This window comes from Listeria sp. ILCC796, assembly GCF_900186175.1.
GTDB lineage: Bacteria > Bacillota > Bacilli > Lactobacillales > Listeriaceae > Listeria > Listeria goaensis.
In genome coordinates, this window is record NZ_FYBV01000008.1 from 1 (window position 1) to 57671 (window position 57671).

Sequence of the window (57671 nt, forward strand, 5' to 3'; positions counted from 1 at the left end):
CTTCGGCTTGAATGCGACTGTCATAGCCCACATAGAAGTCTTCTTTCACCGTTACGGTTCCCGTATGTTCACGCGTAACTTCAGTAGAGGCACTCGATGTTTTTCCATTTGCAGTGGCTGTCGCCGTTACCATTGTCCCTTCTGCTTGTACAGGGATAGTGAAACTATAACGTCCGTCAGAACCTGCAGCTCCTTGGGCAATCGTTGTCGTACCTGCTTTAATCACCATGCTTGCATTCGGTTCCGCAGTTCCTTGTGCAATCGTTGATGTTGTTGTTAATGGATCAATCGTCGTTTGTGCAATTGTTGCGCCCGCTGTTACGGTCGTATTTGCACTCGATGTTTTTCCGTTCGCTGTTGCAGTAGCTGTGACAACTGTTCCCACACTTTGTTGTGGAATCGTCAAGCTGTATTTCCCATCAGAGCCTACTTTTCCACTTGCAAGTTGCGTATTGTTTTGGTCTTTAATCACAATATTCGCGTTTGGCTCAGCCGTTCCTTCTGCTTTTACAGAATCCGTTGTTAACGAATTAATGGTAGTTTGCGCAATACGATCATTGATGACTGTTGTATTTGCACTTGATGTCTTACCATTCGATGTCGCGGTTGCTGTTACAACTGTTCCAGCTGCTTGTGGTTGAATCGTCACCGTGTAAATTCCATCAGAACCAATTCTTCCACTTGCAATTTGGTTGTTATCTTGATCTTTTAGAACGATTGTTGCGTTTGGCTCACCAGCCCCTGAAGCCGTTACGGATTCAGTATTTAATGGGTTAAAGGTAGTTTGCGCAATACGATCATTAGTAACGACCGCAACGGCACTCTCTGTTTTTCCATTTTTAGTTGCTGTCGCTGTGACAATCGTTCCAACCAATTGTTTCGGAATCGTCACACTATAAATACCATCAGAACCTACTGTTCCACTCGCAATTTGATTGTTATTTTGATCTTTAAACACAATCGGCGCATTTGGTTCTGCAGTACCTTCTGCTTTCACAGAATCTGTGTTCAATGGGTTAATCGTTGTTTTCGCGATACTACCTTGAGTGACGGTTGTGTTGGCACTCGATGTTTTCTCGCCAATTGTCGCGGTTGCCGTTACAACTGTTCCGACTGTTTGTTTCGGAATGGTAATGTCATAGCGACCATCAGAACCCGCTTGCCCCGTCCCAATTGTACTCGAACCTACTTTAATCACTACATTCGAGTTAGGTTCAGCGGTTCCTTGTGCTTTTATCGAATCCGTTGTTAACGCATTAATCGTTGTTTGCGCAAGGTTCCCTTGTGAAACGGTTGTATTCGCACTCGATGTTTGGCTATCTTTTGTTGCCGTTGCCGTTACAATTGTTCCTACGGCTTGTTTTGAAATCGTCAAGCTATACGTGCCATCAGAAGCCACTTGACCATTAGCCAGTTGGTTATTATTTTGATCTTTAATCACAATAGCCGCATTTGGTTCAGCGGTTCCTTCTGCTTTTATTGAATCTGTTGTTAAGGAATTAATTGTGGTTTGCGCAATAGCTCCTTGTGTGACGGTCGTATTCGCACTCGACGTTTTGCCAGCTAATGTAGCTGTTGCGGTAACGATTGTTCCTACGGCTTGTTTTGGAATACCTAAGCTGTAATTACCATCAGCGGAAACCCTACCTGTTGCAATTGTATTTCCACCAACTTTAATCGTAATATCTGCGTTGGGTTGGGCAGTTCCTTCTGCAAGAGTAGAATTAGTCGTTAACGCGCCAATAGTTGTTTGCACAAGATTCCCTTGTGTAACAATTGTAGAATCGCTTTCTGTCTTACCACCTTTTGTTGCCGTTGCCGTTACAGTTGTTCCCACCACTTGCTTCGGAATGGTTACACTGTACGTACCACTTGCGGTTACAGTACCAGTTGCAATTTGATTGTTGTTTTGATCTTTAAACACAATGCTTGCACCTGGTTCAGCGGTTCCTTCTGCTTTCACAGAATCCGTTGTTAAAGGATTGATGACTGTTCGTGCAATATTGCCTTGGGTAACAGTTGTATTTGCACTTGCTGTTTTATCATTCTCTGCTGTCGCAGTTGCCGTTACAACCGTTCCTGCGGCTTGCTTCGGAATAGTTACACTGTACGTACCATTAGCGGCTACATCGCCACTTGCAATTTGATTGTTATTTTGATCTTTAAACACAATCTTTGCATTTGGTTCAGCTGTTCCTTCTGCTTTTACAGAATCTGTTGTTAGTGCATTAATCGTTGTCGGCGCAATTTCTGCATCTAAATCGACAATGCTAAAATCGCTCATTTGAATGGTCCCATTCGTTGTTTCAAACATAACGTGAGACTTGTCTGAAAGTGCTGTAAATGTACCAGTTGTTAATTGACCGTCAGCATTTGCAAAGCCATAAGGACTGTTATGATGAGAGTAGAGTGCATCGCGATCGGTTACATTCGGGAAATAATTGTCACCATTATTAACAGCCACCTCTACTTGTCCAGTTCCCCCAGTTGGCGTAACTCTATATTGAATTCGATAGTTATGTCCTGCCACCGTGTCAAAACCTTGACCTATCCCAAAAGATGTAGCGTAAGGTAATGTTTGATTAGCACGTATTTGACCTATTCCATTCCCAGAGAATTTAGCGGCATAATTATCATTATTCCACGTATATTCCCAACCATCTTGAGATGTTCCCCAACCAGGCCTTGTTAAATTACCTGTATTTGGTACACCAATCCAATAGATGGGATACCACTTTACTTTACTGCTAAAACTTGCATCCACAAGATTTCCGCTACCTGCTTCCAAATTGGCTTTAAGATTATTTACGCCAGCATTAGCTGCATCTGCCGTTACTACATTAAACGGTATCGATGTCGCAATAGTCGACGCAAAAACAGTTGCTGCCACTGTACTAAGTGCAATTTTTTTCAACTTTGATTTTTTGATCTTCAAATTGTCAATTCTCCTTCTTAATTGTTTTTTGAACATAATAAAAGATAGAAAATTTACATTAGGGTTCTAATCCCTAAACTCTTTTCTACTAAATCGCTTCCCGTCTATAGATATCTAATTTTTTCGTCAATCCTCCTCTTCTAAAACAAATTGATATTCTATACTTTTTCATAGTAACACTTAAAACCTATTGAAAATGGCTATAAAAATAGATTTTCCAATTGATTTTTTGTAAATTCTGTGACAAAATGACACAACTAAACTTCAAACAGCAAAAAAAGCGAGAAAAATAAATTTCTCACTTTTTTTCGTTATTTTATACCTTTTTAAATCAGAATTTTTGAATTAGAATAACGCCTATCAGCATAATAAGAACCCCTAAAACACGGTAGCGATTAATCGGATGGCGAATAACTCCGAACCAGCCGAAATGGTCAATTAAAAGAGCGATGAGCATTTGACCACAAATCGCGAGAACAACAACCATTGCGGAGCCGAGCACTGGCAGAAGCAGGATATTAGACGTGATGAAGAAAACGCCCATTAGGCCGCCTGTGAAAATCCACCACGGTACTTTTCCGACACCGCGAAGTTTAAAAGTGACTCTTTTCTCAACGACAAGGCAAATGATGAAAAGCGCGATTGTTCCGACTGAAAACGAGATTAGCGAAGCGACAAACGGAGACCCGACGGCTTCGCGAAGTTTTCCGTTGATGGACGTTTGAACGGGCGACATCATTCCAGCGAAAAAGCCCATCATCATGAATAAAAATACTGTTTTTGGAGCTTGTTTAACCAAATGAATCCCTCCCTAAAATCTTTGCATCAAAAAGACGCCGAAAAACATGAGTAACACTCCGATGAGTCGTTCGGGGTTTAGTTCATGGACAGGCAAATTGAACCAGCCGAACTGGTCGATTAAAATTGCCATAATCATTTGTCCACAAACGGTCACCATAACGGTTAATGCCGCGCCTAATTTTGGTAAAAGTAAAATGTTATTCGTTAAGAAAATGATGCCGAGCACACCGCCGCCAAACCAAATCCACCATGGGCTTGTAGCGATGGCCTCGCTAAACACACTATAATCACGAAATGTAATTAATGAAATAATAAGTAAAACGGTGCTGCCGACTGCAAATGAAACGAATGATGCGATGAACGGTGATTGTGTGTACCCTTTTAATCGCGTGTTTACAGATGTTTGAACGGGCAGCATCATGCCAGCTAGAATACCGGCTAGTAAGTAAAAAGCAATCAATTTTTTTCCTTCTCCCTCTCTAATTCACTCACTTAGTTTACGCGTAAATATGCCATTTGTAAACACCATTACTGTTCAGCATATTCAAGCATTTTAGAATGCGCATCTAACGCGCTTTTGGCATTTTCATAAACAAGATTTAATAGTGCTTTCTTTTCGCCTTTTTTAGGCGTGCGGACTTTGATTTCGAGCGTTTCTGCTAATAATTTCGCGTTTAATTGTTCTGGGATGAGTAGTTCTTTTGGTTTTAAATGGTTGGGATGCGAATAAAATGTGACGAGGTAGCTTTCGACCATTTCTTCGAGGTCCGTTGTATACTCAAATACTTTTGCGGTTCGGCCAACGATGGCGCCATTTCGAACGAAGAAAACTTGAACGGCGAGAGCCGCTTCTCCGGCAACAAAATTGGCTACGTCGCGGTGGCCAAAATCGCGGGTGATTACTTTTTGTTTTTCGGTAAGGCGTTCTAACACGCTTAAAAGTTCATTTGTTTCTTTGGCTCGTTCAAATTCGAGCGCCTCCATTTGGCTTGCCATACGCATTTTCATTTCCCGTTTGACTTCTGTTTGTCCGCCGTTTAAAAAGTGCCTAATCTTTTTGATTTGCCTTGTATACTCTTCTTGACTCACATTTCTAGCACAAGGGCCAATACACATGCCTAAATGATAGTAAAAACATGGTCGGCCTCGCTTTCCTGAACAATAACAGAGGGGGTAAAGTTTTTGTAGCAATTCAAGGGTTTCTGTTGCCATGTAACGGCTTGCGTATGGTCCAAAGTAATGGGCACCGTCTTTTTCGATGTCTTTTGTGAGCTCAAGATGCGGGTTTTTTTCGTTTGTGATTTTAATGTAGAGATAGCGGATTTCTTCTTTCAACATGACGTTATAGGGCGGCTGATATTTCATGATGAGCGTCATTTCGAGCAGAAGTGCCTCTTGTTCGGTGTCTGTAAGAATAAGTTCAAAATCGTGGATATGGTGAACTAAACGTTTTGTTTTCCCAATTTGCGTTTTTGTAAAATAGGATTTTACACGTTTTTTTAAGTTTTTTGATTTTCCAATATATAAAATTTCGCCTTTTTTGTCGCGATACATGTAGCAACCTGGCGACTCTGGCAAAGTTTTGAGTTTTTGCTGCAACTCGCTATTCATTTGACGACCTCCAAAAACGTACGTTCGCCCTTTTATTTTAGCCCTTTCGGATAGTTTTGTAAAGACGAGACAGGAAATGTCTTTTGTCAAATTGAGTTGTTTATTCAAATTCGCTCACTTTTAAATAAACCCCGTTTTGAGAGATTTTTTTGATTTTCTCGTTCAGCTTTCTAATTTTGATAGAGTATTTAGACGCACACTCTATCTTTCCAGCTATTCTCACAAGCGGATCAACGTAGCGCCACTTTAGCTTCTTATGGATATCAAATGATTGTTCTGATTTTCTGACGACTACTTTGGCATATAACTCGCGTATGCACTCGCTAAGCTCTTGGTTCTTAGATGATTTTAAGATTTCGAGCACCTCATCATCTGTTTTTAATAAGTCTTCCCACTTTATAATATTTTTTTCAAGAGCGAGGTTTAAGGCAGAAGATAGTCGTTCGTATCCATAAATGTTTAATGGATGATAAAAGAAATCTATCACTTCTCTCTTATAAATTTCAACAAACCATTCTGCACTTTTTAAAGATGTCACAACAATTTGATCATCCATTAAAACCAATTTTTTTAAAAAGGAATGACTTTCATCAAGCGTAATGAAGCCATACTCATACATGTCTCGCAATGTATAATCAATTCTATCTACACTTAAAAAGGGAAGTTTTTTGTCTAAAAGAAGCCAATTGCCGTTTAAAATAGTTGATAAGTTTATCCCATATTTTTTTAGGATTTTGGGAATTTCTGAACGCAGTACAATATCTTCAAATATCTTTTCATGATAACTTTCATCTGTCAGCTTCAAGCTCATATCAATTACATGCGAAAAAGCTGTATGCGAAATATCATGGAGAAGTCCTGCAATTTGTTCCTCAAGAGACCCGCCCAACTTTTTAATGAGGAGCATTACTCCAACAGAATGGTCGTAACGATTTACATTCCATGAAGGATTTACAATATAGCTCGCGCCTCCTTGGTGGATTTCTTTTAATCTTTGAACGGGGGCTGACTCCATTAGCTCAACCACCACTTGTTCAACCTCAAAATTTCCATATAAATAGTCGGCTATCTCCATATTTTTTTCACCTCAGTTAATGACATCTACAAAATCTCAATATAACCTTTCGTGCCATTTACGCGGATCATTTGGCCGTCTTTGATTTGGCTGGTTGCGCCGTCTACGCCTACAACTGCCGGGAGGCCATATTCGCGTGCAATGACGGCGCCGTGTGTCATCAAGCCGCCGACTTCTGTCACTAAACCTTTAATCCCAAGAAATAACGGCGTAAAACTTGGGTCGGTAAAAGTGGTTACGAGAATGTCTCCCGGTTCGAGTGCGGCGTCTTCTATTTTGGTAATCACTCGGGCGCGTCCTTCGGCAACACCAGAAGAAACGGCAAGCCCTGGAATGGCGCCTTTTGGAAGGTCGTCCGTTTTATATTCTCCTGTCACAATTTCGCCGTCTGACGTCATGACTCTAGGCGGTGTTAGGGTTTGATACAAGTCATACTCGGCTTTTCGTTTTTGGATAAGCTCGGCATTGGCGGTTTGCGTTTGGAATACTTCTTCTAATTCAGCAAGCGTGAGGTAATAAATATCCTCTGGTTGCTCGATGAGGCCAGCAATTTGCAGGGTTTCTGCTTCTTTTAAAAGCGCTTGTTTGTAGACAAAATAATGCGTGATCATGACATATTTTGGATACTCGCGGAAACCGCTGAACGTTCGGAGCGCCTGAATGACCTGACTAGTTTCAGCCGCTTTTGTTTCCCCGTCTTCGAGCTCCATGAGGCGTTCTAATAGTTCGCTCCGTTTGTTTGACGCTTCCGTTAGACCCGCATCAAATTTTTCTTTGCGAGCACCTTGGCTGAAATTTTTAATGTTGCTTAAAATCATTGGGACAAGTATTTCTGGTTCCTCACTCCAGCGTGGTTTCGTTAAATCAATTTCGCCGACACAGCGCATACCATACGCTTGTAGGTAGTCGAGTAAGGCAGCGCGTACTTCTTCTCCTCCTTTAAAACGAGGGAGCTCTTTTAAGAATTGATTGTCTTTTACGCTTTCCAAGTAGGCGATGATTTCGGGATACGGGCGGAGTGTGTCGGCAACGTCAAGCAGTGCGAGGCCCATTTCGGACGTGATGTTGTCTGGAAGTGACTGTGAGAGAACATCTGCGGCATTTATTTCGCCTAGCCAGTCCTGCATTTTCTCGTTTAGCCATGCGGCAGAATCCATGGAGGCCATGATGGCGCTAATCGTTTGTTTATCCGACAAAAAGCTTTTTAATTTGGCTATATCATTTTGAATGAACTGAATGAGTTCGGCGCCAGTTAACGTTTTAATCTCATGTTTTAACTCATTTAGCACATTTTCACGATTTTGTACGATGGTAGGCACAATTTGCGGGTCGAGATTTATCGTTTCTGGCACAGATGCTAGTTTTTTCACTTTGTTTTCTGTAATTCTCGCTTCATCAAATTCGTCTGCTGTTTCAACAAAATTGCCGCGTTTTAAAATCGTTGTCAGCGCATCTTTCGTTAGCGGCTCAGAACCGAACGTTTCTAAAATAGCATAGCGGCTTTCAGGCGAAACGAGCCTTGGCAACACATCAACGAACAGACGGCCACCCGCTTGAAATCGCTCGCCAAAAGACGTCTGCACATAAACAGACATGCCAAGTGGCAAGAGCGGTTCGGTCATCATTTGCTGGTGCCCAACTGACAAATAAATTCGCTTAACCGCCTCATCATTTGCCGGTAGCGGGTAAAGCGTCGTAATCGGACGGGCTTGCACGACATAAAACTTGCCGTTAAATAAGCACCACTCCACATCAACCGGGTAGCCAAAATTTCGCTCGATTTCACGCCCCACGTTCGTCAGCTCCAAAATTTGTTCATTCGAGAGCACTTGCTGGGCGCGCCTCTCCTCGCTAAGCGCCTGCTTCAAAACCCCTTTTTCTCCCTGAGTAAAAAAAGCGACCTCTTTTTGCGCCACCAGCCGAGAGGTGACCTTGCCGTTTTTCGTCTTATAAACGTCCGCCTGAACTTGCCCAGAAACAAGGCCTTCGCCTAAACCAAAACTTGCATCCACCGTCGTGACCGTTCGATCCCCCGAAAGCGGATCCGCTGTAAATAGCACGCCTGCTGCCTCAGCCGGCACGAGTTTTTGAATGGCAACCGCGAGTTTAGGCTCGCCCGAAAACCCATTTTGCAGCCGGTAAATAATGGCCCGTTCATTGTAAAGCGACGCCCAACACTTCTGAACGTGCGCTAAAATGGCATCTTCGCCCTTGATATTCAAAAATGTATCTTGCTGCCCTGCAAATGACGCCCCCGAAAGGTCTTCTGCTGTCGCGCTTGAACGCACTGCATAGGCAAAATCAGTTCCGTAGCTTCGGAGGACGGATTTGATTTCATCTGCTACTTCATTTGGTATCGCTTGAGTTAAAATGGCATGACGGATTTTTTGCGCAACTTCGCGAATCGCCGTTTGTTGACCGATTTCTAAAGCCGCCAATTGGGTGAGCACATGTTGAATGTCACTTGAACTCTCCATCATTTTTTGGAAGGCATCTGTTGTAACGCAAAAACCTGCTGGGACGCGGATAGCTTGGATTTTCCTAAGCTCACCTAAATTCGCTGCTTTTCCTCCCACTAAAGAGAATTTCGTTTGGTCAATCTCCTGAAAATCATAAACAAATGAACCCATTTGATCTCCTCCTCTTTCAAAGTAGACTTATTATAGCAAGCAAAAAATACAATAAACAGTCTATAATTCTAATTTTTTATCTGGTATAATAGAAATAGAGATACGGAACATTCATGGTTTGCCCTAATTTGGGGATTATAAACCATGTTTTTGTTTTTTAGGAGGATAAGTATAATGGAAAATAATGTTTTTGAGGGTATGGCGAAAAAATATGATTCTCCTGACCGAATCGAGCTTGCACAAGTGATTTCGGCGCAAATTCGTACGAAATTACCAGATGCGCATGACAAGAAGATGTTAGATTATGGCAGTGGTACGGGGCTTGTTGGCTTAGCACTTACGGATTTAGTGAAGGACATTTTGCTTGTTGATTCGTCCCTAAACATGGTGGAAATCATTCAGGAAAAAATCGCGAAACGCTCAATTTCAAACGCAAAAGCGGAAGTAGCTGATTTAACGAAAGAACGCTTGGCTGAAAAAGTAGATATCATCATCGTTTCATTAGTTTTGCTACATATTCCTGATACGAAATTAATTTTACAACGCCTTTACGACAGTTTGAATGCTTCTGGGCGTTTAATCATTGTCGACTTTGATAAAAACGAGGCCGTCTTTCATCCAAAAGTTCATAATGGTTTTGTTGCTTCTGAACTTAGCAATTTATTGCAGGAAACTGGCTTTTCGTCTACTGAAATAAATATTTTCCACCACGGTGAAAATGTGTTTATGAAACAGGATGCGGATCTTTTCATTGCGGTTACTGAAAAAAGCAACTAAAAAAACAGCGGAAATTCAAATTGAATTTCCGCTGTTTTTTATATTTTCTTCACGAATTCTGATTTTAATTTCATGGCACCAAAGCCATCAATTTTACAGTCAATGTTGTGGTCGCCTTCGACTAATCGAATGTTTTTAACTTTCGTCCCGATTTTCAAAGCAGAAGAGCTTCCTTTTACTTTTAAATCTTTAATGACTGAAACCGTGTCGCCATCTGTTAGCAGGTTCCCGTTTGCGTCGCGCACAACGAGCTCTGTGTCAGCCGTAGCTGTCGCCTCCGCGCTCCACTCATGACCACATTCTGGACAAATAAAAAGTCCACGGTCCTCGTAAGTGTACTCTGATTTACATTCTGGGCAATTTGGCAAATTTGACATTTTAAACACATTCCTCCATTCATTTCTTCTATTATAGCTCAAATACTCACAATTTCACAGCGCTTTTTCATTTTCTGCTTAACAAATCGCTGTTAACCCGATATAATAAAATTAGTGTTTTTAACGTAAATATGGAAAGAGAGTGTTCTTATGGGCCGTAAATGGGCAAATATTAAGGAAAAAAAAGCTTCAAAAGATACAAATAACAGTCGAATTTATGCAAAATTTGGGATTGAAATATATGTCGCTGCAAAACAAGGCGAACCAGATCCGCATGCCAACCAAAAGCTGCGTTTCGTTATTGAACGCGCGAAAACTTACAACGTACCAAAACATATTATTGACCGCGCTATCGAGAAGGCAAAAGGGACAGGCGATGAAACTTACTCCGAACTTAGATACGAAGGTTTTGGACCAAACGGATCCATGGTCATCGTGGATGCACTCACTAATAACGTCAACCGTACCGCGTCTGATGTTCGCGCCGCATACAACAAGAACGGCGGAAACATGGGTGTGAGTGGTGCAGTTGCCTACATGTTCGATAACACAGCCGTTTTCGGCGTAGCAAATAAAGATGCCGAAGAACTACTTGAACTTTTAATGGAACAAGACGTCGACGTGCGCGATATTATTGATGAAGATGGTCAAGCCATTATTTACGCTGAACCAACTGAATTCCACAACGTCCAAGAAGCACTTAAAGCTTCTGGCATCGAAGAATTTACTGTTGCCGAAATTGAAATGCTTCCCCAAAGTGAAGTCACCCTAGAAGGCGATGATTTAGAGAAATTTGAAAAACTAATTGATGCGCTTGAAGATTTAGAAGACGTACAAAAAGTTTATCATAATGTGGATTTGTAAAAGTTAAGGTATCAATAAACAAGCATAGAGCCATAATACTCCATTTTTCATGGGATATTAAGGTTTTATGTTTTTCTATTTTTATTTCCGAGACAAAAATTAATTTATTATTTTCTCAGCATCAGTCATTAATTTTTTTACATCTATTATTTTATTATTACTATTACTTCTTAGAATTTCTGCGGAACTCGCAATGGTCAAAGTGCTGAGAAAATCCAAAATATCACTAACTAAATTTAGGAAAATAAATTCTATGAAAAACATAATTTACTTCTTGCTTGCTCTTTTATTAACAGTAGCCCTAGCATCCTCCTCAGCTTTTATATATTTATATTTCGAAAAAGATTTTTCAACTCTGTTTTTGATTAGTATTATTATTAGCAACATTGTATTACTATTTTTAGGAGCATTACTCATAATTAAGCTACTAAAAACCCGTCATTTCTTTAGCGCTCTAATCGCATGTCTAGTAGTGGTATTTAGTATAGGTTTTGCCCTAAAAATCTCTAATTGGGATGGGAGCATCGTTACAGGTTTTTATAATATTGCAGGTAAAGAAAAAGTAAATGATCAATATTATTTAGAACTTTACTACTTAGATTTAGACACATATTTAAAATTTCGAGTAGATGAAAAAGAGTATAACTCTGTTGATGTGAGTGATAGAAAAGGCTATTTGTTAGCTTTTAAATATATAAAAATCAACGGGAACATTTTTTCAAACTTAGACCATATAACTACGCAATCAACTGACATTTCTAGTGAAGAAGATATATAACATAAAAACCATTCCTTATAAAGCTTTAGCAACTATGATAAAAGTAGTGAACAATCTAAAAATATAACAAATTAATTTTATTGGAGATTCTAATTTATGAAGAAAAAGATAACTTATTTTGCTGTCATTTTACTATTTATTTGTAGTATTTCAATCGCCTCCTTGTATACATTCTTGTACTTTGAGAACGATTTTTATGGCTGGTTCCTAGCTGTAATAATACTTTCAGATGTTGTCCTGCTATTTTTAGGCTTGAATATTTTTATTAATCTCGCTAAGGGGCATCGTCTATTTAGCGGGTTAATAATAATGGGGATTGCAATACTAGGAATTTATTTTTCTATGAATACTTCTATTTTAAGTAACGGGATGTCGTCTACTGGTTTTTGGAACATTATTGATAAACAAGCAAAAGATGATACATATCATATTGTTATTTATAACGGAGACATTGATAAAAATATAGAGTTTGAAACATCTAAAAGAAACTATCAGGCAGTTAAAGTGAGTACTAAAGAAGGCTATTTAATGGATTTTAAGTATATAGAATTAGGCGATAAACTATTTTCCAATCTAGCCCATATAGATACTACCCCTGCTGAATATACGCTTGATGAAGAAATTGATTAACAAAATAAATACTAAGACTAGTAGGGGAACCTGTGCACGTGGTTCTGTCTACTAATCTTAGTATATTTTTTTATTCAAATAGCTCTACTACCTCTTCTTTATGTCTTGATAAGGAGTAGAAGCCCACACCTCACTTTATCCCTTTGAGTTTTTCAAGCGTCAAGTCCGTATCGCACAATATCTCTAAGTTTCGCGCCAACTTGTCGTTCGGGAAGTCCCACCAGGCGAGTTCTTTTAAACAAAGTGTTATCTCTTTAGAAAAGCGGTCTTTTATTTTCCGTGCGGGATTCCCGCCGTAGATTTCATACGCCCCCACGTTTTTAGTGACCACCGAATTCGCTGCGATGATGGCTCCGTCGCCAATTTGAACGCCTGGCATTACCGTCACATTTTGCCCAATCCAGACATCATTTCCAACAACAGTATCACCTTTATATGGCAAATCCGTTAATTTTGGCGTCACCTTCTCAAAGCCGCCGCCCATAATGTTGAACGGATATGTTGTGGCAGAAGCCATCCGATGATTCGCCCCGTTCATAATAAACGTAATACCTTTTGCAATCGCACAGAATTTCCCGATTATCAATTTATCCCCGAGAAAATCATATAAATGTTCCACATGCGCCTCAAAATTTTCTGGCCCGTCTGGATCGTCATAATACGTATAATCCCCCACAATAATAGACGGATTCGTCACACAGTTTTTAATAAACGCAACCGAGCGAATGTCAGGATTTGGATAAAGCTCATTTGGGTTTGGTCCAATCATTTCTCTCTCCTCCTCACAAAATTTATCCTCTTTATTATACCATTTTTAACATCTCAAAAATCAATCGCCTAGCTTCCTCGGACTCTGGGATTTCGAAAAGCGGATAAATGTGGGGAAGCTCGCCTGCCTCGTAATATGTCACATTTGGAAGTCCCCTTTCATAAAAAAGATGGGTGTCAGGGTTTGTGATGTCGCGCGTGCTTGAAAGAATTAAAATTTCAGGGATGCCTGAAAAATCGCCAAAGAACGGGCTCACTAGGCTGTCCGTGTAGTCTCGGCCGTTCGCGTACCACGTGCGAATCTCTTTTAGCGCCGTCGTCCCGACCACATTATCGCGCTGCTCCACCTCAAAAATGGCCGGATTATCCAGGCAAAAATTCATGAACGGGGAGATTCCAACCACTTTTTTGGGTAAAGCTAGGTTTTCTAGCTTCAAAAACTGGACAAATGACAGCGCGATGGCTCCGCCTGCCGAGTCTCCTACGAGCGACACATCTCCCGGATATTTCAAATAGACTTCCTTCAAAAAGCGCATCACATCGTCAACATGGTAATCAGGCGCGAGCGGATAATTTGGTACCACTAACCTAGCACCTGTTTCAAGTGCAATTTGTTCGATGAATTCGTAATGCATGGACGTTATCGGCAAAATGAAGCCGCCGCCAGCTAAATAGATAATGGTTTGTTCCGTTTTAGTTTCTGGCGTGATTTCAAAATAGGAATGTGCGCCAATTTCATGTTTGGACACATTAAAACGTTTAGCAAGTTTTGTCGGTACGGCCGGCTGTTTTTGCTTTTTCGCAATCGCTTTTTTTAACGGCTCGCCTTCCAAATTCCAAATTTTCTTCACATTAGCGACTTTCGTTGCCAGTTCAATCACGCGTAACATCATGCTTTTTTTCATATTTCGTCCTTCTTTCTACTACTTCGCAAGCCATTATATCACAAAATGTCACCCTCCTAGTGACAAAAATTTGCTGTTTCCAAAATACCATTCCTCTTATAATAAAACTAGGATCCCAAACGATAGAAATTGGAGTGATTGTGATGCCCATTATGGCGGAAAATGGAATTGATTTACAGTTGGAAGGAAAAACGAAAAACGAAATTTTAGGAAAAATTGCCGAGGTCGCGCATCAAACGGGCAAAGTAAGCGATACGAAATTGTTTTTTGAAGATTTATGTAAGCGCGAACAAGAGTCGACCACTGGATTTGGCGGTGGCGTTGCGATTCCCCACGCCAAGTCAGACGCCGTGAATGAAGTTGGTATCTTATTTTTTAGAAGCACAGAACAAATTGAATGGCAGGCACTGGACGGTGCGCCAGTATTTTGTTTTATTTGCTTGATGGTACCTGCAAATGGCGGCGAGGAACATTTAAAACTGTTGTCAAAGCTTAGCCGCAAATTGGTTGACCCTGATTTTGTAAGCGCATTAAAAACGGGTGAAGAGCATCAAATTTTAAGTCTCATTCGTTCAGTAATTTCTTAAAAAAGGAGAGGTTTAGGTTGAAAATTGTAGCTATCACGAATTGTCCTGCTGGCATCGCCCACACGTATATGGTCGCTGAGGCGCTGGAGCGAAAAGCGGTATCGCTTGGGCATACGATTAAAGTGGAAACGCAAGGTGCAAGCGGGGTCGAAAATCACTTGACGCCGGCGGAAATTAAAGCGGCGGATTACGTCATTTTGGCGCTAGGACGCACGATTAGCGAAGATGACTATTTCCGTTTTGCTGGGAAAAAAGTAGTTGAAATTAAGGTTTCTGAAGCGCTTAAACAAATTGAAACGCTTTTTGATGATTTGGGCGCCAAAGCAACGACATTTGGCAGCGATCAAGCGGTTAAGATGGGCAAACAGGAAACGCCATCTGGTTCTGTTATGGGTCATCTGATGGCTGGTGTTTCAGCAGCACTTCCGTTTGTTATTGGCGGTGGTTTACTTGTTGCAATTGCTAATATGCTCGTGCAATTTGGCATGCCGTATACTGATATGACAAACGGCGATCCGTCATTCACTTGGATTGTTGAGTCCATTGGTTATCTTGGCTTTAAATTTATGATTCCAATTATGGGCGCTTATATTGCGAGTTCAATTGGCGATAAGCCGGCATTTGCGCCTGCTTTCTTGGTAACTTATTTGGCGAATGATAACACGATGCTCGGCACACAATCAGGCGCTGGTTTCCTTGGTGCCGTTGTCCTCGGACTTGGCGTTGGTTATTTTGTGAAATACTTCCGTAAAATGAAACTAGGCAAGGCACTTCAGCCGCTCCTAGGTTCGATGATTATCCCTTTTGTCACGTTATTTGTTTTTGGAATTTTAACCTACTACGTTCTTGGGCCTTTGATGGGTGGTATGATGGACGGCATGCTTCATTTCTTGAACACGATTCCGTCATCGATGAAATTTGCCGCGGCCTTCCTTGTTGGCGCTATGCTTGCCTTTGATATGGGCGGTCCGATTAATAAAACAGCCTGGTTCTTCTGCTTCGCTCTTCTGGATAAAGGGATTTACGATTGGTACGCAATTGTTGGCGTCGTGGCACTTATGCCACCAATGGCCGCTGGTATCGCTACATTTATTGCCCCGCGCCTGTTTACAAAACAAGAAAAAGGCGCTGCCATCAGCTCGATAATTGTTGGGGCTACCGTTGCAACAGAACCAGCAATTCCTTATGCGCTTGCCGCGCCGCTGCCGATGATTACGGCGAACACAATTAGTGGCGGAATTGCTGGCGTTCTAACGATTATGTTTGGTGTTGAACGTTTAGCACCAGGAATTGGAATTTTCGACCCGCTAATTGGACTTATGTCCCCTTGGTATTGGTTCTATCTGGCGCTATTCATTGGGCTCGCGCTAAATATTTTCTTGATTATTACGTTAAAATCGATTTGGTTAAAACGGAAAGAGGCGAAATTAAAAAATGAAGAAAGACTTACTGAAACGACTGGTGAAGGCATCTAGCGTAAGCGGCGACGAAGAAGAAGTGCGACAAATTTTAAAGGAAGAACTAGGAAGTGTGGCCGATGAAATTAGTTACGATGGTTTAGGCAGCTTTATTGCGCGAAAAGGTTCTAGCGGCCCTAAAATTGCGGTCGTTGCGCACATGGATGAAGTTGGCTTTATCGTGAAACATATTACAGCAGATGGTTTCATTTATTTTGACACGGTTGGTTCGTTTTGGAGTCAAAGCTTACTCAATCACCGCGTTGAAATTCGTACGGAAGACGGGGCAAAGGTTTTAGGGATTATCGGGTCGGTTGCCCCGCATGCATTATCTGAAAGCGAGAAACAAAAACCTGCTGCTATTTCTGAAATGTTTATTGATATTGGCGCAGATTCTTATGAAGCCGTTCTAAAAAGAGGGGTTAACATCGGGGATTTTGTGACACCAGAAGCGAATTTTGCTGCTCTTTCAGACGATAAAATTCTCGGAAAAGCGCTCGATAATCGGGCGGGATGTGCGCTCATGGTGGAAATTTTCAAGGCATTTGATAATGCGAATGCGACGCTTTACGGCGTGGCGACGGTGCAAGAAGAAGTCGGCCTGCGCGGGGCACAAACTTCGGTTCAAAAAATCGAGCCTGACATCGCCATTATTTTAGACACGCTCGTAGCAGGTGACACGCCGAACATCAACCCGATTCATTTCCCGCTAAAACTAGGCGGCGGTGCTGGCATTCCGCTTTTCGATAAACGCTACTTGGCACACAAAAAACTGACAAAGGCTTTTAAAATGTTAGCAGGAAAACTGGATATTCCTTTGCAATTTTGCACGCTGAAAACGGGCGCAACTGATGGCGGGCGCTACAACGTGATGGCTTCCGGGCGCCCGGTCATTGCCTTCACATTGCCAACTCGTTATTTACACGCAAATTCAAGTATGATTTCCTGCTGCGATTACAATGCGACCAAGCAACTCGTTTCTTCCTTTGTAAACACATATAGCACGTCAGTCCATACGGAAATTAGTCAGTTTTAATACAAAAACAAGGAAGCTTAAAAATTAAGCTTCCTTGCATAGTAGAAAGGGATTTTAAAATGACCTATCATTTCGACCAAGTTATTGACCGGAGAAATACGTTTTGTACGCAGTGGGACTATATTCAGGACCGCTTTGGGGAGGAAGGCTTATTGCCGTTTTCCATTTCAGATACGGATTTCAAAGCGCCGGAACCTGTTATTCGAGCCGTTAGCGAACGCGTTTCGCACGGTATTTTTGGCTATTCGAGATGGAACCATCACGCCTTTAAATCGAGTATCACTGGTTGGTATAAAACGCGTTTTAATGCCAATTTTGAAGAGGATTGGGTGCTTTATAGTCCGACTGTGTGTTACGCCATTTCCGTTTTAATTGAACTGAACAGTCGTCCGCATGATAAAATCGTCGTTTTCTCTCCGCTTTATGATGCTTTTTTCAACATCATTAAGGAGCAAAATCGTGAACTTGTCTTGAATCCATTGCATCTTGAAAACGGACGTTATACAATTGACTTTCACTCACTTGAAAAGGAACTTCAAACGGCTAAAGTGTTATTATTAACAAATCCGCACAACCCAACTGGGCGCGTTTTCTCAAAAGAAGAGCTTTTAAAAATTATGGCACTTTGTAAGGCATACGATGTTTTTCTGATTTCGGACGATATTCATATGGATATCGTGTATCCAGGCTCTGCCTATACGCCGGTTCTAAGCCTTGGCACGGAGCGGGTTGCGATTTGTTCGTCCGCAAGTAAAACGATGAATACGCCGGGGCTGATTGGCTCCTATTTGCTCGTTCCAGATGAAAATTTGCGGGAAAATTTTTTGCGCATTTTAAAGGGGCGTGATGCGCTTTCTTCAGTCAGCATTCTCGGCATGCACGCGCTAATCGCGGGGTATAATGAAGGGGCCGACTACGTCGATGAACTGCTCATTTATTTGGATAAAAACATGAACCTCGTGCGCGATTTCTTTTCGGCCGAGTTACCGGGCATCGCATTTTTGAAACCCGAAGCCACGTATCTTGCTTGGCTAGACGCGAGGTCCCTCAATTTGACGGATACCGCCATTCAAGACGCGCTTGTCACAAAAGGAAAAGTGGCCGTCATGTCAGGCGCGACTTACGGAGCCAGTGGCTTCCTCCGCCTAAATGTCGCCTGCCCGGAAAGCAAACTTCTAGATGGACTTTCGCGCATGAAAAAAGCTTTAAATTAGGAGGTGAACAACTTTGAACGAGCGGCAAATGAACCTGATCCAACTACTATTACATCAAAATCAAACTGGTCCAGAGCTTGCCAAGCAATTATCGGCATCAAAAAGAACGATTTTACGCGACATTCATGCGTTGAATGACGAACTCATTTTAGTGGCGAAAATTACTTCGGTTGAAAACGGCTACGCGCTTATCATTTCAAACGAAGATAGCTTTAATCAGCTTTTCAAGCGCACGGCAAGCGATGCGGAACTCCTTTTGTTTGAGCTAGCAACACGCGATTTTGTCACGCTCGATGACTTATCTGAAACCTTATTTTTATCAAAACCGATGCTAACTGATAAAATGGCGTCGTTGAAACAAAGCTACGCGAAACGGCTTTCGATCCTGTCGAAAAAAAATTATGGTCACTTTTTAGATGAGCCTAAGTCCCGCAAAATTACACTGCTCGCCAATTTGATTTTGCAGAAACCAGCTTTCTTTTTAACAAAACTTGGTTTGGCGCCTACTATTTTTGAGCGATTGACAGAAAATATACGCAGTGAGCGCCACGCGTTTCATTATGAACACGCCCACTCTGCCCAAATTGCAAGTATTTGTTTGGCCATTTATGCGCTGCGTTATGAAACCGATCTTCCTGACACAAAAATAAACGGCATTTTAGAACAATCTGGTATTTCTTGTGCCCATAATATCGGTAGTATGGTGCAAACTTTTCTTTCTGAGCAAAATAAACTAATTGCATCGCTTTCAACCGAAAAGATTTTAGATTTATTGCAACTTACTTGCGAGGAGCACGGGGCGCCTTTTTACGATATCGAACTGGCGACGAGTCTTGCGAGTCATCTGAAGCGGAGCGTTGCCTATCCGATTATTCTTGCGGACCGGAAGCTTCATAATATCGCGAATATTAAGGCGCTTTATCCGCTTGCTTTTGACCTTAGCATTCATTTTATTAGTCTTGTGAGGCAAACTTTCTCTGTCCAAATTTATGAGATTGATTTGATTGGGCTATATTTTTCTTGCGCGATGGACCGTGTTAAGACCGCGCCGATTGAACTCGTGCTTTTTTCTAGTCAATATGCGATTGCAAACATTAATAAGCAGGCGATTGAGCGCGCGATTCCAGAAGTGAACGTTAAACTGGCGATGAATCTCGCCGAACTGCAAAGTTTGGTTCAAAATCGCGCGATTAAACTGGTTTTAAACAATCAAGACGGCGCCGCGCCGCAACTAGCAACCGAAAGTTATACAATCCGGCAAATCATGACGGAAACCGATTTACGAGCCATTCGCGACTTGCTCGAAAAAATTGATATTGAGCGGCATTTGGAAGATTATTTCCCGAAGACGACCGAAACCGAGTTCCACAACGAAAAAAACGCATGTTGGCAAACGGTCATTCAAGACTTAACGGCTTTTCTTGTGCAAAAAGGGATTTTATCGGCTGGCGAACGCGAAAAAATTGTGAGTCGGGAATCAAAAGAAAACAATTTGGTGATTAACCATTTGGCCGTCCCGCACTGCACAACAAATCGCGGCACACCGTTTCTTGGTATCTTCGTCCATTTAAAACATGCTGTCCAAATTGAAGGCGAAACCGTACAAAACGTCCTTTTATCTTGCATCAACCCGAATGTGCGTAACGAATTGAAAATTTTCAGCTACTTGTATGATGTTTTAAACAAAATCGACAGTAGTGTTATTTTAAGTTGGAAAACACACGGTGAATTCATGCGAAGTTTAAACCAAAAAGATTAAGTATTTGGTGGTATAATAAACTCATCTTAACTAAAGGAGTTACTTGTATGAATAATCCCTATGTTCCACTAAATTTATTTACCAATTTTAAAGAATCCGCTGAGCGCTTCCCTGATGTGCCCATTTTCTTTGATGAAACGCTCGCCGGATTTGCCGAACTTGGTCTAGAAACGACGTATGCTGGCTGTTTAGATGCGATTGTGCAGAAAGCCACACAGTTAAAAAAGGCGGGCGTCAAGAAAGCAGACAAAATCATCATTTACAAATCCGCAAAATTTGATACCTACTTGTTCGCCGTGGCCGCAAGTTACCTCGGGGCAGTCCCCGCAATGATTTCGCCACACCTTCCCACTACTACAATGGAAATTTTAGCAGAACGCTTAGATTTGCCCTTCTTACTTTTCGATGCAGCAACGGCTGACAAAGCCCGTGCAATCTCCAATTTGAGCACAGGCCAACTCATTTGCGCCGAGGAATTAGCAAGCTTCGCTGTAGAAAAAATCGCTGAGCAAGAAGAACTCCCAAAAGATATGATTTCCTACATGACGCACACGTCCGGCACAACTGGCATCCCGAAATTAATTGCCCACAGCGCAAACTCCATGGGTTGGCGCACCAAATGGCAGCGCAATATTTTAAGCCTTATTCGCGAAAAAGAATTAGCCGCTTTTCATATTTCGCCCGTTCATTCGCGCTTTAACATCGGCATTTCATCCTTGATGTCACAAGGCTTCCCGCTACTTCCAATTGCAAATCCAACAAAAACGAGCATCGAACGACTTTTCAACAAATTCCAGCCGAAAATCGTCGAAACACACCCGAATAATTTCGTGCAGTGGGTTTCACTCGCTCGCGAAAAACCGGAAATTTTCAAGTCCGTCAAATACTATCACTCCACCTTTGACGCCATCAACAAAGAAACCATGGCCACTTTCTTAAACACATCTTCTGAAAAACGGCCAGTTTTCATGCAAGTTTACGGTCAAAGCGAGTGCGGGCCAATGATTTTGCGTTTCCATACGAAAAAAAGCCTGCAAAACCTCGACGCCCGTAACATGGGTTACGGAATGAAGGGTCTAACTGAAGTTCGAATCGTAAATGATAAAGGCGAGCCCGTTCCAAACGGCACGCCCGGTAATATCCACATGCTTTCAAAAGGAAGAGCCCTTACCTATTTTAAAGAAGACGCGCGCTTCACTGAAAATACGTACGGCTTATGGTGGGACAGCGGCGATTACGGCGTAAAAAATGAAACCGGCGCCCTATACCTCCTTGACCGCCAAGTCGACCTCGTTGAAAATATCGAAAGCACCCTCGCAATTGAGGACAAACTGCTAGATTCCCTCGATTTTCTCGATGAAGTTGTCATCATTCGCGGCAAAGACGGCAGTCCGCAGCCGATTATTTCAGTATGCGCCGACCACGAAATGAACTGGGACGCCTGGTTTAACGAACTAACCGACCTCCCGCACATAAACGAACCAATCATCATGGCTTACGACGACATTCCTCGCACAGCCACAATGAAAGTCCAACGCTTACGCCTAGAGGAAGAGTTGAAAGCGAAGTAAAATGCGACTTGATTTAGCGAAGTTAGAGCATTAAGAAAAACAAGCATAAATCTTGTAATAACACCATCTTGAAAAATGGCTTTTACTGGATTTATGCTTGTTTATTTTTATGAAACAAAACCTTTATGTTCCATACACTCTTACATTACCAAGACGTGTTAAACACTTCCACATCATTTGGCAAATTTTTCAATGCACTTTCAACTGGTAGAATGACGTCATTTTTTACTACTTGAGCTTCCTGATTTCCATTTTTGACATACTCATTATCATCTTCTTTTATATCCTCATAGCTAACATAGAGAACAAGTGCATCGTTACTAACAATTCCTTCTTTTGAATTGCTTCTTTCATACGAAGTTCTATACTTTTCACTACTATCGTTCAGTTGAATTGACATAATATCAACATTTGTATTCTTTACAATAGATTTAGCATGCTCATCTCCAGATTTCTTACCAGTAGTAATTAAATACTCAATATCTTTCTGCGTTAGCCTCTCTGGATGTGCATTATTTCTAATATAGATATACTCTGATTCCAACTGACTATTCTGTTGATAATAGTTTTTTTTCTTTACTGGTTTAAAACCTTTAGCATTTAATGTAGCATCAACTTGCTTAAAATCATAGATAGAATTCAAATATTCACTAAAGAAAAATAGATAAATATTTTGTGCTTCCTTATATTCGCTCTCCGTTCCTATACCCTTTTCAGATGCTTCTTTTAAATTAAAATCAGCGGTTGGATAAATTGAAGCTGAAATATCTTTAATATCTTTCATTTGTGACTCACTCCCATCAATATTCGTACACCCTGTTACAAATAATAAACTTATCATGATTAAAGCTATTTTCTTACGCATATTTAACCAACTGCATATTGAAGTTATTTGCATCATTATAATCTTTAGGATCAACATAAAATTTCTCCCCCCATGAAGATACAACTAAACGGCCGTCATCTGTTTTTCCAGTAATACTAATTGCATGTCCACCTTCAGCAGTATATGCATTTTCACCTTCTTTATCTTCAAAAATAATTGGATTAACTGAAAGTATAAGTTCCCCGTCATTTTTATATTTATCATAATTTGAAACAGATGGCGTAATATTATTTTTAAAATCAACATTAATATTGTGGTCCTCTAAATATTGTGTGAGTCTATGTTCGCGACTTTCTTGATTTGTTCCAGCTCCAACAGTGTCTGACTCATCTTCATTTTCGTCAAAAGTATCTCCCCACTTCCACCATAAAAATTCTTTAGGGTTATGGTTATCTTGTGAAGCATATAAATCTACTAAAAGAAAATTAAAATTAATTTTCTTTTCTCCATTCTCAGTTGAATATAAAGGAAATCCAAACTCTTTCTCAAACTCTTTTTCACTTCCCTCATATTGCTTTAAAAATCCATTAACAAGAGCTACATAGCCACAACCTTCATTTTCTAGTTTTTTCAGATAATCAGTCATTTCTTTTTGTGTCATATTCGGGTAATACTTGTACAATATATCAATAATCTTTTGTTCTCTATTTGTTCTGAAAGCTTTGATTTATGTTACTTTATTTTTAATAAATGTGTTATCATACTGATGAAATCAATAATTAACAGACTTCAAAAACCGTATTCTAAAAAAAGGATGTAACCTGCTCGGTAGCTAGGTTATATCCTTTTTGTTTATTTGGAATTTGCTCAAACGTTTTGAATTGGTACTTTTTCGTTTGCATCTGCTTGGCTAGTAATCTGCGTTTGTGGTGTACCGTCGGCGAACAAGCCGATGAATGATGTGCCACTTGCAACTAAATAGCCGAAGAAAATCGTGAGTGCGGCAATAAAACACGCAATAAATACGTTTGTTTTTGAAATTGTTTTTTGATTTGGCTTTTTGCGTTCCTCGGAAAGACCTAGGCCAATTTTTTGTTCCTCGCGACGATCCTCGATATATTTTTTCTTTGCCTCTTTGGTAATGCTGTTATACCAATTAACAAAATTGATATAGGACTCCGAAACGGTTTCCTTATCGCCATCTTCGCGAATACGACCATAATGCATCCACACAATACGATCACATAAGTTTTTCACTTGTGTAATAGAATGGCTGACAAAAATAATCGTTTTCCCACGAGCTTTAAATTCATTGATTTTATCAACACATTTTTGATAAAACGTTTGGTCCCCGACGGATAACGCTTCATCAATAACGAGAATATCCGGGTCTAAATGGACCGAAATGGCAAAGCCAAGACGCGATTTCATACCACTCGAATAGTTTTTAATGGGTTGGTTGATGAAATCTCCAATGTCCGCAAAGTCAATAATGGACGGAATTTGCGCTTCAATTTCTTTATTCGTCATGCCGTGCATAAGGAGTTTCAAACGAATATTTTCAATTCCAGTAAGCGGACCTTTAAGACCTACTTGAATCGCAATTAAAGATGCCTCACCATTAATTTCTACTTCACCAGAAGTCGGCACGATAACGCCCGAAATAATACTTGAAATGGTTGATTTCCCAGAACCGTTAATTCCGATAAGTCCCACTGTTTCGCCGTCACGGATTTCGATACTTACATCACGGAGAGCCCAAAAACTATCGGTTTTTTTATTTAAAAGCGCCGCAGTAATCTTTTCTGTTTTATTTTTAAGTAAATCATATTGTTTTGTGACATGTTTCAGTCTGATTTTAACAGGTTTATCTGTCATTTTTATTTCACCATCCGGTAATTTACTTTTTTATAAACTGACATTCCTATTTTACCTAAAGTGGCAAGGAAAGTCTAGGAAGATTCATTTAGAAAGTGCTATAATGAGCTTAAAATCTGGGTTTTAGAAAGGAAAATAATGATGCCTATGCAAGAATGCAACTTTTATGAACTTGAAATGACGCATTTAAACGCCGAAAATCGTTCAACTATGACTGAAATCTTAAATCTGTTAGACGAAAATTACTTGGAGTTTGGTAAATCTGGAAATAAAACGCAAAAAAAAGATTATTTAAATACCTCATTGCCGGCTGATCAATATGAAATTTTAGAGTTTGAATCGCATTCATTAGGGCAAAAAAGCCAACTAACAACTTATACGCTACTAAATCATACAACAAATGAAACAAGCTTGCGTAGCAGCATTTGGAAATATCAAAATGGGCACTGGAAATTATATTTTCATCAAGGAACGCCTGTAAATTAACAGATACGCCTAGTTTTGCGAGTCTGATTTCTCCTGAAGCAATTTGTCTTTCAAACTTTTTTCCACATTGTTTCCGTACACGAAAACTTCTGCCAAAATGAAAAATGCAATCGCTAATAGGAATGTGATTCCGATTGACAAGGAAAAATAATAGCCGGGGATAAAAATCGTATGTAAAAGGGAATATAAAACTTGTGGGATAATGGCGTAACAGAGCGTTAACGTTGCGATTTTCTTAATACGCTTGACGTTTCTCTCACGAAACGGTGTTTTCCCTTTTGAAAAGCTTCTAAAAATTTCACTTGCTAGCCATAATGCACCAACTAGAAATATTAAAGCGATAACGGCAACAAAAAAGCCGATACCAGCTTCAAGTGCTACATTTGTTTTTTCTGCCGCAACTGAAGAAGACATAGTAAAGCTAAAAGGGCTATTTTCATCAGGAAAATCGTTAAAACTAACTTCTCCCCCGTTTAGCAACATCGTTCCGCTTACGATTAATGTACCCGCGTAAATTATCGCTAACAATTTCAAAAATGCATGCAAAAAGTAACTCCATTTTGTTAGTTTCATCACTGTTTCTCCTTTTTAGTTTAATTCCGTATATTTTTGACGGGAAACCTTGCTTTTTTCTATAGGATATTTTGCTTTATTCTTCTCCAATTTGGCTAAAATTAGTTCATCAATATTTAAATTTAAATCAGCTGCCAACATGTAGCTATAAATTAAAACATCTGCAATCTCATCACGAATATTTCCCATGTTTGCTTGAATAGCTTCCTCGCTCGTTTTCCACTGGAAATTTTCGAGTAGCTCTGCTGCTTCAATCGACACCGAAAGCGCTAAATCCTTAGGCTTATGAAACTTGCGCCAATCGCGCTCTTCGCGAAAATCATTAATTTCTTTCATCACATCACTCATTTTCAATCCGCCCCTTTTATTTTTATTATAACAAAAATGCAGAACTACAAGATTACATTTTTTAAAACGTGGTAAAAATGTAATATGTTGAGCAAACTATAAAAATGAGATGAATGTAACTTCTCACAGATTTTAAAAATTTATACGAGGTGTGTCATGAAAAAAATAATTTTTTACAGCGGGAGCTTTTGTATTCCATTCGGCATTTGTTGTATCGTTTTTTATTCGCTGCACATTGTGCCCTTTGGAGATCAAGCATTTTTAGTGAGTGACATTGGTTCACAGTACATGCAATTTTTGCACTTATTTCATAATTTTTTTACAGATGGATTTAGTCTTTATTCTTTTTCAAATGGTATTGGAGATTCTGTTTTATCGCTTAGTGGCTACTATTTGGCAAGCCCTTTCAATCTGATTAGCCTCATGTTCAACGAGGCGAATATGCCGATTGCGCTATCTTGGATGATGATTTTAAAAATTAGTGCGATGGGCTTTTCCATGAGTTATTATTTAGCTAAACACTACAAAACGACCAGTTATTCCATATGGTTATTCTCTACAGCGTATAGTTTTTGCGGTTTTACCATTGCCTATGGTGTGAATTATATGTGGCTGGATGCACTGGTTTTGCTGCCTTTTGTTGTTTTAGGGCTGGAGAAAATTTGGCTTTTGAACCGCGGGACTATGTACGTGATAGCACTTTTTCTTACCATCGTAACAAATTATTATTTAGGTTACATGGTATGCCTTTTTGCGGTTATTTACAGCCTTTATTTGTACGCAATCCGCTATAAAAAACGGGAGGACTGGCGCTTTCGCACACTGCTTTCACGAGGGAAAAAATTTGTTTTTTGTTCGCTTTTTGCTGGTTTAGCGACGAGTTTTATTTTAATCCCGTCCATTTTAGGGATGCTGAATACGGAAAAAACTAACTTTGCGTTTAGTACACTTTTACCTTATCCAAAGTTCTTTGTTTCTTTCTTGTCGCAATTCGGAGTAGGGACAATTCGGTTTGATTCGCGGCTTGATCACTTACCTACCATTTATTCAGGAATATTGATCACTTTATTTTTCATCATGTATTTTTTAATCCGCAGCATTCCTAAACGAGAAAAATTAATTGGTGCTTACTTATTTCTCGCGATTTTTGCTACATTTATCATCGAACTTTTCAACACAATTTGGCATATGTTTCAGGCGCCTGCTGGCTTTCCGTACCGTCAGTCTTTTATATTTAGCTTTCTAATTATCGCATTTGCCTATAAAGGTTTTCTTCATTTCAGGAAATCTTTCGAATCGGTTTATCTTTTTCGGGCAGCTGGAATATTTATCGGCATTCTTATTGCTGGAGAAATCGGGCTGGGCTTTCAAAATCTCGTTTTCAAGCAAGAACCATTTTTTGAAGCACAACAAGTGTGGAGTTTACTAGCGTCAGTTGTTTTTATTGGCATTTATGTTCTTTTGCTACTACTATGGGCACGAAAAAAAGCCAATTGGCTCCTTGTTTTTCTCGCACTTCTCCTTTTCTTTGAATTAGGCAGCAATTATCGAATGGGTCTTCAAGATGTAGATTTTGGTAAGCAACATACTTTTTCAACTTTCTCAAAAAATATAGCTTCCTTTATGAATAAACTTAATCCAGGCGATGAACTTTTCAGGGTTCAAACTAAAATTCCAGGCGCTAAATTAGGTTATGTTGATGTTTATAATGGCTATAATGATGCGATTTCGTTCCATTACGCGGGCACTTCCGCTTACACATCAACATTAAATAAACAAACACTTGAAACGCTCAAAAATTTAGGTCTTTATTCGAAAAATGAACGGCGCTATAGTTATGTCGATGCAAATCCTGCAATGAACTTATTGCTCAATGTGCGCTACCAAATTTCCTATCAAAACGATGCTTTACATGCTGTTCAAAATGCGGAAGCAGTTGGTTCTGGCTTTTTCATCGCTGACGGCAACATAAAATTACGTGACGGCGCTGTTTTTTCAAATTTGGAGTCTGTTCTTCAAGGTATTTTACCTAACAAAGAGCCTTATTTAGTGAAAACAACAGAAGAAATCGTCACGCGTACAAGCGGCGATGTGCTCATGTACCTGCCTAATGCGGAATTTCGCGCAACTGATGAACTCTACGTAAACGGCAAATTGCATCAAACAAACATCGCGATTAACTCTAATCAGCTTTATAATCTTGGTTTCTTTAAAAAAGGTGAAAAAATCTCGGTTATGTTTAAACCGAAAAAACGATTTTCAACTGAGAAAATGGCATTTTATACTCTGGACGAGGCCCGCTTTCAAAATCTCACCCATCATGTAAACTCCGGAGCGCTTCAATTAACGGAAGAAAATGGCGACCATTTGAGTGGCACTGTCACCGCGCCAAAAGGCAAAAAAGAGCTCTTTTTATCCATTCCGTACGATAAAGCTTGGCAAATTAAAATTGACGGAAAAAACACAACAACTAGCCAAGTAATGGGCAATTTCACAAGCATTTCAGTCCCGGAAGGAAAACATCAAATTGCGCTTAGCTACCGTCCGAAAATTGTTCCATACAGCATTTTATTTTCTATTCTTGTTATTGTCGTTGGGCTAATTATTAGACGACGCCAAAAAAAATGACTCCCTACGTTTAGGGAGTCATTTTTATAAATTTTCGCTTTCATAAATTCGCGATTTTTCACCCCACGGATGATAACCATCACCAATATAGCGAAACTGCTGTTTTTCATAGTAGCCAATTAAATTCGTGCAAAGATAGATTTTAGGAAATCCTAATTGTTTCGCCACTTCTTTCGTATGATCGATGAGAAGCTTGGCGTAATTTCTACCCCGATAAGTTTCTTCGATATACAGTGCGCATAGCCACGGGTACAAATCCATTCGGCTAATAAAGTCATTCGTGATAAGACCGGCGCAGCCGATAATCTGCTCCCCATCATAGAGCAAGAACCACTGCGGCAGCGGGCTTTCTGTCTGCATCGCATGCGTTAGACAATCCTCATAAATCGTGCTAGTATCCTCATCGGCCCATTTTGATTGGAAATACTCAATTGCTGGGCGGAGGATTTCGGGGTGGGTGCGAATGGATTTTAGTTGCATTTGGAGAGCCTCCTGACTTCTAATTATAAATTCCTTGTTAACGAATGATATAGTGACGGCTCTATCTCATTCTCCAATTTCAACAACATATTAACGATGGGCTTATCATCATGAATTTCTTCCTTAAAACTATCTTTAATTGGACTACATTTTCCTAAATAATAGAATTCACTTTTATCAGATTCATCTTTTTTTATAAACAAATGCATTTCAAGGTTTTCTTTTTCAATATTTCTAAACTGCATAATATCTTTGGAGTTTAAGTTTCGTTGCGTTTTAGAGTACCAACTTAATACATCAGGAGCAATTAATGTATCTTTATATTTATAATCTATGGCATCTTTTTCATACGTCACAAAGATTGGACAGGTATTATGCTTTATCCTATATCCGTAAATAGTTGATGACTCATCTTTACTCCAATTCATTAATCTACAGAAATCTTTTCTTGTATAGCGTTCATAAAGTGATAAACTGCCACCATTTTTGTATCGTTGCCCTCTGCAAAGTCCTGTTTCAATAATATCATCTACTAGAATGTGAAAACTTGAATCACCTTTCATTAGTGCTACCATTGTATCCGATAGTTCTAACTTCTCACTATCATTTTTAAGCAAAGAAATATGTCCATATGGATTTTTATTATCTGATTTGAAAAACTCGAATGTTAACACAGATATTACACTAGAGATAACAGCCTCATCATAGGCAATCCCTCGACTCTGCAATAATGAACTAATTTCTTGCTTAGGTATAAAGCTATATTCTATTAAGTATTTTAGCACTATTAATTCATGCGTTCTTTTACCTGTTAAGAGCTCTTGTGTCAAGAAGTTTAAGATTTCCTCACCTTCACTCTCAACATAAAAATTCTCTTTCATAGTTTTTAAAAAGGCATAATAATTCTTTTTCTTACTCGCAATTATGATTGGGTCTATAGAATCATTCTCAATAAAATCTTTGAGTAGAGGTACTCGATTTAACCTATATTTTAGATCTAAAAATAATTCTTTGAGTTCTTTCATTGAATCTAATGTTGCTACCGTTATAGCTTCATAAACTCGAGCTTCTGCAATTCTCTCAAAATTGATAACAGATACTCCCGAGAGTACTGTTTTGCTCAAATAATCTTTGAGATTTCCTTTATTTAGAGACTTATCTCCGTTCAAAGCTATTGGGATTAAGAAATTATTTTTGTAATTTCCAATAAAATCTATTACTGTAAGAAATTCTTTCTCTGGATACTTTCTTAACCCTCTACCAAGTTGTTGGATAAAAACAATGCTAGATTTTGTATGGCGTAACATTATTATCTGATTAATACAAGGGATATCTATTCCCTCACTAAACAAATCAACTGTTACAATATAATCTATTTGTCCCTCTTCTAACTCACAAATTACTTTTTCTCGTGTTTTAATGCTATCTTCACCTGTTAAAGCTTTAGTCTTTAGTCCTCTTGCCGTTAATTCTTCTGCCAGTGACCTTGCTTCCTCTTTTAGACTACAGAAAATTAAACCATGTACTTTATCCCCATCAAATCCATAATAATTAATCTTTTCAATTATATGCTCAACTCTCTCTGATTCAATTAAATTTTTCAGCTTTGTATTATCATCCACTACTACACCATCTTTTTCATAATCAACTACCCCAAAATAATAAAATGGAACTAGCATATCAGCTTCCAATGCTTCTTGTAAACGGATTTCATAGGCTACATTGAAATCAAATAAATCATAAATATTCAATTCATCAGTACGCTCGGGAGTTGCCGTCATCCCTAAAAGAAATTTAGGGTTAAAATAGTTTACAATATCTAAATATGAGTTTGCTGCAGCCCTATGTGACTCATCAATGATAATATAATCAAAGTATTCTTTTCCGTAGTAGGTTCTAACTTCTTCCTTAGATATTGTTTGCACAGTAGAAAAAAGATATTTAGCCGTATAATCACGTTGATTACCCGTTAATATGCCGTAATCTCTCTCATCTCCACCAATAATATCCTTAAAACATTCCAAAGCTTTTAACAATATTTGCTCTCTATGGACAATGAATAAAAAACGCTTTGGCTTAACATTTTGAACGTCAAAAGCAGCTAGATACGTTTTTCCTGTTCCTGTTGCAGAAATTACTAAAGCTTTCTTTTCTCCCTGATTTCGTAAAGTCTCTAACTCAACAAGTGCAACTTTTTGCATACTATTAGGTGCAATAGTCACTTCTGACTTTTCAACTTTTATTTTACCTAATACCTCAGCCTCTATTTTTTTCATTTCTAAAAACTTTTTCTCATATTGATTAATCAAGTCAGGAGTTAAATTAACCGCGCTTTTCCATTCATCTTCAAATTGTCCATTTATTTGTTCAACAACTTTTCCGTTTTCATTCGAACTAATCTTAAAGTTCCATTCATAATTTGTCATTAATGCTGACCTTGTTAAATTTGAACTGCCTATCATAATAGATTGGTAATTCCCATGATCAAATATATACCCCTTTGAATGGAAACCTTCCGAATCAGAAATTCTCACTTCTAAATTCTTAATTTTCAAAAGTTCTCTATACATCTTTGGACTATTAAATGCAAGATAATTTGAAGTAATGATTCTGCCTTTTACACCCTTAATTGCTAAGTCATATAGTACTGTTTTTAGTGCCGCTAACCCTGCATAAGAAATGAAAGCAATTGTAAATGAAAAATTTTTACACACTTTTAATTCAGACTGAAGAACTTCTAGAACTGTTTCATCAGCTTTTTGATTATTTATCACCAATCTAGGCGATAGTCTATTTTGTATGTAATCTTGGCCATCAATTAGGCTGGATTGAATCGATTCTTTTAAAGCTTCATTTATATTCATTTAGGAATCTCCTTCAAATAGATGTTATCCTTTAATTCTAGCCACTGCTTCCAAATCTGCTGGTGCCCAATCAATTAAATTCAGTTCATCTCTATCTAACCATACAATTTTGTCATGGTCATTTAATTTCATTTCTCCACTAATTATTTTTGAATAAAATACTGTTAAATTAACATCACCAAAGTCATATGAATAAGTACTCGAACAAATTTCTTCACCTATCTCTAAATCTACATTCATTTCTTCCATTATCTCTCTCTTTAACGCATCTCTAGGCAATTCATTTTCCTCTATCTTTCCACCTGGGAATTCCCACAAACCACCTAAAGATTTATCTTTCTTTCTTCTCGCACACAATACTTTATTTTCTTTTATAATTGCTGCCCCAACAACATTGATTTTTTTTTTCATATTTTTTTAAACCCTCACATTTTCATTTTATATTTATTATAACAAAAAACTTCCATTTTGCAGGTCAAATCAAATTTTTTATTAATTTTTGAATCACACAAAATCCTTTTGCTTTTAATTGCTTAATTAAAAGCAAAAAAGCGTAACTTCTCGTTACGCTTCATAAACTACAACCGCGGATCAATCTCCGCTTCCTTCATCGTTTCAAACAACATATTAATAGCGGCCGCTTTATAAACGTCATTGTGCTCTGAAATTTCTGCTAGCGGCACATCGAGCATTTCTTCACCGTACTTATATTCCGAAATCGATGTTCGAAGCTTTTGTTTAACTTTTTTGTTGCGTATTAATTTGGCATATTTTCCTTCAAAATGATAGTCGTAGCCGTAAATTAAGTGTAAATAGTCCTCATTGCGCACTTTCATTGCGGGAGCTACATTTTCCACTTGCTTTTCTGGCTTTATTACAATACCTTCCATTTTTTGGTCGAAAGTAATGGTTTTAAAGTAGTCTGCCGCAATTTGTGAGGCATCCTCATTTTGGAGATTAATCGTGACAAAAGAGTCGTCTGATAGCACAGCATACATTTCTGAAGTTGTTCCTGCCCAACGTTTTTCGGTACCATCATTTTGAACCATCTTTAAAATAGAAAATGGTTTGAATGTCATTTCTTCAGGTGAGCCGTATAATTTTAATTGTTCATCAAATTTTTCTGCGGCTTTTTTCAGATTTTCCGTCGCAACATAATTATTTTTTAAAACTAGGGCATTTTTAAACGTTTGATAGTCACCACTTCCATATTTTTCAATGAGATTTTTTTTACTCATTTTCACTTGGTCGTATTCAAAATCGGTTGCTTCCATTTTCTGAATCACCGCCTGAAAGGCTACATCATATCCTGCTTCAGCCAAAATATCCAATTCGGTATGTTGCGCGACACTAATTGGTGTGTATTTCTCATCAATTAAACCTTGTCCGAGAATGTGCCATGGCATGAGTTCGCCGTCCAAAATGAGCCATGATAAATCGTTTTTTTCAAAAATATCATTAAACCGCGTTTTTAGCGTAGCGAATAAATCATTTAGACGTTCGTCGCGGATTTTAAAGCCGTTACGGCTAACCGCGTAGCTTTTTTTACTGTTTTTGTGCAAATAAATATTGCAACGGGAGCCCATGTATTTAGGCTGTAACGTAATTTCGCAGCAGTCTTTAGAGCGGAAATAATCAAGCGCTTTGTCTAACGACTCAAGTTCATTTTTCTCTGCATCACTTTCAGCGGGCGCAATTGTTCCTGAAATGAAATTAATTTTTTCCTCTGCCACGTACGCTAAACGCTTCGCATCTGCCGTTGTTAGTTCAGCTTCCGACACTTGTTTTTGGCGTTTAAACAAAGTAGGCAGTTGCTCGGTTTCTGCGTTGTCGCTTTGTACGGACTGATACGACAAACGATAGTTCAGCGTCACACCCGTCAGCGAGCCACCCTGCACACATCCCGTATCAACATGAATATTATTTTTTATGCGAAAAGCCTGATTTGAAGCGATGTGACCGAAAAAGTGGTACGGGTGAATCGATTTCGCCTCATCTCTCAAAAACGACAACTGCTCTTCAATATTTTCATCTCGGAATAAACGGAAGTTGCGCATCTGCCGTTTTGATTCATCGTCGAGCTTGCCTAGGAATTTCGTTTTACACGGCGCATGAGTTGCGTAAAAGCTTGGTTGTCCTTCTCCAATGACACGATAAAACGGCTGCGCCTGTAAAACAAGTTCAACAAATTTCGCATAAAGTTCTGCATCTGAAGAGAGTACAGGAATTGAATCAAAATAGTCTCTTACGAGCGTTTCGTCCGCACCTTGAATTTTCTTTTCAATATATTTATGCACAAAATTTTCATGATTGCCTAAAACAATGCGAAAATGCGTTTTATTTTTATAAAGAAACTCGACCATCGCGCGCGTATTTTTCCCCTTGTCGATAAAGTCGCCAAGCAAAATAAATTCGTGACTTGGTTTTTCGACAATCATTTCATCCGCATCAAAAACGAAATTATATTTTTTCAAAAGCGAGATAAGGCTCGTTTTACACTCATGAACATCCCCGATAAACGTGTAGGTTTCGTCTGGCGGAAGAAGCGTACCAAGCATTTCCTCATAATTTGAAATCGCCACATCTAGTTTCTGCACCGGAAATCTTACCCGGTGAACAGCCTGATAATTTTCGCGTCGTAAAACGGGTAATACCTCACGCCGCAAACGTGTAATATGGTTCGAAATAATAGTTTTACTTCGTTCCGTTCGAAAATAATCAGCGCGATTTTTATAATCAAACAGCACTACTTCCACATTGTAATGATTTTCTACGGCAATTTTTCTTATTTGCTCGCGAAATTTATCGGAAAGTCCCGTTGAATCAATAACGACGAAATCGGATTGAATCGGAAACGATGTCGCAAGTCTCAGCTTTTCATACAAAAGAGAAAAAGCTTGCTCACTGCTCTCAAGCATGACTCTCGCATATTTGTCATGCGCATGCCCCAGTAAATCTTGGCGAATTTCATCTGAAGAAAGATAGCTGATGTTCATAAAATAGTTCTTCTCCGGTACATCTTTACGGAGTGCCGGCATCAAAAATTCCTTCGCAAATGTCGTTTTCCCACACTCACTCGGTCCAATCATCAAAAAAATCGTATGTAAACTCGTCCTAAGCTCCATCTATTCCACCTCTTTTCTATAAATAATTGCACCGCTCGACGTACTAATACCGTTCACTTTATCCCCTATTTGAAAAAAATCCACTTCAAAACGGTTAGACCGCCCGACAATTTCGCGAAGCCAATCTTGAAATTCTTCAGCAGAACTTTCGAATTTATGGTCCGTATGGCGGAACGCATCTTCCAGTTCATAAAACGCATTGAAATCCCGATTAGGCGTCGTCACAATAAAATGTTCGAAATCTGTACTATTTAAAACTTGCGTCACCAATTTGTCAGCCTGCTTTATCGGCATATGCTCAATCACTTCCGTAAGCAGAACATCCACTTTTTCAGTCGGCGCATTTTCTAAAAAATGTTCGAATGATTCGTACGTACCGATATTTTCAATTTCCTCGCGGCTCGCCCGCTTTTCAACGTGCCTTAGCAATTCGGTATCAATATCAATCGCGTAATAAAAATCCGTGTCGGCTAGCTTTTTCGCAAATGGAATCGCATAAAAGCCTTCCCCACAACCAATATCCACAATGGAATTGGAAAAATCAAGCCGCGCTAAAATGGCGTTACGACGCTGCAAGTGTGTGCCACCAAATTGCAACTCGATATCGTATTTTTCAGTCGCTTCCAATTGTTTTTTAAATTTTTGAAACGTTTTCGGACGAAAAAGGAAGTTTTGCGCGAATAAATAGCGAATAAAATAAGGCACATCTAAATCGATGAGGAACTGAATGTATTTTTGAATTAAACTATCCTCCACTTGGATGGACTCTTTACTATTCATCGCTAGGAACAAGCAAAATACATTAGCTAACTTTAATAAGTCGCCTAGTGTTTCCTCGGTTTCAATTGCCACTTCATAATAATTCTCTGTCTTCTTCACAACCGTAAAATCATAGTTCTCAAAATGTTGTTTAAAAAATCGCAAATAATGTTCTTTTCGCGCATAAATCATTGAAAAAACAAGACGATTTTTAAAACCTCGTGTATCTTGATCGTTTTCTTTCGTATAAACACTCCTAAAAAAGTCATTTGTCATCTGCAAATAAGCAAATGGGCTCGTATATTTCGATAGGTTTAAGTAATCAAAATCCGGTTCATTTTTCCCCTTAAAAGAAATTGTGTTTTGCGCATCTTGAAAAAAGACGTGGTATGTCCCTTCAGCGCTAAACCAGCCTGTCGCAATGCCTTTTCGAATGCCCCGAAAAACCATACCAGAAGCTGGATTTTTCTTAATCAGAAATGAAAATGCCGGATTTGTGCTTTTCAATTGAATAATTGCCATGATGTTCTCCTTTTTCTTTTTAGTATAACAAAATAAGACTAGCAGCACCCATATTTTTCGATGCCGCTAGATAAATTCACCCATAATTTTTTCGAAATCGCTCGCTTCCACATTGCCGCCCGCTCCAAAAATAACATCAGCTTCTTCTCGGTTTAAAACGAGTTCGCCGCGAGCCTTCCCGTGCAAGCAAAACAAATCATAGAGCGTTGGCTTTTTAAGTGTCGTCATAGCATAAGTGATTGCCTCAATCCCCGTTAAATGCGTATGGATATTGTTTGGCGCTCCCTCCTCATGCCCCAAACCTAAATCACACCAAACGAGCTCTTGTGCTTCCAAGTCAACAATAAATGGCATGACCGCCATCTGTATAGATGTTAAGTCAAATTTTTGCGACACCGTTTTCGGTTCGAAAATCTCACCTGACTCGCTATCCGTTCGGTTCATCAATCCGACAAAGCATTCCTCTAATTCCGAATACGGGATTCTTGAAAAACTATTGATAGATATCGCTGCATATTTCGCGCCAATTTCCTGAGCTTTTTTCAGTTTTATATCAATAAATTCGGAAGCCCCATCTGGCGCAGACGTAATATCACCACTATGCGTCATTGTATGCGCCGCATCTCGCAATTCATAATACGAACAGTAAGACACTTGACTATAATTTTCATCAAAAAGCATTACCGACGAATCAATATCCACCATGTCACCTTTCCAGTAAATAAACAAACGCAAAATCGGATGCTCCTCAAAATTCAGTTTGATTCTTGAACCACGGGCAAATTGCTTCAAACTTTTATTCGTGGAACGATTCGCAAACGGAACCGTGTAGTTTTTCAACTCCTCATCAACAAAGACTTTTCCCAAATAATCTTTTTGCGCAAACTGCGAAACTAACGCATCGTCGCAAATTTGAATGACACGCAAAGCCGTCTGCATGGCGATTTTGACACGTGTTTCTTCCGTCACAAAAACTTTTGCTTTTTGACCTTTTGGGAAAAAAATACGCGCCGCCTGATTTTTCGTACGGCTTTCAAAATGGCTGCGCATGTTAAGCAAAATCGGCACCGACGTGCGAGTTGCCACTTGCTTAAATGCGTGAAACAGCTGGTTTTGTTCCGCTTCATCGAAAAAAATTCTAAGCAGATAATCGAAACGGCGCGCAAATTCGCCTGGGCGGGATTTTAAAAGCGAGATTGCTTCCGCCAAATTAGATTCAGCAAGGGCACACTCTACTTTCCGATTAAACGTAATGACTTTTTCATTGTTTCGTATCACATCAAATCCCGCCGCTGCGTGCGGATATACGTTCCGATATTCAGAAGGGTGCAATTTCTCACCAAGGCGAATGAACGCCCGTTTGTGTCGGCGCATATCCTCCGTTAAATTGGCTGTTTCATTAAGATTTTCCAGCATTAAACGGCGCATTGGTCTTTTGAAGGTAATAAAGCGAGTGGGTTCAGCAAGCGATGTATCGCCGTCTGACAAGCTAACCGCAAAGCGAAGCACATCCGTTGCCGTTTTCATTTCCGCCATCAAAGCTGCCGTGTCCAACTGGTATTTAAGACACATTTTAATTAGAAAAGCCAAATTTTCTTTTTGTGTCACATTTTCAAATTGAGCTTTCCCACCAAAATTTCTAAGTAAAATTTTCAAATCGGCTTTATCATGCCCACTGAACGCTTCCTTACTATGAATCAGTTGGTTGGTGAGCATTATCATGTCCGCTTCACTGACACATTTGATTTCTTGCAACTTGTAGACCCCGTTTAGTGCTGCACGCGTTTCTTCTTTATCATTTGGCAAATAGGAACCGAACGTCGCATAATGCAAAACGGCTTTCCCGTAAAGTTCCAAATCGTCCATTTCCGCCACTTGTTTTGGGAAATTTTTATGGAATGCTTTATGATTTTTCACGCCTTTTATTTCATACATCGCTGCCAAGATCCCTTCTAAATGTTCATTAGAAAGGCCTTCTATTAGCTCGATTGAAACAGAATAGCCTAATTGCGCAGCTTTTGTTAGAAACTGTTCTAATTTTTTTGTAGTGACCTCACTATTTTTTATTTGAGGTAAATAAATTCCGTTTTGACGTCGAATTGTTAATTCATACATGTTGTTTCTCCTTTTTATACGGAGGAAAAGAGGCGAACTAGTTCCTATAGAAGGAAGTCCGCCAAGAGCCTCCAAATTTCGGTAGCTGGAAATGCAATAGACTAATTGAGGTTAAGAAGGAAGTCTATCTGGAGCCAGCTTGTTTTTACCCTTTTATGACCCCTAGTGTGTGTAATGTTTTCACGATTGCGACGAGGTCTTTTTGGTTTTGCATCACTTGGTCAATGTCTTTATACGCGTAGCGGTTTTCTTCAGCTACATCTTTTAAATTGGTTTTCCCAAGTGTCACTTGTTGGTTTTCTAAATCTGCCAATACTTCTTTAGCTGGGAAATTCGCTTTTGCTCGTGTTCTGGAGTAATTTCTGCCGGCACCGTGTGAGGACGAATGGAAGCTTTCTTTACTCCCTAGTCCCATTGTAATGTAGCTTTTTGAGCCCATTGCGCCTGGAATTATACCTAGTTCGCCGTTTTTAGCACTTGTCGCGCCTTTTCGGTGAACATACACTTGTTCGTCGTAATGCGTTTCAAGCGAAGCATAGTTGTGGTGGCAATTAATCCGCCCTTTAAATTCGACCGTTTGATTTAATTCTCGCTGCACAATTTCACGCGTGATTTCCATCGTTCGGTTCAACATTGTTTCGCGGTTTAAATACGCGTAATCAAGCGCGAAGTTCATCCATTCAATATAGGCGCGCCCTTCTTCGGAATCAATTGGTAAGAAGGAAAGCGCGTTTTCTGCCGACAAATTGCTGTACCATTTTTGGTTCGCTTCTTGCGCAATTTTATCAAAATGCGTACAAATTGCGGCACCAAGATGGCGGCTTCCAGAATGGAGCATAATACATAAATAGCCTTTTTCATCTTCTTGGAATTCAATGAAATGATTCCCACCGCCTAGCGTTCCAATTTGATAGTACGCATATTCAATTGTTTCGCGCACATTTGGAAGCGCCTCATAAAACGTCATTTTTTCTGCTCCATCCAGTTGCTCGGAAATTTGCTTCTCGCTGTGCTTCCCTTTTCCAACCGGAATTTTTTTTAGCGTCGTTTGAACAAGTTGCGGCATAATTTCGCGCACATCGCGTGCTAAAATATTCGTTTCAATAAAACACATCCCGCACCCAATATCCATTCCAACCGCGTAAGGCACAATCACATCTTTCGTCGCCAAAACCCCGCCAATCGGCATTCCTTTCCCAAAATGCGTATCCGGCATAAGCGCAAGCCATTTGAACACGAAAGGCAAACGAGCAACTTCTTTCGCTTGTTCTAAACAGCCTGCCTCAATATCAGACGCGCTTTCAAGCCATATTTTAATAGGTTTTCTGTTCGCTTTTTTTTCGTAGTTGACAAACATATTCTTGCACTCCTTCACTAATCGATATCTTTAGTATAGAAAAAAGTCATGATTTTATCTTTTAAAAAAAGGTGCGCAATGTTAATCTGAAAGAGAGAGGAGAAGATTTTTGTGGCAAAAGAATTCCAAGAACTAATCAAAAATATGAATACGGTGCGCACTTACGCCCGCGATTTCTACATCTATGGCTTTAAAACACGCGAAGAATTTGGGCAAAAAAGCATTCGCAGCTACGATACCGAGCGCCGACGCATTGAAAGCTACTTCCATAATTACATTGAAACGGAAGTAAGTGGCACGAAAAAAGTCGTCCGCCTTGCGATTAACACCAATTCTTTAAGCGAAAACCCTTTTTTCTCGGTATGGAAAGCAAAATCCTTTACGAAGAATGATATTTTCTTGCATTTCATGCTCATTGATGCACTCACACTCGGCACCAAAAACTTGCAAGAAATACTCGGCATCCTTGACGCGGAAAAACTAATCGAAGAGGGCACTGTTCGAAAAAAACTATCGGAATATGTCAAATTAGGAATTTTCGAGCAAACCAAACAAAAAAAAGTGAACTATTATAAGCTTGCTGATTTTCCAAAACTTTCAAATGGATTTTTAACGGCCATTCAATTTTTCAAGGAAGTGCTGCCAATTGGGGTGCTAGGCGCGTATATTTTAAACGTGCAGCAATTTGTCCCCGCTTCGCCGTTTCAATTTAAACATTTCTATCCTGTTCATACTTTAGATGAACAAATTGCGTTTGATTTACTTGCGGCCATTCAGTCGAAAAAGTACGTTGAAATCCACCGTTTCGGTCATGAAAATGTCATTTCAAAACCATTTTTACCGATAAAACTACTAGTCAGCTCGCAAACTGGGCGGTGTTACGTCATTGGGCGAATGAAGCAAAGTCGTTTTTTCACTACTTTCCGCCTAGAACATCTTGCTTCTGTAAAGCTGTTAGGTCATTCGGAAGATTTCGATCATATCGTAGCAGAATTTGATGCATGTCAGCCGTATTTTTGGAGCAATATGACTGGGAATTGTGAGAAAGACAGATTGGCGATGCAGCTTCAAATCGATGAAAAACGCGATGGATACCTTATTGAACGGATTAAACGTGAGGGGCGTTCTGGAAAACTCACGAAAATTGGGCCACAACTTTTTGAATATGAGATTGAGCTGTTTGATTTGACGGGTATCAAACCATTTTTACGAACCTTTATCGGGCGAATTGTTAAGATGGAAGCTAGTAAACGAGGTTTCGTGCAAGCATTCTTTAAAGAAATTGGCGAAATGAACGCCTTTTATGAGGAGGAAGAGTGAAATGCCCATTTTTAGCGAAATTTATGGCACGTATTATTTTATTGTCAATCAAATATTGATGCAAAATCGTCCACTTTCTGCTGATGAAATTCGGGCGATTATTCAAGATTTAGGCTACAACGAAACACTTTTCCATCTCGAACCGCAGTTATTACAGGAAGGAAATTGGGATTTGCTACATAAAAAGGAGCAAACTTTCACGCCTAAATTGCCCGCAATTCCACCTGTTTATCGTGAGCTTGAAAAACGGTTTTTGAAAACCATTTTAGAAGATGCACGCATGGCTCTATTTTTAACACCGGAAGAACAACTTGAATGGCAAAATCATTTAAAAGACGTGCCCCCATTATTTTCTTCCCAAGATATTTTTTATTTTGATCAATTCGCAGATGGCGATATGTATACAGATTCCAACTACATTCGCTGTTTTAAGGTCATCTTAGAGGCGATTCAAACGAATAAGCAAGTTTATTTGGAGTATGAGAATGCTCGGAAAAATCAGCTAACTGGGGTTTTTAGCCCACAAATTCTGGAGTTTTCTCAAAAAAATGATCGTTTTCGTCTTCATGCTAAATCTGTGCAAAATGGCACAGCCTATATTTTAAATGTGAAGCAAATTCATTCGGCCACTTTAATGGCAGAAAACGCGCGTGAGCAAACGACTCCAAAGCCTGTCACTAAAACGATTCACTGCACACTTTATAATCGGCGAAATGCTCTAGAGCGCGCTATGTTACACTTTGCAAGCTATCAAAAAACAACGAAACGGATTGATGACAAAACTTATGAGCTAGTGATTTCTTATCCTGCGCCAACTGAAAATGAACTACTTATTCAAATTCTTTCTTTCGGCCCTATGCTCCGAGTCACTGCACCAAGCACGTTCATTAGGTTGCTAAAACAAAGATTGCAAAGACAAACTGAACTTTCTTTAGGAGATTAGGTTTTCATTCACAAAAAAGGTATAATGAATACTAAGTAGAACGAAAAGGAGGATGTTATGAAAAAAATTGGGATGGTTTTTTGGTGCTCCGTTATACTTATCCTTCTCGCCGTTTTACTCGGCGTATTTTTCCCACAAGGCTTTGAAACAGCAACAGCCAACATTCAACAATTTTTAACAAGTACGTTCGGCTGGTATTATTTGCTTGTTGTCGCCATTATCGTGGCTTTTTGTATTTTCTTAATTTTAAGCCCCATTGGCGCCATACGTTTAGGGAAACCAGGCGAAAAGCCAGAGTACAGCAATACATCATGGTTTGCCATGCTTTTTAGCGCAGGCATGGGGATTGGCCTCGTTTTTTGGGGTGCAGCAGAACCGCTTTCTCATTTTGCGGTCAGCTCACCAAGCGGCGAAACTGAAACACAAATCGCGCTACAGGAATCGCTACGCTATACTTTCTTTCACTGGGGGATTTCTGCATGGGCCATTTATGCGGTCGTAGCCCTAGCTCTTGCTTATTTTAAATTTAGGAAGAAAGCACCGGGTTTAATTAGCGCAACCCTCTACCCTATCCTAGGTCACCGGTCGTCAGGAACGATTGGGCATATCGTAGACATCATCGCCGTTTTCGCGACAGTCATTGGTGTGGCGACAACTTTAGGGCTCGGCGCCCAACAAATTAATGGCGGACTTGCGTATCTTTTCGATATTCCGATCAATTTCACCATTCAAATGATTATTATCATCATTGTGACAATCCTATTCATGATTTCCGCGGCTAGTGGTTTAAACAAAGGCATCCAGATTTTGAGTAATCTCAATCTTTATATTGCGGCTCTGCTTCTTGTGCTGACGCTCTTTTTGGGTCCGACGGTGAAGATTTTGAATGAATTTATGAATGGTTTTGGAGAGTATTTGCAAAATTTTGTGCAGATGAGTTTTCGTACGGAGCCGGGCAATCCAGCTGGCCGCGAATGGATTAACAGTTGGACGATTTTTTACTGGGCGTGGTGGATGTCCTGGTCGCCATTTGTCGGCTTTTTCATCGCCCGTATTTCCAAAGGGCGTACAATTCGCGAATTTCTAATGGGCGTCATCTTGTTACCAACAATTGTGAGCGCACTCTGGTTCGCGGTATTTGGCGGTACAGCCATTAACATTCAGCGCACGGTTGTGCCAAGCTTGCAAAAATTACCAACGGAACAAGTTTTATTCGGCGTATTAAATGAGCTGCCACTAGGCTCCATTTTATCGATTATCGCGATTATCCTCATTGCTGTTTTCTTTGTGACTTCGGCGGATTCAGCAACGTTTGTACTCGGGATTCAAACGACAAATGGCTCACTAAATCCAAGTTTCCAAATTAAATTAGTATGGGGCATTTTACAAGCCGGCATCGCAAGCACGCTTTTATTCTCTGGTGGACTGCAAGGCTTACAAAACGCAGCAATTATTGTCGCATTCCCGTTTTCGGTCATCATTATTCTCATGATGATCTCGCTCTACATTTCCCTTTCAAAAGAACAAGAGCGACTCGGTCTATTTATCCGTCCGAAAAAATCACAGCGGGATAATTTATAGCACAAAAAAACAGGGCCGATTGCCCTGTTTTTTTGCTATTTGAACATCACATACAAAATAATCGACTGATCCATCTCGCTAAGCGCCTCTTCCGCAAATAAGTCATCAACAATTCGTAGGCCTTTTTCTGAGAAACCCCAGTACTGAAGAACATAACGTTTGCCGGGCTCTATTTTTCCACCCTCAAAAGGCTCTGTAGCACTTCCTGCGTGTTCAAATTTATGGAACAACTCTGCAGATAACGGCACTTTTTTTTGTGATTCCGCCCCGTTCGCGAGGATTTTAACGCGAAGCTCTTCTGGTTTCATCATATCAAAACCAACTGCGCCCCAAACAAGTTCCCCGTTTATCGGACTTTTTTCTTCGCGCGCAATTTCTACAACTTTTTGATGGCTCACGCGCTCCGCTTTTTCATACACATCGAGGTACACTTGAACCCGCTCGCCCTCCGTATTAAAAGCAACCTTTCCGCTAGCCGCCAAAAGAAGATCTAGCGTATCAATCGATTCCTTATCTTTTTTGATTAAAGCTCCGTTTGGCACCCCCGCAATTTTATCACCTTGAAACGGCCAAAGATTCCAATACGCCAGCACGCCTAAACCCCCGCCAATAAGTAACACGCCAACAACAATCATGATGCTAATTTTTTTCATGATGCACTCCTTCATTTGTTATTTATGGTACGGCTCCCCGCGCATAATTTTAAATGCACGATAAATTTGCTCGACTAAAACTAGACGCATGAGTTGATGCGGTAGTGTCAATTTGCCAAACGAAATTTGTTCATCGGCGCGTTTTAAAACACTATCGCTTAAGCCAAGTGAGCCGCCAATGATAAACGCAATTTTACTTTTCCCATATGTCATGAGGTGATGAAGTCCGTCAGCAAAATCCTCGCTCGATTTTTGTTTGCCAGCAATTGCCAGCGCAAAAACGTATGTATCCGCAGAAATTTTTGTTAAAATTCGTTCTGCTTCTTTTTCCTTTACTTGTAACATTTCAGCTTCACTTAACATTTCTGGCGCCTTTTCATCTGGGACTTCTACAACACTTACATTCGCATATGGACCTAAACGCTTTAAGTATTCTTGAATGCCTTGCACTAAATACTTCTCTTTTAATTTTCCTACTGTAATAATTTGGATTTTCATGTATCCACCTCAAAATTGCATTTTCTCCGTTTATCATACCATAAAATTAACTGATACGTGCTTTTGACCTAAATTCGCACACAAATTTCTTTTCCACAAGAAAATGGCACTTATACACAAGTTTTATCCACAGAAAGTATCCACATATCCACAGACGCATCTATATTTTGTATAAGAACAAACATTCCCTACAAGATATACTTTTAGTGAAATTCACTATCCACAGGTTATCCACATGATCATAATACTCGCAAAAACCTTGTGGCAGAAGCAATTTGGAATTTGTTAGCAAATGAAACTGTGGATAAATGAGCGTTTTTATAGTTGTTTTTCACAAAAAGGTATATCTTACTATGAAAGTTGGGCAAAAATGAAATTTGATTCAATTTTTTGTTCGAAAAGCAACTTTTTATACTTAAATTGTCAGTATTTTCGATTTCCCACAGCTTATTCACGGTTTACTAACAGGTTATCCACAAGAATTATCCACATATCCACAACTCCCTTCTATATTTAGTGCAAGAAAATATGTTCTCTCCTAAATATTGATTGCTTGACTTTTAGAAATCCACAACTTATCCACAAAAAAATACGACTCCGAGGAGTCGCATTTTATATTTATTGTTTGGATGATGTAGCTGATTCTAACGTAACGTTTGTGGATTCTTTCTTACCGTCACGGTAATACTTCACGTTCATCTTTTGACCTATTTCAACATCATTGCTGTAAAGAATTTGACGCAACGTCATTGAGTTGGTTACTTTCTTACCGTTCATTTCTACAATTACATCGTATTGTTTCAAACCAGCTTTATCCGCAGCAGAGCCGCTAACGACTTGTTGAACCATTGCGCCGTAATCGACACCTTCAGGCAATTTCAGAATGTTTTGTTGTTGCTGTTCTGGAATTGTATCCACGTCGCGGAGTGTTACGCCTAGCGAAGGACGAGTTACTTCACCTTTTGTTTCAAGTTGTTCGATAATAGGTTCAACTGTGTTAATCGGAATCGCAAATCCAATTCCCTCTACATTTTCTGTGGAAATCTTCATGGAATTAATACCAATCACTTGGCCTTCTAAGTTAATTAAAGCTCCACCACTGTTACCTGGGTTGATAGCTGCATCAGTTTGAATAACTTCTGCTTCCCAGTCTTCTTGACCATCACCATTTGTATCCACTGGAACAGCGCGATTTAAGCCGGAAATAATCCCTTCTGTAACGGAACCGGAGAATTCAGTACCTAGTGGGCTACCAATTGCGATGGCAGTTTCTCCGACTTTAAGGGAATCTGAATTGCCGAATTCAGCTATGGTGCTCACATTTTCATCGCTGATTTCTAGTACTGCAAGGTCGTTCCATTCGTCAGTTCCGATTAACTTGGCGGATGATTTTTTCCCACTAGAGAAAGTCACTTCAAGTTTATTGGCGCCTTCGACTACATGATTATTCGTCACAACATATGCTTTGCCGTTTGATTTTTTGTAAACAACGCCTGAGCCAGAAGAGGCTTCCTCCTCAGAAGTTGTGGAACCGTCAAGTGAACTTGTTGCTTGATAGTTTAAAACACTTACAACAGCGTCTTGTACTTTCTCGACTGCTTTTGTAATGTTGGTTGTATTTTCATACGAAACTTTTTCTACTTTTCCCGTGTTTGAACTTGATCCAGATGACGAATCGTTTGAGGAATCACCTAAGCCGCTAACGGCGAAAAAGATAATCAGACCGCCTACTAGAACGCCAATTAGGCCTGTTAGGAAATAACCTAAAAAGTGCTTACCACCGTTTTTCTTTGGTGGCTCACTACCGCCGCCGTCATCGCCACTTGAACGTGTTGGGGGAACAGGTGGTACTGGGGGAACTGTGTTGTTTTTTTCAGAAGTATCGGAGGCTTCTTCAAAAAAAGCGTTCGTCATGCTTGCTTCGGCTTGTTCACGCGTCGCCCCCGCGAAAACTTGCCCTTCGTCTGTTACACCTTCCGAAATCGGCTCAGAAACTGGTTCTTGTCTGTGCGGACTATGTAACGTTTCTTCTGTTTTTTGTTCCTTTGTTGTTTCTGGCGATTGATTCGCATCATCGCTTACTGTTTTGTCAAACTCATTTTTCTCGTTTTCCAAAATTAACCATCCCTTTCCGCATAAAAATTCATCTATAGACTTATCTTACAAGAGAATTATGAAAAATTCATGAAATTACTTTAAATTTTTAAGAAAAAAGAGACGTACTCATTCGCTTTACGTCCCTTCTCAGCTTTACAATGTGAAAATGCTCGTCGGAATTTCTGGATCTGTGTCAAATAATTCTATCTGATTTCCGACCACAATGCCTTCACTTGCAAGCGTTTGTGTCACACTCATTCTAGCTAAATCTTTCATATTATTGTCCTTGCTTAAATGTCCAAGATAAATTCGCTTTGTTTGATCGCCAATGACTTCACTCATCGCGATTCCTGCATCTTCGTTCGAAACGTGCCCTTCATCGCCTAAAATTCGACGCTTCACATTCCACGGATAACGCCCCATACGAAGCATTTCGACATCATGATTACTTTCAAATAAATAGGCATCAGCATTTTTGATATGCCCCTTCATTCGGTCGCTCACATAGCCCGTGTCCGTAATCATAACAAACTTTTTATTCCCGTTATGAAATATGTAAAACATGGGCTCAGCCGCATCATGCGAGACTCCAAATGATTCTACTTGCAAGTGCCCAAAACTTTTTACAGTTTCCATATCAAATTGAAATTTTTGATCCGAGCTTACCTCGCCAATCATATTATCCATTGCACGCCAAGTTTTCTCATTTGCGTAAATAGGGAGTTTATATTTTCTCGCCAAAACACCTAAACCTTTAATATGGTCCGAGTGCTCATGCGTAATTAAAATTGCGTCCACTTCGCTAATATCCCGGTCAATTTGTTTAAAAAGACCTTCCATTTTCTTACCGCTTAAACCACAATCGACTAATATTTTTTGGTCGTCTGTTTCAATAAGTGTGGCATTGCCAGAACTCCCACTTGCGAGAATACTAAACTTTAATTGCGCCGCACCAGTTCCTGCTAACAGTTGACTCTTCATCATTACATTCGTACCCCCTGACATATCCTTATTTTAACCTTATTTTTTACAAAAGAAAACAAAAATCAACCCGAATGTGGATTGATTTTCGTTTTACGCCTAGTTGCCCATCATTGTTTCTGGCGACATTTGGATTGATTCGCTCATGGATGTTTCTTCTGGGTTTTGCGCGCGCGATTCATTTAAATTGATAACTTGTTCATCTTTGGCATTGATTAAAAAGTACGTCGTCGTATCTTTATGTTTTACCTCAAAACACCAGACTGGGAAATAAACATCGCCGCTCGATAATTGGACCGTTGTATAGTAGCCAAACGTTGCTTTCACAATGTCGCTATCCGTTTTTAAGTCGCCATGTTGATAAATCGCTTCTAAGGCATCCATCGAAGACATTAAATTGGTTTTTTCTTGCAAATCATCTTGTTTTCCAAGATACGTTTGCGTGTATGATACTGCCTCGTCGGCATTATTCAATTTAAAAGTAATTTGCCCGCCGCTATCAAAGAGGACCATATCTCCTTTTATCACTTGATTGTAGATTAGCTTATTTTCCTCTTTATCATATTTCCAAAATTTATAGGACGAACCTTTGTACACCTTTTCTTTGACAAAACTGGCAAGTTCAGGTGTTTCTTTGTCCTTATCAGCAGGAATCGGTGTTTTTAATGTAGACGAAATTTCACTGGCATTATTCACAAGAAAAACATTTTGATCTTTTAAGCTCGCAACGTCCTTCGCAGAAAACGCGTCTTGGGTAGCTGTGAAAATTTCCCCCATAACCGGTTTTGAAGACAGTTTTGGATAGCTGATGTTATCTGTTTTTAAATGGTCTTGAAGCGTGTCGTTTCCAAGTTTATCAGGATCATTGGTTGCTTGTTTATTTAAAAACATCACCACAAGGAAAATATCGAGTAATAGGAAGGCGATAATAAAAATAATTTCTGTTTTTCTCCAATCCAACTTTACTCACTCTCCTTCATATCAGAAACGAACCATTGCCCGTTGTATTTGAATATCCATGTCGGTCTTAGTTCTACAATTCGGTTAAGTCCTTTATCTTCTACCCATGACATTTCATAACCGAGTGTAATCATTTGCAATGAGCGAATATCAATATTAGGATTGCTTTCCAAATTCTTGTAGACAGATAGTGAAGATGGTAGCGTCACTTCTTCGCTTTCGCGCGGAATTGGATAGTCTAATTTAAAGAATGGTCGGCTATATTTATATACTGCCTCTTGTCCTTCCGTGACATAAATTTGCGACATACCTGCTGAATTTAAAACTTGCAAATTGTTCACGAATAAACCGAAGTTTACCGTTCCAGACTGGGCATAGTAGCCAGTATAATAATAGTTGTCCGTCCAGCCTGCATGTTCATTAATAAAGTTAAAACTATCTTGAATGCGGCTATCTCGTTTCGAAATTGTTTCAGTATTTGTTGTTACTTCTTGTGCTGGATTAATATATTCCAACACCTTATTCGTTGTATCCAGCACGATTTTGCTTGAGCCATTTGTATAAGAATTATCTTCATTTTTAACAGAACCAACATCTTGGAACAGCGCCTTCGTAAACAAATTGATATCCATTGAATCGATAATATATTTTTCACTGCTCATTTTTATTCGTTCGTTTGAAAGGAAGATGGAATGCTTGCTCGGTCTTACTTCTGGGACTTCATTAAATACGTCTTCCTTGTTTGCTTCTTCAACAATATTTCGAACGCTCTCGATATCCTTTTCTTGAAGAGAACTTTGGTAAATCGTATCTTCATAATCATTTGTAAAATAAACGGTATATAAGCCGGTGTCCGTTTTATTTGTGTCAAAAATAATCCGATTGAAAGAAGCATTATCAAGCTTCTTACCTTCAACTTGGAAGACTTGCGCAAAAATCGAAAATGGAATGTTATTTGGGTAAATAAGCTCAATCGCTCCGTTTTGGTGAATAATACGGTCGTACTCCTCACTCCGTTTTTTCCCCGAAAGAACGACTTCTGAAAAACTAAAGTTGCGCCCATCTGCGGCTAGCTCGTTCACATAAGTGCCATTGTTCGTTTGAAAATGTGTGTCGTTTTTATTGACTTGAATCATCATCGGTTTAAAAACTTGGGCAGCGGTTTTCTGCTTATCAATTGTTGTTTTTTCCACTTCTTTCACATCAATCGTTTCGTAATCTGGCTGGCCTTTCCAAATAAAATAGCTGAGCACGATACTAAAAATAACGAGTACGGTGAGGATAGCGCCTCTTAAATATGCATTTGTCTTCATTCCCAATCATCCTCCGGCAAATCGCTATATGGCAAGGTGAACTTGACTGTCGTACCTTTGCGCTTATTACTTTCAGCCCAAATACGACCACCATGCGCCTCAATTACTTCGCGCGCAATAGCCAGTCCTAGCCCTGTTCCTCCCATTTCTCTCGATCTCGCTTTATCCACCCGGAAGAACCTATCAAACACTTTGTCTAAATCAGCTTCCGGAATTCCAAGTCCCTCATCGCTAATACTTACTTCGATTTTATCGTCCATTTTTTTCAAGAAAAAGGAGATTTGACCGCCGTCCGGTGAATATTTATTCGCATTGGAAATAATATTGTCCAGCACTTGCATCACTTTATCTTCATCAATTTCAATGATAACTGGCACGCGCGGAATATAGCGTTTAAATTTAATCGATTCTTTTTTCATCATTTCAAAACGATCGATAATATGATTAAAGAAGTCCGTAAAATTCACAAAACTTTTATCCAGATGTTCTCTGCCGCCGTCCATACGCGACAATTTCAAAAGGTCATTGACAAGGCGAATCATTCGCTCTGTTTCATTTTGCGTCACTTCAAGGAAATGCGGCGCGACCTCCTTATCCTCCCACGCCCCGTCACTAAGTGCTTCGAGATAACTATGCATACTGGTTAAAGGCGTGCGAAGTTCGTGTGACACGTTTGATACGAAGTCGCGACGTTCTTGGTCAACTTTCTCTTGATCTGTAATGTCATGTAAAACCGCAATTACACCATTTACAAATCCTGTTTCACGTTGAATGACTGATAAATTGGCGCGGAGAACATAGCGTTCTGCTGTACTACGGTCCATCGTAAGCGGCTCGGTCATATCCATCAAATCTTCAAAAGCATACTCATCTTGAATGCCGAGGACTTCTGTAAGTGGCTGTCCATTTGCGGTTTCATGGGCAACGCGAAGCATTTTTTCCGCTGGTGAGTTAATTAAAATGACTTTGCCGCGGCGATCAGTTGCGATAACCCCGTCTGTCATATACGAAAGTACGGAAGACAATTTGCGTCTTTCCCCTTCGGTCATGGCTTGGGCTTCCTGAACCCGTTTTGTCAGCGAGTTAAAGCTTTGCGCAAGCTCACCAATTTCATCAAGTCCGTATACTTTTACTTTCCGAGTATAATTCCCTCTCGCCATAGCGTAAGCTTGTCGTTTCATATCAATAATCGGCTTCGTTATCGTCCGCGACAAGAGCACCCCGAGAACAGCCGTTATGACCATCGCAATCAGCGTCCCGGTAATAAAAATGTTCGTAATCGAGTCCACCTGCGAGTAGACGGACTCAATATTCGCGACAAGATAAATAGCCCCAATCACCGTATTTTTATTTTTGATTGGAGAAACCGTGACCCAAACACGTTTATTGTCGTTTGACTCGTCCATATAAATTTTTTCTTCTGAAGTGCCAAGCGACAGAGCTCTTTTGACTAAAGGCGTGGTTGATTTTTGGCCTACAATCCCCTGATTGTCCATGTTGGACGTCCCGAGAATTTTGCCACGCTCATCAACAATGCGCACCTCGAGCAAACTCGAATTGTTGCGCGCATAATCGACCAAAAGTTCACGAATATCCGTCTGCATCTGCGCACTATTATCGCCGTTCTTTAAAATCTCCTCCCGCACGTTATAATCCAGTAATGTCATACTATTTTTGATAGAATCTTGAAAGTTCTTTTCAAGCTGCCCCTCTAGTTCGCGCACGAAATAAGCGCCAATGACTTGCATAGCAACTAAAATAAGCAACAAGTAAATCATCACCAACCGGAATTGCACCGACTGGAAAAACTTCATTTTATGCATAAAACACGTCTACTCCTGTTCAGGGTTAAATTGATGTTTCTATCTATGGCAAATCGCAATTTAGTTTCTTCTTAATTCTTGTATTATACCATAATTCACGCTTACAAAAAAACACATCATTTATTAGTAAAATAAATGACGTGCTTCGTACAATTATCTATATTTTGATTCCCATATCAATTTCTTTATAAGTTTGTAAATCCCGTAAAATATTGCAGTAGCCATTCAAATAGCGCCATCACTATACCTACAAGATTTATTTAAAATGCCTCTGCTGCTACTCCTGCTCTGGGTTTCGCAAATAATAGCCCACGCCGCGGCGTGTAACGAGCCATGCTGGGTGGCTTGGATTGTCTTCGATTTTTTCACGCAGACGTCTTACGGTTACGTCAACTGTACGGACATCGCCGAAATAATCATAGCCCCAAACAGTTTGAAGCAAATGTTCGCGCGTCATAACTTGGCCCATATGTTTCGCTAAATAGTGAAGAAGTTCAAATTCGCGGTGCGTTAACTCGATGGTTTCGCCGCGTTTAGATGCCACGTATGCGTCTGGATGAATGACGAGGGAGCCAATTTCGATTTCGCTATTTTCTTCTTCTTCAGCGGATTGCGAGCTAATTTGGCTATGACGGCGCAAATTCGCTTTAACCCGTGCGATAAGTTCACGATTACTAAACGGTTTCGTCACGTAGTCGTCGGCGCCTAGCTCGAGGCCGAGCACTTTATCGATTTCGGAATCTTTTGCGGTAACCATGATGATGGGCATATCGTATTTTTTGCGCACTTCACGACAAACTTCAATGCCATCGCGGCCCGGAAGCATGATGTCGAGCAAAATTAAATCTGGTTGTACTTCCTCAACAAGCTCAATAGCTTCGTCTCCGTCATAGGCACAATATACATCGAAACCTTCTTTATTTAAATTAAATTTAACAATGTCTGCAATTGGTTTTTCGTCATCTACTACTAAAATTTTCTTTTCTGCCATTTTTCAAACAGTCCTCCCATAATTGGATTTTTCCGGTTCTGCCGGCATTCTCCTAAAAATTGTTTATCATTAAGACTGTGGTGCGGAAGTCCTTCTCCCTGGACGCTTCCGACGGCGTCTTTAGCTTGTTCACTTCTATACAAATAGAAGACCATAATTTTATTATAGCACAGTTCGAAAATTATCTGAATTATTACAGCTAGCATAGTCCATTTTAAATATGAAGATTTTTCCCGTAACAAAAAAACAACTGCAAACATATCGTTTACAGTCGCTTCTTGAAATAAGCTATTTTTTTAAGTGCCCACTCATAATGGCTTGACGTCGCCGAAACGAAATAGCTGCCAAGCGTGCTTCCACCGCTCCAAGTAAAAACCCCTTTTTTAAACAAATCATCGTTAGAAAATTGCTCAACAAGTTGCATAACTTGGCCATGACTTTCCTGCAATAAGCGTAGCGCTGCCGGGTATGCTGTTTGCTGATGCTTTTCCAAAAAAACGATGTTCATTGCGCCGTAAGTTTTCCAGTTATAGCCTTCCAGCAAAAATTGCTTTTTCTCCCCCTTTAAATTGGCCTCTACCCAATCTAAAAGTAATTTTTGCCATTCATACAAGTGAATGAGGACATCGCGGATATTTTTATCCCTATTCCAGTGTGCTTCTTTTTTATTTATGTCGGCCAACTGAAACGCGGCTAACTTCACTTCATTTGGCATTTCCTCTAACATATGTATGAGTTGTTGATACTTTTCGTTTGAGGCTTGTATAAGATCTGCTTTAGTTGTTGGTCTCGCCACTATTATCATCTCCTTTATAATTTTTATACATGTCCGAAATTTGCGCGCTTACTAGGGCGCGTAGTGAAGCTGGGCTTTCCACGATGCAGGCGCTGCCGAGGCCTAAAATAAATGTTTCCAGCCAAGCATTATGTTCGGCAATAATTTTCAGCCGTAAAAATGGCTCCGCTTCTTCTATAATTTCCACTTGATGCCAGCTTTCAAAAATATGAAAAATCGAGCGATCAATTCGCAACACAAATTCAAGCATATTCTGCTTTTGCCAAATGAAATCGCGTTCATAATACGCTAGATTAGGATTAAATGGTTGACCTAGTTCGATGTGTTTAATTCGGTCTAGCAAAAACAATTTTGGAGCGCCTTCTTCTGTACCACTTAAATACCAGCGGCCACTTTTGAAAAGCAATTGATAGGGTTCAATCATGCGTTGCTTCTTATGCCCATCTAATTTGGTGTATGTGAACATTAGTTGGTGATTGCTTTTTATGGCTTCTTGGATGCGCATAAATTTCGCGTCATCCGTTTTGGTGCCTTGCCAAGACGAAAAATCCACCACAACTTGATGTGCATGCTGTTCAATTTGTTGTAATTCTTCGGCATCGAACAGCAATTGTAGCTTTTCAATAATTGCCGTTTTATTTGGGTCATTTTCAATATTCAAACGATAAAGCGAAAGCAGCACGTATTTAAAATCGAGCGAGGAAAACAATTGTTTATCCAAATAGTAGTTCTCCATAATGCTAATCCCACCATTAAACCCCGGTGTCGAAATTATCGGTATACCAGCATAATCTAGTGCTTCCAAATCGCGATAAATGGTTCGTTCTGATACTTCAAAAAAATCGGCCAAAGTTTGAACTGTCACTTTCCGTTTGCTGACTAACAGCAACACAATGGCTAACATTCGATTAAAACGCATGAACGGCTTTCCCCTCTCGTTTAAAATAGCGTGTTTATTTTATTCCAATATAAATTTCAATCCGCGTTTTTTCAATATCTGGATTGGGATAATATAATTCAAAATCCGTCACGCAAGTGCGCTCCAATTGCGTCTGCCAAATTTCCTGCCAAAGTGCTGCTGGCGCCGTCATTGGATTTCCAACCACTGTAAAGCGGGCATATTTTCCATTTTGAATTGTGACCTCCCCGTCTGCCGTAGCTACACCTGCCAGCACGTCATACGATAAGGAAGTCGGTTTTTCATAATCACCTTCAAAATTAAAATACACACCGTATACTTTTGTTTCCATATCCATTGTAGCATGATTTTGATAAAACCCTTGCCAAAGTTCCGTAAATTTCTCACTCATATTCGGGTCATCATTACTAATGTGCACGTGTTCTCCAGTCACTTTTATTTCTTCAAAATGACTAACTTGATAATTCATTTTTATTACCTCCCTTTCAGCTCCAGTATAGCACCGGGCTCTGACAACAGTTTGTCAGGGTAATAAAAAAAGTTTGCAGACGACAAAGTCTACAAACTTTTTAAAATTCAAACGGTCCCGACGGGATTTGAACCCGCGATCTCCTGCGTGACAGGCAGGCATGTTAACCCCTACACCACGGAACCAAGTGAGCACCTTAAAAAGGGCACTTCACCATTAAACCATGCTTGCCAAAAATCGTCAACTATTTTTTAGAGGCTATAAGTCGTTGCTTTAAATAAATCTAATTTCCCAATGCGGCTTACTGCTTCCCTAAGTCGCTCCTCGTCCATTAGAAGGCCCACTCGGACGTAACCTTCTCCGCACTCGCCGAAGCCACTTCCATCGGCCACCGCTACATTAGCTTTTTCGAGCAAATGCTCTGTAAAGCTTGTGCTCGTGAAGTTTTCGGGCACTTTCATCCAAGCAAAAAACGAGCCCCTTGGAATGACTGCTTCCCAGCCGATTTCCGAACACGCGTCTAAAAAGGCATTTTTTCGACTTTCGTAACGCTCATTTTGCTTTCTGACAGCTTCCTGGGAGCCTCTAAGCGCTTCAATCCCCGCATCCTGAATGGCAGGGAAAAGACTCACATACAGATGGTCTTGGATTAAATTGATGGCTTCAATCATCGTTTCATTCCCGACAGCGAAACCAATTCGCCAGCCGGCCATATTGTATGTTTTGGATAGCGTGTATAGCTCAATTCCGACATCCTTCGCCCCTTCTGTTTGGAGGAAACTAATTGGTTTGGCGCCGAAACCGATAGCCCCGTAAGCGAAATCATGCACGACGGCAATCTCATTTTCCTTAGCAAACGAGACGGTGTCTTCGAAAAACTTCTCTGTAGCGATGGCGCCCGTTGGATTGTTCGGATAATTTAAATACATCAACTTCGCATCTGACCGCGTCGCCTCATCTATCAGAGCATAATCCGGTAGAAATTGATTTTCCTCCAAAAGAGGCATTAATGTATACTCGGCGTCCGCTAAAACCGCGCCAGACAAGTAATCTGGGTAGCCAGGGTCAGGCAAGAGCATTTTTTCGCCGGGGTCAAGCAGACACATCGGCAGCTCCACAAGCCCCGTCTTCGTCCCAAACAAAATCGCCACTTCCTTTTCAGGATCCAAAGTCACCCCGTACTCTTCTTTGTAAAAATTGGCAGCCGCCTCTTTCAGTTCTGCCTTGCCGCGAAACAAAGAATACTTGTGGTTTTGCACATCATCTGCGGCATTTTTTAGTGCTTCTACGATGTTTTGCGGCGTAGGCTGATCTGGATTTCCTTGTCCCAAATTGATGACATCATGCCCTTCTGCAATTTTGCGATTTACATTTTGTACTAATTTTGAAAAAAATTGCTCTGGCAAATTTTCGAGCTTTTTAGAAAATCTCATTTCGTACGCCTCCCGTTTTATGTTTCATTGTTAAATATCTTAAAGTTTTCTAGCAATTTTGTCTAGTCTAGAAATAAAAAACATTAAAAAAGCATTGACAATCACCTTAAAAATCGGTATATTTTTACGTAACAAGTTTTTATAATGTAGTTCTCTTATCGAGAGAGGCTGAGGGACTGGCCCGATGACGCCCGGCAACCTAACTTTTTGAAGTGAAGGTGCTAATTCCAGCAAAATGGTATAGCCATTTTGGTAGATGAGAGGAGTTCGAATAGGCAACACATTCAACTTCTCTATTCTGATGGTAGAGGGGTTTATTTATGTGCTAAAAACTTTTTTAGCACATAAATACAAGGCGAAACGCTGTGTCCACACTCTCAAACTAGAATGTTTATAAAAATTTAAATTTAGACACATTTAGGGAGGAATTTTTAATGAAAAAGAGAACTAAAGGAATTTTGATTGCATTTACTGGCGCGGCACTACTTGCACTTTCTGCATGTGGTGGCGGGAAATCCGAAACGCTAAGCACGGAAAAGATTACAATTGGCGTAACGGGTGGACCTCACCAACAAATTGCGGAGGAAGTGAAAAAGTTAGCTAAAAAAGACGGGCTGGACATCACAATTAAAACGTTTGACGATTATAACACGCCAAACACTGCGCTAAACGATGGGGATTTAGACGCGAATAACTACCAAACGATTCCGTTTTTAGATGCACAGAAAAAAGATAAAGGCTACAAAATCGACCAAGTCTTTAAGACAGTTGCTTTCCCAATGGGCATTTATTCCAAAGATATTAAAGACATCAAAGAGCTTAAGAAGGGGGATAAAATTGCGGTTCCAAATGATCCTTCGAACGAATATCGTGGCTTAAAACTTTTTGAAGACGCTGGTGTCATTAAGTTGAAAGACGGCGTGGAAGAAAAAGCAACGAAAAAAGATATCGCGGAAAACCCGCTCGATTTAGAAATCATCGAACTTGAAGCTTCGCAAATTCCAGCGCAACTTGGTGAAGTAAAAGCAGCTGCCATCAACACCAATTTTGCGATGGGCGCTGGACTCACCATTAATGATGATGCGATTTTCCATGAACCAACGAAAGACAATCCGTATCCAAATGTTTTTGTCGTAAGAACTGAAAATAAAGATGATG

General features: G+C 39.8%; 49 protein-coding genes, 1 tRNA gene and 1 riboswitch (1 of these 51 running past the window's edge). Of the genes, 16 read left to right on the forward strand and 34 right to left on the reverse strand.

Annotation, left to right across the window (positions count from 1 at the left end):
• The 6 genes from CFS04_RS09125 to ppsA all read right to left on the reverse strand — a co-directional run.
• Positions 1–2935: Ig-like domain-containing protein (locus CFS04_RS09125; RefSeq protein WP_255377784.1), on the reverse strand; the 2935-nt coding region annotated here is incomplete at its 3' end.
• Positions 2936–3266: 331 nt separating this feature from the next.
• Positions 3267–3698, reverse strand: coding sequence for a DMT family transporter (locus tag CFS04_RS09130; protein ID WP_369821476.1), 432 nt, complete (start codon positions 3696–3698; stop codon positions 3267–3269).
• 48 nt (positions 3699–3746) lie between these two features.
• Positions 3747–4196, reverse strand: coding sequence for a DMT family transporter (locus CFS04_RS09135; protein ID WP_088810392.1), 450 nt, complete (start codon positions 4194–4196; stop codon positions 3747–3749).
• Between the two features lie 68 nt (positions 4197–4264).
• Positions 4265–5347: an excinuclease ABC subunit UvrC gene (uvrC, locus tag CFS04_RS09140; RefSeq protein WP_088810393.1), complete on the reverse strand. Its 1083-nt coding sequence runs from the start codon at positions 5345–5347 to the stop codon at positions 4265–4267.
• Between the two features lie 100 nt (positions 5348–5447).
• Positions 5448–6422, reverse strand: a complete 975-nt coding sequence (locus CFS04_RS09145; RefSeq protein ID WP_088810394.1) for an HD domain-containing protein — start codon at positions 6420–6422, stop codon at positions 5448–5450.
• Between the two features lie 26 nt (positions 6423–6448).
• Positions 6449–9052, reverse strand: coding sequence for a phosphoenolpyruvate synthase (gene ppsA / locus CFS04_RS09150; RefSeq protein WP_088810395.1), 2604 nt, complete (start codon positions 9050–9052; stop codon positions 6449–6451).
• 174 nt (positions 9053–9226) lie between these two features.
• Between ppsA and CFS04_RS09155 the strand changes: the two genes are divergently transcribed.
• A complete protein-coding gene (locus tag CFS04_RS09155; protein ID WP_088810396.1) occupies positions 9227–9829 on the forward strand; it encodes a class I SAM-dependent methyltransferase in 603 nt (200 codons plus the stop codon).
• Positions 9830–9867: 38 nt separating this feature from the next.
• Here CFS04_RS09155 and CFS04_RS09160 read toward each other — a convergent pair whose 3' ends face one another.
• Positions 9868–10206, reverse strand: coding sequence for a zinc ribbon domain-containing protein YjdM (locus tag CFS04_RS09160; RefSeq protein ID WP_088810397.1), 339 nt, complete (start codon positions 10204–10206; stop codon positions 9868–9870).
• A gap of 150 nt (positions 10207–10356) precedes the next feature.
• On the opposite strand from CFS04_RS09160, the gene CFS04_RS09165 reads away from it, so the two are divergent.
• The 3 genes from CFS04_RS09165 (at position 10357) to CFS04_RS09175 (ending at position 12478) form a co-directional block, all read left to right on the forward strand.
• Complete coding sequence (locus CFS04_RS09165) at positions 10357–11070, forward strand: YebC/PmpR family DNA-binding transcriptional regulator (RefSeq protein WP_088810398.1); 714 nt, start codon at positions 10357–10359, stop codon at positions 11068–11070.
• Positions 11071–11323: 253 nt separating this feature from the next.
• Positions 11324–11848, forward strand: coding sequence for a hypothetical protein (locus CFS04_RS09170; RefSeq protein ID WP_088810399.1), 525 nt, complete (start codon positions 11324–11326; stop codon positions 11846–11848).
• Positions 11849–11944: 96 nt separating this feature from the next.
• Positions 11945–12478, forward strand: coding sequence for a hypothetical protein (locus tag CFS04_RS09175; RefSeq protein WP_088810400.1), 534 nt, complete (start codon positions 11945–11947; stop codon positions 12476–12478).
• 130 nt (positions 12479–12608) lie between these two features.
• Here the strand turns inward: CFS04_RS09175 and CFS04_RS09180 are convergent, their stop codons facing one another.
• The gene (locus CFS04_RS09180; protein WP_088810401.1) at positions 12609–13247 is read right to left on the reverse strand and encodes a Vat family streptogramin A O-acetyltransferase; all 639 of its coding nucleotides are present in this window, start codon (positions 13245–13247) and stop codon (positions 12609–12611) included.
• 34 nt (positions 13248–13281) lie between these two features.
• A complete protein-coding gene (locus tag CFS04_RS09185; RefSeq protein ID WP_088810402.1) occupies positions 13282–14151 on the reverse strand; it encodes an alpha/beta hydrolase fold domain-containing protein in 870 nt (289 codons plus the stop codon).
• A 143-nt stretch (positions 14152–14294) separates the two neighbouring features.
• Between CFS04_RS09185 and CFS04_RS09190 the strand changes: the two genes are divergently transcribed.
• The 6 genes from CFS04_RS09190 to CFS04_RS09215 are packed head-to-tail and all read left to right on the forward strand — an operon-like array spanning position 14295 to position 21775.
• Complete coding sequence (locus tag CFS04_RS09190) at positions 14295–14738, forward strand: PTS fructose transporter subunit IIA (protein WP_088810403.1); 444 nt, start codon at positions 14295–14297, stop codon at positions 14736–14738.
• Positions 14739–14755: 17 nt separating this feature from the next.
• Positions 14756–16213: a PTS fructose-like transporter subunit IIBC gene (locus CFS04_RS09195; protein WP_088810404.1), complete on the forward strand. Its 1458-nt coding sequence runs from the start codon at positions 14756–14758 to the stop codon at positions 16211–16213.
• A complete protein-coding gene (locus CFS04_RS09200) occupies positions 16173–17231 on the forward strand; it encodes an endo-1,4-beta-glucanase (RefSeq protein ID WP_088810405.1) in 1059 nt (352 codons plus the stop codon). The genes CFS04_RS09195 and CFS04_RS09200 overlap by 41 nt, the downstream gene beginning before the upstream one ends.
• A 59-nt stretch (positions 17232–17290) precedes the next feature.
• On the forward strand, positions 17291–18445 hold the full coding sequence (locus CFS04_RS09205; protein WP_088810406.1) for a MalY/PatB family protein: 1155 nt from the start codon (positions 17291–17293) through the stop codon (positions 18443–18445).
• Positions 18446–18458: 13 nt separating this feature from the next.
• Entirely contained in the window at positions 18459–20204 is a 1746-nt protein-coding gene (locus tag CFS04_RS09210) for an HTH domain-containing protein (protein WP_088810407.1), read from the forward strand.
• A 47-nt stretch (positions 20205–20251) separates the two neighbouring features.
• Positions 20252–21775 (forward strand): acyl-CoA synthetase, encoded by a 1524-nt coding sequence (locus CFS04_RS09215; protein ID WP_088810408.1) that lies wholly within the window; start codon positions 20252–20254, stop codon positions 21773–21775.
• A gap of 145 nt (positions 21776–21920) precedes the next feature.
• Here CFS04_RS09215 and CFS04_RS09220 read toward each other — a convergent pair whose 3' ends face one another.
• The 3 genes from CFS04_RS09220 to CFS04_RS09230 form a co-directional block, all read right to left on the reverse strand.
• Positions 21921–22559, reverse strand: a complete 639-nt coding sequence (locus CFS04_RS09220; protein WP_088810409.1) for a hypothetical protein — start codon at positions 22557–22559, stop codon at positions 21921–21923.
• A 73-nt stretch (positions 22560–22632) separates the two neighbouring features.
• Positions 22633–23262 (reverse strand): hypothetical protein, encoded by a 630-nt coding sequence (locus CFS04_RS09225; RefSeq protein ID WP_088810410.1) that lies wholly within the window; start codon positions 23260–23262, stop codon positions 22633–22635.
• Between the two features lie 206 nt (positions 23263–23468).
• Positions 23469–24479 carry an ABC transporter ATP-binding protein gene (locus CFS04_RS09230; RefSeq protein ID WP_088810411.1) on the reverse strand — a complete coding sequence of 337 codons (1011 nt, stop codon included), beginning with the start codon at positions 24477–24479 and terminating at the stop codon, positions 23469–23471.
• 138 nt (positions 24480–24617) lie between these two features.
• Here CFS04_RS09230 and CFS04_RS09235 point away from each other — a divergent pair, with 138 nt between their 5' ends.
• Complete coding sequence (locus CFS04_RS09235; RefSeq protein ID WP_255377785.1) at positions 24618–24965, forward strand: DUF4440 domain-containing protein; 348 nt, start codon at positions 24618–24620, stop codon at positions 24963–24965.
• A 9-nt stretch (positions 24966–24974) separates the two neighbouring features.
• Here CFS04_RS09235 and CFS04_RS09240 read toward each other — a convergent pair whose 3' ends face one another.
• Both CFS04_RS09240 and CFS04_RS09245 read right to left on the reverse strand, forming a co-directional pair.
• Positions 24975–25538 (reverse strand): DUF2975 domain-containing protein, encoded by a 564-nt coding sequence (locus CFS04_RS09240; protein ID WP_088810413.1) that lies wholly within the window; start codon positions 25536–25538, stop codon positions 24975–24977.
• A gap of 15 nt (positions 25539–25553) precedes the next feature.
• A complete protein-coding gene (locus CFS04_RS09245; RefSeq protein WP_088810414.1) occupies positions 25554–25886 on the reverse strand; it encodes a nucleotide pyrophosphohydrolase in 333 nt (110 codons plus the stop codon).
• 156 nt (positions 25887–26042) lie between these two features.
• Here CFS04_RS09245 and CFS04_RS09250 point away from each other — a divergent pair, with 156 nt between their 5' ends.
• The gene (locus CFS04_RS09250) at positions 26043–28514 is read left to right on the forward strand and encodes a YfhO family protein (protein ID WP_088810415.1); all 2472 of its coding nucleotides are present in this window, start codon (positions 26043–26045) and stop codon (positions 28512–28514) included.
• A gap of 24 nt (positions 28515–28538) precedes the next feature.
• Here the strand turns inward: CFS04_RS09250 and CFS04_RS09255 are convergent, their stop codons facing one another.
• The 7 genes from CFS04_RS09255 to CFS04_RS09285 all read right to left on the reverse strand — a co-directional run bounded on the left by CFS04_RS09255 (position 28539) and on the right by CFS04_RS09285 (position 39736).
• The gene (locus CFS04_RS09255) at positions 28539–28994 is read right to left on the reverse strand and encodes a GNAT family N-acetyltransferase (protein WP_088810416.1); all 456 of its coding nucleotides are present in this window, start codon (positions 28992–28994) and stop codon (positions 28539–28541) included.
• 23 nt (positions 28995–29017) lie between these two features.
• Positions 29018–31858 (reverse strand): DEAD/DEAH box helicase, encoded by a 2841-nt coding sequence (locus CFS04_RS09260; protein WP_088810417.1) that lies wholly within the window; start codon positions 31856–31858, stop codon positions 29018–29020.
• 24 nt (positions 31859–31882) lie between these two features.
• The gene (locus CFS04_RS09265) at positions 31883–32269 is read right to left on the reverse strand and encodes a (deoxy)nucleoside triphosphate pyrophosphohydrolase (protein ID WP_088810418.1); all 387 of its coding nucleotides are present in this window, start codon (positions 32267–32269) and stop codon (positions 31883–31885) included.
• A gap of 167 nt (positions 32270–32436) precedes the next feature.
• Positions 32437–34983: a metallophosphoesterase gene (locus CFS04_RS09270; protein WP_088810419.1), complete on the reverse strand. Its 2547-nt coding sequence runs from the start codon at positions 34981–34983 to the stop codon at positions 32437–32439.
• On the reverse strand, positions 34984–36264 hold the full coding sequence (locus tag CFS04_RS09275; RefSeq protein ID WP_088810420.1) for a methyltransferase domain-containing protein: 1281 nt from the start codon (positions 36262–36264) through the stop codon (positions 34984–34986).
• Between the two features lie 66 nt (positions 36265–36330).
• Positions 36331–38379, reverse strand: coding sequence for a TerD family protein (locus tag CFS04_RS09280; protein ID WP_088810421.1), 2049 nt, complete (start codon positions 38377–38379; stop codon positions 36331–36333).
• A gap of 145 nt (positions 38380–38524) precedes the next feature.
• A complete protein-coding gene (locus CFS04_RS09285) occupies positions 38525–39736 on the reverse strand; it encodes an RtcB family protein (protein ID WP_088810422.1) in 1212 nt (403 codons plus the stop codon).
• 111 nt (positions 39737–39847) lie between these two features.
• Between CFS04_RS09285 and CFS04_RS09290 the strand changes: the two genes are divergently transcribed.
• From CFS04_RS09290 to CFS04_RS09300, 3 genes are read left to right on the forward strand one after another with little or no spacing between them, the layout of a single operon-like run.
• Complete coding sequence (locus tag CFS04_RS09290) at positions 39848–41056, forward strand: WYL domain-containing protein (RefSeq protein ID WP_088810423.1); 1209 nt, start codon at positions 39848–39850, stop codon at positions 41054–41056.
• 1 nt (position 41057) lies between these two features.
• Positions 41058–41999 (forward strand): WYL domain-containing protein, encoded by a 942-nt coding sequence (locus CFS04_RS09295; RefSeq protein WP_088810424.1) that lies wholly within the window; start codon positions 41058–41060, stop codon positions 41997–41999.
• 57 nt (positions 42000–42056) lie between these two features.
• Entirely contained in the window at positions 42057–43580 is a 1524-nt protein-coding gene (locus tag CFS04_RS09300; protein WP_088810425.1) for a BCCT family transporter, read from the forward strand.
• Between the two features lie 35 nt (positions 43581–43615).
• Here CFS04_RS09300 and CFS04_RS09305 read toward each other — a convergent pair whose 3' ends face one another.
• The 13 genes from CFS04_RS09305 to CFS04_RS09370 form a co-directional block, all read right to left on the reverse strand.
• Entirely contained in the window at positions 43616–44233 is a 618-nt protein-coding gene (locus CFS04_RS09305) for a hypothetical protein (protein WP_088810426.1), read from the reverse strand.
• Between the two features lie 18 nt (positions 44234–44251).
• A complete protein-coding gene (rlmH, locus tag CFS04_RS09310; protein ID WP_088810427.1) occupies positions 44252–44731 on the reverse strand; it encodes a 23S rRNA (pseudouridine(1915)-N(3))-methyltransferase RlmH in 480 nt (159 codons plus the stop codon).
• Positions 44732–45349: 618 nt separating this feature from the next.
• Complete coding sequence (locus CFS04_RS09315; RefSeq protein ID WP_179946386.1) at positions 45350–46846, reverse strand: S1C family serine protease; 1497 nt, start codon at positions 46844–46846, stop codon at positions 45350–45352.
• Positions 46847–46981: 135 nt separating this feature from the next.
• The gene (locus CFS04_RS09320; RefSeq protein ID WP_088810429.1) at positions 46982–47812 is read right to left on the reverse strand and encodes an MBL fold metallo-hydrolase; all 831 of its coding nucleotides are present in this window, start codon (positions 47810–47812) and stop codon (positions 46982–46984) included.
• 96 nt (positions 47813–47908) lie between these two features.
• A complete protein-coding gene (locus CFS04_RS09325; protein WP_088810430.1) occupies positions 47909–48769 on the reverse strand; it encodes a two-component system regulatory protein YycI in 861 nt (286 codons plus the stop codon).
• Positions 48770–48771: 2 nt separating this feature from the next.
• Positions 48772–50082: a YycH family regulatory protein gene (locus CFS04_RS09330; RefSeq protein WP_088810431.1), complete on the reverse strand. Its 1311-nt coding sequence runs from the start codon at positions 50080–50082 to the stop codon at positions 48772–48774.
• A complete protein-coding gene (gene walK / locus CFS04_RS09335; protein ID WP_088810432.1) occupies positions 50079–51905 on the reverse strand; it encodes a cell wall metabolism sensor histidine kinase WalK in 1827 nt (608 codons plus the stop codon). Before walK ends, CFS04_RS09330 begins: the two co-directional genes overlap by 4 nt.
• A gap of 277 nt (positions 51906–52182) precedes the next feature.
• Positions 52183–52896 carry a response regulator YycF gene (gene yycF, locus CFS04_RS09340; protein ID WP_088810433.1) on the reverse strand — a complete coding sequence of 238 codons (714 nt, stop codon included), beginning with the start codon at positions 52894–52896 and terminating at the stop codon, positions 52183–52185.
• A gap of 265 nt (positions 52897–53161) precedes the next feature.
• Positions 53162–53692 (reverse strand): ClbS/DfsB family four-helix bundle protein, encoded by a 531-nt coding sequence (locus tag CFS04_RS09350; protein WP_088810435.1) that lies wholly within the window; start codon positions 53690–53692, stop codon positions 53162–53164.
• Positions 53673–54611, reverse strand: a complete 939-nt coding sequence (locus tag CFS04_RS09355; RefSeq protein WP_088810436.1) for a YafY family protein — start codon at positions 54609–54611, stop codon at positions 53673–53675. The genes CFS04_RS09350 and CFS04_RS09355 overlap by 20 nt, the downstream gene beginning before the upstream one ends.
• Positions 54612–54645: 34 nt before the next feature.
• Positions 54646–55080: a GyrI-like domain-containing protein gene (locus tag CFS04_RS09360; RefSeq protein ID WP_088810437.1), complete on the reverse strand. Its 435-nt coding sequence runs from the start codon at positions 55078–55080 to the stop codon at positions 54646–54648.
• Positions 55081–55192: 112 nt separating this feature from the next.
• Positions 55193–55265, reverse strand: a tRNA-Asp gene (locus CFS04_RS09365).
• 66 nt (positions 55266–55331) lie between these two features.
• Positions 55332–56513: a pyridoxal phosphate-dependent aminotransferase gene (locus tag CFS04_RS09370; RefSeq protein WP_088810438.1), complete on the reverse strand. Its 1182-nt coding sequence runs from the start codon at positions 56511–56513 to the stop codon at positions 55332–55334.
• A gap of 152 nt (positions 56514–56665) precedes the next feature.
• A riboswitch (SAM riboswitch) is annotated at positions 56666–56776 on the forward strand.
• A gap of 171 nt (positions 56777–56947) precedes the next feature.
• On the opposite strand from CFS04_RS09370, the gene CFS04_RS09375 reads away from it, so the two are divergent.
• Positions 56948–57671, forward strand: partial view of a MetQ/NlpA family ABC transporter substrate-binding protein gene (locus CFS04_RS09375; protein ID WP_088810439.1) — the 5' portion only. Its footprint extends 95 nt past the window's final position; 724 of the gene's 819 nt are visible here — the first part of the coding sequence; the start codon lies at positions 56948–56950; the stop codon falls past the right edge of the window.

What these genes read in the sequence shown, in the direction of transcription:
- CFS04_RS09130 (WP_369821476.1), bottom strand. Translation starts at nt 3,698, where the DNA reads ATGATGATGGGCTTTTTCGCTGGAATGATGTCGCCCGTTCAAACGTCC.
- uvrC (WP_088810393.1), bottom strand. Translation starts at nt 5,347, where the DNA reads ATGAATAGCGAGTTGCAGCAAAAACTCAAAACTTTGCCAGAGTCGCCA.
- CFS04_RS09145 (WP_088810394.1), bottom strand. Translation starts at nt 6,422, where the DNA reads ATGGAGATAGCCGACTATTTATATGGAAATTTTGAGGTTGAACAAGTG.
- ppsA (WP_088810395.1), bottom strand. Translation starts at nt 9,052, where the DNA reads ATGGGTTCATTTGTTTATGATTTTCAGGAGATTGACCAAACGAAATTC.
- CFS04_RS09155 (WP_088810396.1), top strand. Translation starts at nt 9,227, where the DNA reads ATGGAAAATAATGTTTTTGAGGGTATGGCGAAAAAATATGATTCTCCT.
- CFS04_RS09160 (WP_088810397.1), bottom strand. Translation starts at nt 10,206, where the DNA reads ATGTCAAATTTGCCAAATTGCCCAGAATGTAAATCAGAGTACACTTAC.
- CFS04_RS09165 (WP_088810398.1), top strand. Translation starts at nt 10,357, where the DNA reads ATGGGCCGTAAATGGGCAAATATTAAGGAAAAAAAAGCTTCAAAAGAT.
- CFS04_RS09170 (WP_088810399.1), top strand. Translation starts at nt 11,324, where the DNA reads ATGAAAAACATAATTTACTTCTTGCTTGCTCTTTTATTAACAGTAGCC.
- CFS04_RS09175 (WP_088810400.1), top strand. Translation starts at nt 11,945, where the DNA reads ATGAAGAAAAAGATAACTTATTTTGCTGTCATTTTACTATTTATTTGT.
- CFS04_RS09180 (WP_088810401.1), bottom strand. Translation starts at nt 13,247, where the DNA reads ATGATTGGACCAAACCCAAATGAGCTTTATCCAAATCCTGACATTCGC.
- CFS04_RS09185 (WP_088810402.1), bottom strand. Translation starts at nt 14,151, where the DNA reads ATGAAAAAAAGCATGATGTTACGCGTGATTGAACTGGCAACGAAAGTC.
- CFS04_RS09190 (WP_088810403.1), top strand. Translation starts at nt 14,295, where the DNA reads ATGCCCATTATGGCGGAAAATGGAATTGATTTACAGTTGGAAGGAAAA.
- CFS04_RS09200 (WP_088810405.1), top strand. Translation starts at nt 16,173, where the DNA reads ATGAAGAAAGACTTACTGAAACGACTGGTGAAGGCATCTAGCGTAAGC.
- CFS04_RS09205 (WP_088810406.1), top strand. Translation starts at nt 17,291, where the DNA reads ATGACCTATCATTTCGACCAAGTTATTGACCGGAGAAATACGTTTTGT.
- CFS04_RS09215 (WP_088810408.1), top strand. Translation starts at nt 20,252, where the DNA reads ATGAATAATCCCTATGTTCCACTAAATTTATTTACCAATTTTAAAGAA.
- CFS04_RS09220 (WP_088810409.1), bottom strand. Translation starts at nt 22,559, where the DNA reads ATGAAAGATATTAAAGATATTTCAGCTTCAATTTATCCAACCGCTGAT.
- CFS04_RS09225 (WP_088810410.1), bottom strand. Translation starts at nt 23,262, where the DNA reads ATGACACAAAAAGAAATGACTGATTATCTGAAAAAACTAGAAAATGAA.
- CFS04_RS09230 (WP_088810411.1), bottom strand. Translation starts at nt 24,479, where the DNA reads ATGACAGATAAACCTGTTAAAATCAGACTGAAACATGTCACAAAACAA.
- CFS04_RS09235 (WP_255377785.1), top strand. Translation starts at nt 24,618, where the DNA reads ATGATGCCTATGCAAGAATGCAACTTTTATGAACTTGAAATGACGCAT.
- CFS04_RS09240 (WP_088810413.1), bottom strand. Translation starts at nt 25,538, where the DNA reads ATGAAACTAACAAAATGGAGTTACTTTTTGCATGCATTTTTGAAATTG.
- CFS04_RS09245 (WP_088810414.1), bottom strand. Translation starts at nt 25,886, where the DNA reads ATGAGTGATGTGATGAAAGAAATTAATGATTTTCGCGAAGAGCGCGAT.
- CFS04_RS09250 (WP_088810415.1), top strand. Translation starts at nt 26,043, where the DNA reads ATGAAAAAAATAATTTTTTACAGCGGGAGCTTTTGTATTCCATTCGGC.
- CFS04_RS09255 (WP_088810416.1), bottom strand. Translation starts at nt 28,994, where the DNA reads ATGCAACTAAAATCCATTCGCACCCACCCCGAAATCCTCCGCCCAGCA.
- CFS04_RS09260 (WP_088810417.1), bottom strand. Translation starts at nt 31,858, where the DNA reads ATGAATATAAATGAAGCTTTAAAAGAATCGATTCAATCCAGCCTAATT.
- CFS04_RS09265 (WP_088810418.1), bottom strand. Translation starts at nt 32,269, where the DNA reads ATGAAAAAAAAAATCAATGTTGTTGGGGCAGCAATTATAAAAGAAAAT.
- CFS04_RS09270 (WP_088810419.1), bottom strand. Translation starts at nt 34,983, where the DNA reads ATGGAGCTTAGGACGAGTTTACATACGATTTTTTTGATGATTGGACCG.
- CFS04_RS09275 (WP_088810420.1), bottom strand. Translation starts at nt 36,264, where the DNA reads ATGGCAATTATTCAATTGAAAAGCACAAATCCGGCATTTTCATTTCTG.
- CFS04_RS09280 (WP_088810421.1), bottom strand. Translation starts at nt 38,379, where the DNA reads ATGTATGAATTAACAATTCGACGTCAAAACGGAATTTATTTACCTCAA.
- CFS04_RS09285 (WP_088810422.1), bottom strand. Translation starts at nt 39,736, where the DNA reads ATGTTTGTCAACTACGAAAAAAAAGCGAACAGAAAACCTATTAAAATA.
- CFS04_RS09295 (WP_088810424.1), top strand. Translation starts at nt 41,058, where the DNA reads ATGCCCATTTTTAGCGAAATTTATGGCACGTATTATTTTATTGTCAAT.
- CFS04_RS09300 (WP_088810425.1), top strand. Translation starts at nt 42,057, where the DNA reads ATGAAAAAAATTGGGATGGTTTTTTGGTGCTCCGTTATACTTATCCTT.
- CFS04_RS09305 (WP_088810426.1), bottom strand. Translation starts at nt 44,233, where the DNA reads ATGAAAAAAATTAGCATCATGATTGTTGTTGGCGTGTTACTTATTGGC.
- rlmH (WP_088810427.1), bottom strand. Translation starts at nt 44,731, where the DNA reads ATGAAAATCCAAATTATTACAGTAGGAAAATTAAAAGAGAAGTATTTA.
- CFS04_RS09320 (WP_088810429.1), bottom strand. Translation starts at nt 47,812, where the DNA reads ATGATGAAGAGTCAACTGTTAGCAGGAACTGGTGCGGCGCAATTAAAG.
- CFS04_RS09330 (WP_088810431.1), bottom strand. Translation starts at nt 50,082, where the DNA reads ATGAAGACAAATGCATATTTAAGAGGCGCTATCCTCACCGTACTCGTT.
- walK (WP_088810432.1), bottom strand. Translation starts at nt 51,905, where the DNA reads ATGCATAAAATGAAGTTTTTCCAGTCGGTGCAATTCCGGTTGGTGATG.
- yycF (WP_088810433.1), bottom strand. Translation starts at nt 52,896, where the DNA reads ATGGCAGAAAAGAAAATTTTAGTAGTAGATGACGAAAAACCAATTGCA.
- CFS04_RS09355 (WP_088810436.1), bottom strand. Translation starts at nt 54,611, where the DNA reads ATGCGTTTTAATCGAATGTTAGCCATTGTGTTGCTGTTAGTCAGCAAA.
- CFS04_RS09360 (WP_088810437.1), bottom strand. Translation starts at nt 55,080, where the DNA reads ATGAATTATCAAGTTAGTCATTTTGAAGAAATAAAAGTGACTGGAGAA.
- CFS04_RS09370 (WP_088810438.1), bottom strand. Translation starts at nt 56,513, where the DNA reads ATGAGATTTTCTAAAAAGCTCGAAAATTTGCCAGAGCAATTTTTTTCA.